Here is a 55,682-nt window from a genome sequence, read left to right on the forward strand (position 1 = left end):
GCCCCGTGGCGGACCAGCCGCCGGTCGAGGCTGCAGCCTGGTGGCGCCGCTGGATGGGCCGGTGAGGCGGCGCCGGCGGGCACGGCCACCGGGCGGGCGGCGGCATCCTGTGGCAGGTCCTCCGGCGGGGTCGCCGGCCGGGCCGCGGCGCTGGAGGGGGGCGGCAGGGCGCCGCTGGGCTGGGGCGGCATCGGCTCCCGCCGCGGCTGCACGAAGACGCCATGCGGGGACCGGCCGACCGGGATGGTGATGGCCTCGCCGGTGGCGGGGTCCACCATGGCGACGCGGGCGACCCAGCGGAGGGTGACCCAGAGCTTGCCCTCGGGGTCGAAGGCGATGCAGTCCGGGCCGCCGGGGATGTCCCAGCGGGCGACGACGTCCAGCGTTTCCGGGTCCAGCACCGAGATCCGGCTGTCGACCCGGCTGGTGACGTACAGCGCCTTGCCGTCCGGGCCCGGGAAGATGGTATGGGCGCCGCGGCCGAGGAAGACGGTGCGCTCCACCTTGCCGTCCGGCGGATTGACCACGGCGATGTGGTCCGAGCCCATGATGCCGACCAGCAGCTTGCCGCGATGCCAGATGACGCCGGCGGGCTGGGAGCCGACTTCCGCGGTCCAGGCCGGGCGGCCGGTCGCCAGGTCGATCGCCATCAGCCCCTTGGCGCCCTGGAGGGTGACATAGGCGAGGCGGCTGTCCGGCGAGAAGGCCAGATGGCTCGGCTTGTCCGGCACGCGGAGGCGGTTGAGCAGGGTCCGGGTGGCGGCGTCGTAGATATCCACCTGGTCCCGGCGGAGGCTGGTGACGACCAGGTACTTGCCGTCCGGGCTGTATTCCATGTGGTAGGGATTGCTGAAGCGTTCCCGCCGCTTCACCTCGCCCGTCGCCGGGTCGAGGAAGATCAGCTCGTTGGCGCCGGAGTCGCCGATCACCAGCTCGCTGCGGTCGGGGGTCAGCAGCAGGTGGTGGACCTCCCGCAGGACGGGAATCCGCCGCACCTCCTCCCGCGTCGTGCTGTCGAGGATGCTGATGGAGGCATCGCCCGAGTTCAGCACGTAGATGATATTGGCCCGCGCCGCGCCCGGCAGGAGCAGCGCAAGCGCCACGAGACCGGATGCGACAAGGCTGGAGGCGGGCAAGTGCCGCATGGGAGATGCTTCCAGAGTTCGGCCGGGAATTCCCCCCGGCGCCGGGATTTGGCAAGCCTCGATACGCTGAACCCTGCCCCGGGCCGAATTAAGGCCTCGTCAGGATTTGGGCTCGAAGCGCATGGCGACGCCGTTCATGCAGTAGCGCTGGCCGGTCGGCGGCGGGCCATCCGGGAAGACGTGGCCCAGGTGGCCGCCGCAGTTGGCGCAATGCACCTCGGTCCGGGTCATGAAGAAGCTGCGGTCGGTGGTGGTGCCGACGCCGCCCTCGATCGGGGCGAAAAAGCTGGGCCAGCCGGTGCCGCTTTCGAACTTCGTGCCGGTCTCGAACAGGGCGGTGCCGCAGCCGGCGCAGACGAAGGTGCCGGGGCGCTTCTCCGCGTTGAGCGGGCTGGTGCCGGGGCGTTCGGTGCCGTGCTCGCGGAGGACGCGATAGGCCTCGGGCGGCAGGGTCGCGCGCCATTCGGCGGCGGGCTTCTGCACGGGGTAGTCGGCAGCCGGGGGGGCTTCCTTGCTGAACAGGGCCATGGGGGCCTCCTTCTCTAGGCGGCCGGCCGCTTCAGGCGGTCGGCGTAGGTCTTGCGGAATTTCGCGACTTTCGGGGCGATGACCACCCGGCAGTAGCCGCTCCAGGGGGCGCGGGCGAAGTAGTCCTGGTGCTCGGCCTCGCCGGCCCAGAAGCGCTCCAGCGGCTCCAGCTGCGTCACCAGGGGCGCGCCCCAGATGCCGGCGGCGGCGATCTCGGCCATCACGGACTTGGCGGTCTCGGCCTGCTCCGGCGAATGGGTCAGGATGATGGAGCGGTACTGCGGCCCGACATCGGCGCCCTGGCGGTCCTGGGTGGTGGGGTCGTGGATGGTGAAGAAGACCCGCAGCAGGTCGGCATAGCTGATCTCGGCCGGATCGAAGGTGACCTGCACCACTTCCGCATGGCCGGTGCGCTTGCCGCAGACTTCCTCGTAGGTGGGGTTCTCGGTATGGCCCCCGGCATAGCCGGAGACCACGCGGGAGACGCCGCGCAGGTCGCGGTAGACCGCATCCAGGCACCAGAAGCACCCGCCGCCCAATGTCGCCAGTTCCTTCGTCGATCCGCTCATGCCGATGCCTCCTTCGCCTTGTCCCCCAAGATAGGATGGCGGGGGCGGTCTTGCAGCCCCGGCGCCGTGTGGAGGGCACTGCCTGGGCCGAACCGGCGGCCTGCCCGCGCGTTGCCGCGGCCCGGTCGTAATTCGCCAATATTTAGGCGGCATGATCCGTCCCCGACGCAAGACGAGCCGGCCGTTCCACCTGGAGTTCCCGATGTCCACCGCCACGCCCACCCCGCTCGTCGCCGCCTGCGACTGGAGCATCGTCGTCCTCGCCCGCAGCGAGGCCACGGCCCTGGCCCGCTGCCTGGAGGCGATCCGGGCCGCCGCCGCCGGGCAGGATGCCCAGGTGACGGTGCTGCTGACCGGCAGCGCGGAGGCCAGCGTGGCCATAGCGGAACGCTTCGCTGCCGGTGGCGCGCCGCGGCTGCGGGTCTTCCATATCCCGCACGCGGACCGGGCCAATGCCTGGAACCAGTATGTCCATGCGCTGAAGCCCGAGGCGGCGATGCATGTCTTCGTCGAGGCGCATGCGGCCATGGCCCCCGGCGCGCTGCGGTCCCTGGCGGCGGCGCTGGCCGAGCACCCGGCGGCCATGGCGGCGACCGGGCTGCCCTGCTCCGGCCCGCGGGCGGCGGCGGTGCGGGCCGAGATGCGCTCGGGCGGCGCGCTGCATGGGGCGCTGCATGCGCTTCGGGGCGAATTCCTGGATGGCATCGCCAAGGCCGGCTTGCGGCTGCCGGTGGGCCTGGGGGAGATCCATCCGGTGATCGCCGGGCTGCTCGGCGACCGGATCGTGGTGGCGGAGGAGGCGACGTGGCGGGCGGTGCCGCTCGGCTGGTTCAGCCCGCAAGGCGCGGTGCGGGCCTGGCGGCGGAAGCTGCGGCAGGCGCGGGCGGGGTTCGAGGCCCAGGCTTTGGCCGGAAGCGAGGCGCTGCCGGAGACCGCGGCGCCGCTCTTGCGGGACTGGCTGGCGGCGCGGCCGAGGCCGCCGGGCTTCTTCCCCTGGCTGGCCAGCCGCCGCCTCGCGCGAGAGGGGACGCCGGCCTATGGCGACCTGCTGCCCCGCCGCATCGCCCTGGCGGATGTTTCTATATCACCCCGAGCTTCTGGACCTCGGCCCGCACCAGCAGCTTGATCTCGCGCTCCAGCCGGGCGAATTCCGGGTCGGTGCGCTCGCGCGGGCGGGGCATGTCGATGTCGAAGACCTGCTTCACCGCGCCGGGGCGGGTGGCCATGACCACCACCCGGTCGGCGAGGAAGATGGCCTCCGAGATCGAGTGGGTGACGAAGACCACGGTCTTGCGGTCCTGTTCCCAGATCCGCAGCATCTCCTCCTGCAGGGTCTCCCGCGTCTGGGCATCCAGCGCGCCGAAGGGCTCGTCCATCAGTAGGACGGAGGGATCGTTGGCCAACGCCCGGGCGATGGCGACGCGCTGCTTCATGCCGCCGGAGAGGTTGCCGGGATACTTCTGTTCATGGCCGGCGAGGCCCACGAGGGCGAGGTAGCGGCGGGCGACCTCCTGCTGCTCGGCCTTGGAGCGGCCCTTCAGCATCGGCCCGAAGGCGACGTTGTCGAGGGCGGTGCGCCAGGGGAAGAGGGCGTATTCCTGGAAGACCACGCCGCGGTCGGCGGAGGGCCCCTGCACCGGCACGCCATCCACCAGCACCCGGCCGGCGCTGGGCTCGGCGAAGCCGGCGATCATGTTCAGCAGGGTCGACTTGCCGCAGCCGGAGGGGCCGAGCAGGCAGGTGAAGCTGTTCTCCGCCAGTTCCAGGTCGACGCCCTCCAGCGCGACCATGTCGCCGAAGCGCTTGGCGGCGCCCTGGATGCTGATCTTCGGGCGGGCGGTCGCCGCAGTGATGGCGGTGGCGGCCAGGGGCATGGGGTGATCCATCGCCCTAGCTCCGCGTCGCCACGCGCCAGCGCAGCAGCCAGGATTCCACGCCGCGCAGCGCGATGTTCACGACGAAGCCGATCAACCCGATGACCACGGCACCGAGCAGCATCTGCGAGACCAGGAAGAAGGTCCGCGCATCGTTGATCATGTAGCCGAGGCCGCTGTCGGCGGCGATGAACTCGGCCGCGACGATGACGAAGAACGAGAGACCGAAGCCGAGCCGGAGGCCGGTGATGATGGAGGGCGTCGCCGCCGGCAGCACCACGTAGCGGAACAGGTCGGTGCGGCTGGCGCCCAGGCTGGAGGCGGCGCGGATCAGCACCGGATCGACGTACTTGATGCCCTCGAGCGTGGTGGTGAAGACCGGGAAGAAGGCGGCATAGGCGATGAAGGCGATCTTCGACATCTCGCCGATGCCGAACCACAGCACCATCATCGGCAGGAAGGCGAGCGGCGGGATCGGCCGCAGCAGCTCGATCATCGGCTCCACCAGCTTCTCCAGCGGGCGCCAGGTGCCGACGGCGAGGCCGACCACCACGCCCGAGACGGCGGCGATGCCGAAGCCCTGGATGACGCGCTTCATGCTGGCGACGATGTTGGCCTGCAGCTCCCCGGTCTGGACGGCCTCGATCCCGGCGCGGACGACGTCGATCGGCGTCGGCAGCAGGATGGGGTTGAAGGCCTTCCAGATGTACTGGTTGCCGAGGCTGACCGCGGCCCAGATGGCGACGAAGATGACGATGGCCAGGCAGCGCATGCCGGCATCGGCGAGGCGCTTCGGCCAGGGCGACGGGGCGCGGGCGGCGGGGGCGGGCGCGATGGCCGCGTCGAGGCTGGTCGCGCTCATGCGCCGGCCCGCCAGGTGACGTGGCTGCGGTCCACTTGGTCCAGGATGACGGGGGTGATGCCGTCCTCCGGCTTCTGCGGGGCGGCGATGCGCTTGATTCCCACGGCCCAGTCGTTGGTGAAGCGGTAGCTGTTGACCAGCGGCTGGTCGATGAGGACGCCGTAGCGGTTGGCCTCGGTCATCACCTTCAGCGGTTCCGGCTCGACCCGCAGCACGCGCTGGATGCCGGGCATGGCGGCGGCGCGGTCCGCCTTGAAGCGGGCATCGGCCTTGATCAGGGCGCGCAGCAGGGCGGCGAGGGTATTCGGCTTGCTGTCGATCCAGCTCTGGCTCGCCAGGATGACGGAGTGGGAATAGAGCAGCTTCTCCGCCTCCGGCAGCACCACCTTGCTGCCGCCGAAGTAGGTGGCGCCGCCCGTCGCGAACAACGTGCCGCCCATGGTGACCAGGCGGTGCAGGAAGGGCTGCCAGGCCAGCAGGATGTCGACGTCGCCCTTGGAGGCAGCGATGACGCCCTCGCTGGGGTTCATGTTGATCATCTGGATCTTGGTGTGGTCGAAGCCGAAGCGCTGGGCCAGCTTGACGAACATCAGCGGGCTGTTGTTGCCCTGGGTGAAGGCGACGCGCTTGCCTTCCAGCTCCTTCGGGTCAGTGATCTTCGTCTTCGGGCCGAGGACGATGCCCTGCGTGTCCGAGATATCGGCGAGGCCGGTCAGGATCTTCACCGGCATCCCCTGCGCGGCGAGGGCGATCTGGCCGAACTGGCTGCCGACACCGATGGGGAAGCCGCTGCCCATGACGGTCAGCACGTCGCCGCCCGAGGGCTGCCAGCGGAAGGTGAGGTTGATGCCTTCCTCCCGGAACAGGCCGAAATGCTCGGCGACCGCGAGCTGCATGCCGAGCTGCGGGTCGCGGACGCCGAGGAATTCGAATTCCTTCTCCTCCGGCGCGGCGAAGGCCAGCGTCGGCGGGATGATCAGCGCGGGCGCGGCGAGGAACAGGCGGCGGGTGAGGCTCATGCGGCCGGCTTCCAGGTCGAGAGGGCGGGGTCGATCAGGTCGAGGATCTTCGTCGAGAAGCAGTCCTCCGGCCGCGGCGGGCTGGGGATGCGCTTGATGTTCATCGCCCATTCGCTCTGGAAGCGATGGCTGGCGATCAGCGAGGGCGTGATGCCGAGCGCGTATTTGTTGGCGTTCACCATGACGGCGAGGGCCTCGGCATCGATGCGCAGCACGCGCTGCAGCGCCGTCATCGCGCGCGGCCGGTCGTCGTTGATGATGGCATTGGCCTTCAGCAACCCGCGCAGCAGGGCGGCGAGCGTGTTCGGCCTGGTGTCGATCCAGTCCTGCGTCGCCATCAGGGTGGAATGGTTGTAGAGTGGCTTGTTGTCCTCCGGCATCACCTGGGCGGTGCCGGTGGTGAAGAGCGTGCCGCCGGTGCAGTACAGGGTGCCGCCCATGCCGACGAGGCGGAACAGGTTCGGCTGCCAGCCGAGCAACCCGTGCACATCGCCCTTCGAGGCGGCGACCACGCCTTCCGACTGGTTCATGTTGACCAGGGTGATCTTCGATTGGTCGAACTTGAACATCTCGGCCAGCTTGGCCAGCAGCACGACCTGGGAATTGCCCTGGGTGAAGGCGAGGCGCTTGCCTTCCAACTCCTTCGGCGAGGCCAGCTTCACGCCGGGGCTGAGCACGAAGCCCTGGGTCTCCGCGATGTCGGCCAGCGCGGTGATGGTGCGGATCGGCAGCTTCTGGCCGCCGAAGACCACCTGGGTGAAGCTGCCGCCGACACCGATATTGGCCGAGCCGCCGCCGAGGATGGTCAGCGTATCGGCGGCCGATTGCGTCCAGCGGATGGTGACGTCGATGCCCTGTTCCTTGAACAGGCCGAACTGGTCGGCGACCGCGAGCTGGGCGCCGAGTTGCGGGTCGCGCACGCCGATGACCTCGACCGCGGTCTGTTCGACGGCGGCGGCGCGTCCGATAGCGGGGATGGCGAGGCCGGCGGCGAGGGCGGCGCGGCGGGTGATGGTCATGGGCATGTCCTCAGGCCGCGGCCAGGATATGGGCGCGGCTCTTCATCAGCGGCTGGATGCGGGTGCCGAACTGGTCCATGCCGATGACGAAGTCGTCGAAGGTCAGCATGACGCCGGTGATGCCGGGGATCGCCGCCATCTCGTCGAGCAGGGCGGCGACGGTCGCGTAGCTGCCGACGAAGACGCCCTGGTTGGTCGGGTACTGCTCGCCCTGCAGCTTCATGCGGTTGGCGGTCGCATAGGGGTCGGTGGATTTGTCGGCGCCGGCCTGGTCGTTGCGCCAGGCCATGGCCTCGAGGTCGATGCCGTCGCAGTAGTGCTGCCACTTGGCCATGGCGGCCTCGTCGGTCTCGTCGGCGATGATCATCTGCATGACCAGGGCGCCGACCTTGCGGCCGGTCTCGGCGGTGGCCGCGGTCAGGCGGGCGATGGAGGCGGCGACGCGCTGCGGCTGGTTCACGCCGAAGCCGACGCAGAAATTGTAGTCGCCGTATTCGGCGGCGAAGCGGGTGCCCTTGTCCGATTGCGCGGCGCAGATCACCTCGATCGGGCCGGTGGGCTGCGGCAGCAGCTTGCAATCCTCCATCTGGAAGAAGCGGCCCTGGAAGTTGCTTTCGCCCTCGGCCCAGAGCTCGCGCATGATGTCGACGTATTCGGCGCAGTACTGGTAGCGGTTGTTGAAATGCTCGGCGCCGGGCCAGATGCCCATCTGGGCGTATTCGGCCTTCTGCCAGCCGGAGACGATGTTCACCCCGAAGCGGCCGGGCGCGATGCTGTCGATGGTGACGGCCATCCGCGCGGCGACCGGCGGCGGCATGGTCAGCACGGCGATCGAGGCGAAGAGCTTGATGCGGGTCGTGACGGCGGCGAGGCCGGCCATCAGGGTGAAGCTTTCCAGCCCATAGTCCCAGAATTTGCTGGGGCCGCCGAAGCCGTGGAACTTGATCATCGAGAGGGCGAAGTCGAGGCCGTAGCGCTCGGCGCGGGTGACGACCTGCTTGTTCAGCTCGAAGCTCGGCAGGTACTGCGGCGAGGTGGTCGAGGTGAGCCAGCCGTTGTTGTTGATCGGGATGAAAACACCGACTTGCATGGGCTGAGCCTTTCGGTCGTGCAATTCGGCCGGATCAAACGCCCCCGGGGCCGGGGGCTCAATGCCCTAAATCATCCCATCGGGCGGCGAACCGGATGGTTCTGCGCAAAATTATGCCAATCAGGTAGGATTTTGCCTGTCATGGCGCCAAACCGTGGGGCGGGCCTGGCTTGTGGTCCGTGTGGCGGACCGCAAGCCAGGCGCCGGATCAGTGGTGGTGGTGGCCGGGGGAGGATGGCCCGGCCGCCATCCCTGGCATGCCATGGACCATGCCGGGCGGCACCGGGATGGCGGCGGCGTCGCCCGGCCAGGCGGCGATGACCCGCCGCATCAACGCGATCTCCTGCGTCTGGTCGGTGACGATGTCGACGTTGACCAGGCCGAGGAAGCCATTGGCCGCCGGCCCCGTGCCGGAGGCCGCCCGGTAGTCCCGCACCATGTCGAGCGCGCCCTGGTGGTGCAGGATCATCGCCTTGGCGAAGACCACATCCGCTTCCGAGACCGGGCCCAGCGCGCCGGCCCCCGGTATCGGGGAGCGCTGGAACTGCGCCATCTGGGCGAGACCATCCGTCGCCATGGGCTGCAGCGCGAGGCCGCCGAGCCGCAGCGGCGGCCGGTCGAGGTTGCGGCCGACCTCGTCGAGCAGGGCGATCTCGAAGCGCTGGTTGCGGATGATGGCGATCGCCAGGCGGCGCAGCGCGGGGCTGCGGGCGGCGGGCTCGGCCAGGTAGGCCTCGCTCATCGTCAGGGCGCCGGCGTGGTGCTGGCGCATGCCGCGGACATAGTCGCGGTCGGCGGCGAGGGCGGCGGGATCGGCCCGGCGGTACCAGGTGCTGGGGACGGGCGTGCCGCCGGGGGCATAGCCTTCCTCGATGCTGGCGCGGGCGGCGGGGGTCAGGGCGAGCGTGAGGCAGGCGGCGAGCGCGAGGCCCGGGAGACGGTGATGCATAGGTCGGTATCCTGGAAACCGGCGGTGCCGGTCAGGGCATGAAACGAGGGGGTGATGATCCACCCGGTGCCGGGCGGCGGCTTCAGCCCGGGAGGCGGGGCGGCGGGCGCGGCGGGCCGCGCAGCACGCCGGCCGGGTCGGTGCCGTCCCGGCTCTCCGGCGCCAGGGCGATGCCGGGGCCGGGCAGCGCCCAGGGCTGCGGCGGCAGCAGCGCCGCCAGCATCGGGCATTGGCCGAGGATGCAGCAGGCCGGGTGGGCCTGGTCCGGCGCCCTGGCCGGCGCCTGAGGGTGGTCCGGCGCGGCCGCGGCATGGCTGGCGCAATCGGCCATGGCCATGGTGGCGGGGGCGGCCATGGCCGGGGCGGGCGGCAGAGCCGGCAGCCAGAGCAGGGCGAGCGCTAGCAGCGCGGTGAGCAGGCGCAGTCCCTGGCTGGTTCGTCCCTTGCCCATCGAGCGGAGATGGGGACGGGACCGCCGCTCCCGCAAGGGGAAAGGGATGGCCCCGCGCCCTCGCGCATGGCTGAATGCGCCGCAAACAAGGAGGAGATAGCCGCCATGGCCGAGCCCATCAGCTTCCCCGGACAGGTCGAATGGTCCGGCGAGAATCCCGGCATCAGCCTGAAGACCGACCCGGCCGGCCCCTTCACCACCCTGGCCAGCTTCTTCCGCGTCGTGCTCTCCCCGCATGGCCGCGGCCATGCGCTGGTGCTGCTGCAATCGCCCGGCGAGGCCGATGCGCCGGGCAATGTCTGCCTGACCGACAACGAGCCGCTGGCGCGCTACCTGGTCGCCGGCTTCGTCTCCCACTTCGGCGCCTGGCGCGGGCTGCCGGGGCTCGCCGGGCTGCGCTACGCGCCGCTCGACAGCGTCGCCACCGAGGGCGATGCGGGCAGCACCTACTCCGAGGTGGTGACGGCGCCCGGCATGTCGGTGAAGCTCACCTGGGCCGGGCTCGGCGCGCCCTTCTGCTTCGCCCTCGCGCCGGAGCATTCGGCGACGGGCAAGCACCACATGCCGAGCCTCTTCGTCGGTTGCGAGCGCGCGAGCATCACGGTGAACGGCACGGTGCTGCCGGGCGAGACCTTGCCGCGGGTGGTCGCGGGGCATGCGATCAGCACGGCGATGCTCGCCTTCTCCGAGACCTGGATCAAGGCATGAAGGCTGCGATCATCGAGGCGGCGCGGGCGCTGGATGCGCTCGGCTTCATGCCGAGCAAGTCCGGCAACCTGTCCTGCCGCACCGCGGGCGGCTGCCTCATCACCCCGGCCGGGCTGCCCTATGCGGACTGCGGGCCGGAGGACCTGGTGGAGGTGGCGCTGGAAGGCCGCGTGCTGGCGGGGCAGCGGCGGCCTTCCTCGGAATGGCGGCTGCACACCGCGATCTATGCGGCGCGGCCGGAGGTGGGGGCGGTGGTGCATACCCACAGCCCCTTCGCCACCGCGCTGTCCTGCGCGCGGCAAGGCATCCCGCCCTTCCACTACATGATCGCCCTCGGCGGCGGGGCGGATATCCCGTGCTCGGCCTATGCCACCTTCGGCACCGCCGCGCTGGCCGAGGCCTGCGTCGCGGCGCTGGCGGGGCGGCGGGCGGCGCTGCTGGCCAACCACGGGTCGGTGGCGCTGGGCACGACGCTGGCCGGGGCGAAGACCCTGGCGATGGAGGTCGAGAACCTCGCCCGGCAATACCTGGCGCTGCGCGCCGCCGGGCTGGCGCCGGTGCTGCTGACCGAGGCCGAATTGCGCGAGGTCTTCGCGCAATTCGGCGACTACGGCCGGATTACCTGAAGTTCAGCTCGCGCAGGGAGCAGGTCTCCACCCGGCGCCGCTCCAGCGCCCGGCCATCGGCATAGACCACCCGGATATCGACCGTGCAGACCTTGCCGGCCGGCAGGCTGACCGGCATGCCGGCGCCCGGGGCCAGCGTCCCCTGGCCGAGCCGGTCGCGGCCCCAGCTGGTATCCGTGCTGAGCGAGACATAGAGCTCGTTCACCACCACGCCGGTGCTGTTGACGAATTGGAAGCTCGGGTCGCCGACGCCGGCGGGGGCGCCGCCCCAGACCACGCGGGACAGGGTGCAGGCATTGACCCCGCGCCGCTCCTCCTCCCGCCCGCCCTGGTAGACGACCTTGATGTCCAGCATGCAGTCCGAGAGCTGCGGCACGATCCAGGTGCTCTGCCCCGGCGGCAGCACCGCCTGGCCCAGCACGTCGTTGCCCCAGGCGGTGAGGCGGGAGGGCGAGACATAGACGCGCTCGATGGTCTGGCCGGTGCTGTTCACCAGGCTGAAGCGGTTCTGCGCCTGGGCCGGCGTTGCGCCGAGCCCGGCCAGGACCAGGCCGAGGATAAGCAGGAACCTTGCGCGCATCTGTCTCCACCCTTCGCGATGCATGAGATTGCCCAAGCCTAACATGCCGGATGCGGTCCGAAACAACCGGCTGCGGGAGGTTTCCCGGCATAATTGCCGCCTGCGGTGATCACCGTGGCGATATCGCAGCGCGGCATTCTGGGTTAGCCTCGGTCGGATGCAGTTCCCCGGCCCCCCGCTCCGGCTCGTCCTTCTGGCAGCCGCACTCCTGTCCGCCTGTGCCGCCGGCGGGGCGCCCCATGGGGGGGCGGCCCATGGGGGGACGACCGGGCGGGAACGCGGCGCGCGCCCCGCCACCAGCCAGCCCTCCATGGGGGCCTTCGGCAGCTACCTGATGGGCCGCTTCGCCACCACGGAGACGGATACCAAAACCGCCGCCGACAGCCTGCTGGCGGCGCTGCGGGCCGACCCGGACCAGCCGGAGGTGCTGAACCGCGCCTTCATCGCCACCCTGCTGGATGGGCGGCCGGACGCGGTGCGCCTCGCCCGGCGCCTGGGCGACAACCCGGCGGCGAACCTGCTGCTGGCCGGGGGCGACGTGCAGGCCGGGCGCTGGGACCGGGCGGAACAGCGGCTGCGCGTGCTCGGCCGCAGCGGCCCGGTGCAGGTGCTGCAGCCGGCGCTGCTCGCCTGGGTCCAGTTGGGCCGCGGCCAGCCGGACCAGGCGCTGGCGACCCTCCGCCCGCTGGTCGAGGCCAACCGGCTGCGGGCGCTGAATGCGCTGCATGCGGCGCTGATCGCCGATATCGCGGCCCGGCCGCGCGATGCCGAGCGCTTCGCCCGGCAGGCGGTGGCGGACCAGCCGCAGCCGCCCTGGCGGCTGGCGGTGCTGGCCGCCGGCGTGCTGAACCGCGCCGGCCGCGGGCCGGAGGCGCAGCGGCTGCTGGATGGCGTGCTGGCCAGCGGCGACGATGCCGCCATGGCGGCGACCGAGGCGGCCCGGCGGCAGGCGCTTGCGGCGCGCGGCGTCGCCTCCCCGGCGGATGGCATGGCGGAGGCCTATACCGCGCTGGCGAGCGCGCTGCGCGGCCAGGGCTCCAATGATTTCGCGCTGGTGCTGGCGCAGCTGGCGCTGCGGCTGCGGCCGGGCTTCGCCGCGGCGCAGGTGCTGGTGGCGGATACCCTGTCCGACCAGAACCATGGCGAGCAGGCGCTGGCGGCGCTGGACCAGGTGGCGGCGGACGACCCGCTGGCCCCGGTGGTCGCCCTGCGCCGCGCGGCGCTGCTGGACAAGCTGGACCGCACCGACGAGGCGGTGGCGCTGCTGCGCCAGCTGGCCGCCGGCAATCCCGGCAGCCCGCAGCCCGCCGCCCGGCTGGGCGACCTGCTGCGGCGGCGGGAGCGCTTCCCCGAGGCGGCGCAGGCCTATGACATGGCCCTGGCCCGCAGCGGCCCGGGCAGCGAGCGCGACTGGCCGCTGTTCTATGCGCGCGGCATCGCGCGCGAACGGGCAGGCGACTGGGCCCGCGCCGAGGCCGACCTGCTGCGGGCGCTCGAGCTGGCGCCGGAGCAGCCCTATGTGCTGAATTACCTCGGCTATACCTGGGCCGAGCAGGGCAAGAACCTGGACCGGGCCAAGGCCATGCTGCTGCGGGCGACCGAGCTGCGGCCGCAGGACGGCAATATCGCCGACAGCCTCGGCTGGGTGATGTTCCGCCTGGGCAACCTGCCGGAGGCGGTGACCTGGCTGGAGAAGTCGGTCGAGCTGGAGCCGCGCAACAGCGTCATCAACGACCACCTGGGCGATGCCTATTGGGCGGCGGGGCGGCAGCGGGAGGCGCAATTCCAGTGGCGCCGCGCCCTGACCATGGAGCCGGAGCCGGCCGAGATCGCCAAGATCGAGACCAAGCTGAAGGACGGGCTGCCGGGCTACCCGTCCTCGACGGCGCAGCGCTGAAGGCGGGGGCTGAGGATGGCGACGATGCGGGAGGCGGCGCCGGCCAAGGTCAACCTGTACCTGCATGTCACCGGCCGGCGGGCGGATGGCTACCACCTGCTGGACAGCCTGGTGGTCTTCGGCGCGGCGGCCGATGCGCTGGAGGCCGCGCCGGCCGCGGGGCTGAGCCTGGCGCTCGACGGCCCCTTCGCGGCGGGGCTGCAGGCGGAGCCGGACAACCTGGTGCTGCGCGCCGCCCGGGCGCTGGCGGCGGAGGCGGGCATCCCGGCCGCCGCGGCGCTGCGGCTGGGCAAGCATCTGCCGGTGGCCTCGGGCATCGGCGGCGGCTCGGCCGATGCCGCGGCGGCGCTGCGGCTGCTCGACCGGCTCTGGGGGCTGGGCACGCCGGCGGCGCGGCTGGCGGCGATCGGGGAGCGGCTGGGGGCGGATGTGCCGGTCTGCCTCGCCTCCCGCCCGCGGCGGATGCAGGGGGTGGGGGAGGTGCTGCTGCCGGCCCCTGCCCTGCCCGGTTGCGGGCTGCTGCTGGTCAATCCGGGCCTGGCGCTGTCCACGCCGGAGGTGTTCCGGGCGCGGGGCCCCGGCTTCACCCCGGCGGCGCGGCTGCCGGCGGGCTGGGCCGATGCCGCGGCCATGGCGCGGGACCTCGGCGCCCTGCGGAACGACCTGGAGGCGCCGGCGATCGCCTGCTGCCCGCCGGTGGCCACGGTGCTGGCGGCGCTGCGGGGGCTGCCCGGCTGCCTGCTGGGGCGGATGAGCGGCAGCGGAGCCACCTGCTTCGGGCTTTTCGCCACCCCGGCCGAGGCGGCGGTGGCGGCGGCGGGGCTGCCGCCGGCGTGGTGGCGCTCGGCGGGCGGGTTGTTCGGGGCGGAATGACGGCGGGGCTTACGAGGGGGCTTTACGAAGGGGGGGCCGGGTCCTATCCAGGCGCCGCTGCTGGGGCGTAGCCAAGCGGTAAGGCAGCGGTTTTTGGTACCGCCATTCCCAGGTTCGAATCCTGGCGCCCCAACCAGGCCTGTTGCTGCGATGAGGCGGGAAGCGCCAGGCCGGTCCGCGCAGTCGTTGCCGTTCGATGGGACATCACGCGGCATGGACGTGCCTGGGGCCGATACCTGCAAACGCACATCATGCCGCCGCATCGCCGGGACGGGGCCGCGATGACCCGGCTGAGGCACCGCCTGCTGGGTCTTGGCCTCCGGTCCTGGCGTTTCGCCTGGTCGCTGCTGCCGGCCTCCGGCGGGGCGCTGCGCATCCGGCTGGCGGCCCGGGCCCGGCGGATCTTCGGCAAGGGTCCCCCGCCAGGGGCCGATCCCCGCGACCCGCAGGCTGTCCGGCTTTGGCTGCAGGCCCATGCGACGCCTTCGCCGCGGGACCGGGCGGCGATCGCCGCGCATATCGCCGCCCTGGCCGATCCGCCGCTGCTGTCGCTGCGGCTCGATGCCCGCGGGGCGACGCCGTCGCAACTCGCCACGACGCTTGGCTCGGTGCTGGCGCAAGGCTACTGGCATTGGGAGCTGCGGGTGCTCGGCGGCGTATCCGGGGTGGAGGATCGCCGCATCGGCGATGTCGCCGGGGCCGGCGACCCGGCTTGGGAAGCCCCCGCCGGCGACTGGGTCGTGCCGCTCTGGGCCGGCGACCGGCTGATGGAGACCGCCCTGTACCGCCTGGCCGCCGCCGCGGCGGCGGACCCGGAGCTGGCGATCATCTACGGCGACGAGATCCGGCCGGAGCCCGGCCAGCCGGGCGCGCATCCCTGGTTCAAGCCCGGTTTCGACCGCGACCGGCTGCTCGGGACCGATCTGTTCGGGCATGCCGTCGCATTCCGGCCGGGCGTGCTCGGGGCGGATGCCACGGCGCCGGGCGGCTGGTACGGCCGCGGCCTGCGCGCTGCCCTGGGCCTCGATGCGGCGCGCATCCGCCATCTGCCGGCGCTGCTCTGCGAGCGGCCGCCGGACGCGCCCCGGCCCGATGCCGCCGCGGAGGCCGATGCCGTGGCGGCGGCCCTGGCCGCCCGGGGCATCGCCGCGGAGGTCAGGATGCTCCCTCCGGCGGAGGCCGGCTGGCGGCGGGTGGTCTGGCCGCAGCCCAAGGTGCCGCCGCTGGTTTCGGTGATCGTTCCGACCCGGGACCGGGCGGCGCTGGTCGCCGTCTGCGCCGAGGGCGTCCTGCAACGCACCGATTATCCCGACCTGGAATTCCTGCTGGTGGACAACGGCAGCACCGAAGCCGCCACCCATGCGCTGTTCGACCGGCTGCGCGCGGACCCGCGGGTGCGGATCCTGGCGGAGCCCGGCGCCTTCAACTACGCCGCGCTCAACAATGCCGCCGCGGCGACGGCGCGCGGCGACATCCTGCTGCTGCTGAACAACGACATCGAGGTGATGGCCGGCGACTGGCTGCGCGAATTGGTGTCGCATGCGGTGCGGCCGGATGTCGGGGCGGTCGGTGCCAAGCTGCTCTATGCCGACGGCACCCTGCAGCACGGCGGGGTCGTGACCGGCGCCGGCGGGGTCGCGGGCCACTACCGCCTGGGCGTTCCGCGTGGCGATGCCGGCCATCACGGCAGCCTCGCTATGGTGCGCGAGGTGGCGGCGGTGACCGCGGCCTGCATGGCGCTGCGGCGTGAAACCTTCGCATCCGTGGGCGGCTTCGACGCGGCCCATCTGGCGGTCGCCTTCAACGACGTCGATCTCTGCCTGCGCATCCGCGAGGCCGGCGGGCGCATCCTGTGGACGCCTTTCGCCGAGCTTTACCACCTGGAATCCGCGTCGCGCGGGGAGGATGTGACGGCGGAGAAGGCGCGGCGCTTCGCCGGCGAGGTCGCCTACATGCAGCGGCGCTGGGGCCGGACGCTCCTGCAGGATCCTTTCTACAACAGCAACCTGGAGCTGGATGGGCTTGCCGATGCGCTGGCGGCGTCGCCCCGGCACATGCCGCCCTGGCACATGCAGCCCTGGCAACCGTTCCGGAAGAACCGTTTCATTCCGGGGCCTCGGTGAGGTGTTGCCCATGGGCCGCGCCCGGCATGGGCCCGGCCGGCAGGCTCGGGGGCGGCGCCACTTGTGTTGGCATATGCAGCCAAGATTGTTAAAGACACCGCCCGGGTTGCAATAGGGTTACGTAGCATGCCGCGCGCGCTTATTTCGGGTGTTACCGGTCAGGACGGGGCATACCTATCGAAATTGCTGCTGGAAAAAGGCTACGAAGTATACGGCCTGCTGCGCCGATCTTCTTCAAGTGACGTCGTGGATGAGCGTCTGCGGTGGCTCGGTATTGTCGGCCAGGTCCGTATGATGGACGGCAACTTGATAGACCTGTCGTCCTTGATTCGAATCCTGAACGAGGTCAAGCCGGACGAGGTCTACAACCTCGGCGCCCAGTCCTTCGTCAAGACGTCCTGGAACCAGCCCCTGCTGACCGGCCAGGTCACCGCGCTCGGCGCCAACAACCTGCTGGAGGCGGTGCGCCTGGTGGCGCCCGGGGCGCGCTTCTACCAGGCCTCCTCGTCCGAGATGTACGGGCTGATCCAGGAACCGGTGCAGAGCGAGAGGACGCCCTTCTACCCGCGCTCGCCCTATGCGGTGGCCAAGCTCTACGCGCATTGGATGACGGTCAATTACCGCGAGAGTTTCGGCCTGCACGCCTCGAGCGGCATCCTCTTCAACCATGAGAGCCCGCTGCGGGGCATCGAATTCGTCACCCGCAAGGTCACCGACGGCGTTGCCCGCATCAAGCTCGGCACGGCCAGCGAATTGCCCATGGGCAACATGGACGCCAAGCGCGACTGGGGCCATGCGCGGGACTATGTCCAGGCCATGTGGCTGATGCTGCAGCAGGACAAGGCCGACGACTACGTGGTGGCGACCGGCCGCACCGTGACCGTGCGCGACATGGTGCGCATCGCCTTCGAGCATGTCGGCCTGAACCACGAGGATTTCGTGAAGACGGATCCGGCCTTCCTGCGGCCCGCCGAGGTGGATGTCCTGCTGGGCGATGCCTCCAAGGCGAAGGCGAAGCTCGGCTGGGCGGCGACGACGACGCTCGAGGACATGATCCGGGAAATGGTCGATGCCGACCTGGCGCGCCATCGCGCCCGGGCGCGTTGATACGGTGAGGCCCGACACGGTCCGCCTGCCATGACATCGCCTGCGCGCATCCTGGTCACCGGCGCCGGCGGTTTCGTCGGGCAGACCCTGCTGCCCCTGCTGCGCGCCGGCTTTCCCGATGCGGTGCTGATCGGGGCCGGCCGTGGCGCCGGGGATGGGGGCGGGGATGCCGTCCCTGGCACGGATGCGCATCTGCAGCTGGACCTGCTGGCGCCGGAGGGCTTCGCGGAGGCGATCGCCGCGGCGCGGCCGGATGCGGTCCTGCACCTGGCGGCACAGGCCGATGTCGCCGCTTCCTTCCGGCAGCCGACAGAGACCTGGCGGGCCAACCTGCTCGGCACGGTCGCCCTGGGCGAGGCGGTGCTGCGCGCCGCGCCGGAGGCCGCCTTCCTCTTCGTCTCCTCGGCCGAGGTCTATGGGCTGAGCTTCCGGGCCGGGCAGCCGCTCACCGAGGATGCCGCCTTCCTGCCGGCCAATCCCTATGCCGCCAGCAAGGCCGCGGCCGATCTGGCGATCGGCGAGATGGCCCTGCGCGGGCTGCGGGCGGTGCGGCTGCGGCCCTTCACCCATACCGGGCCGGGGCAGACGCTGAACTACGTCGTGGCGGCCTTCGCCCATCAGGTGGCGCGGATCGAGGCAGGGCTGCAGCCGCCGGTGGTGCGCACCGGCGCGCTGGACCGCTGGCGGGACTTCCTCGACGTGCGGGATGTCTGCGCCGCCTATGTGCTGGCCCTCGGCATGGCCGACCGCCTGGCGCCGGGCCTGGCCATCAATCTCTGCAGCGGGCAGCCCCGCCGGGTCGGCGATATCCTGGCCGAATTGCTGGCCCTGGCGGGCCTCGAGGCCCGGCTGGAGGAGGAGGCGGCGCGGCTGCGGCCCACCGATGTGCCGCGGGTGCAGGGCGATCCGTCGCGGGCGCGGGACATCCTGGGCTGGGCGCCGGCGATCCCCTGGCAGGATACGCTGCGCGCCGTGCTGGATGATTGGCGCCGCCGGGTCGCCGCCGGGGAATAGATCTTGCAGCCGTCAGGCTCGCCGCCCGCCGTCCCCCCCTTTGGTCCGCCTGCAAGCCACACCCCCTTGCCCCGCTCCCTGGCCTTGCCCCTGAACGGAATGCCTTGATGCCCAAGCCTCAGTTCCTCAAGCCGCAAATCCTGCGCGATCTGGTCGAGATCGACCGTGCCGATGGCTGGTGGGAGGCCACGGGGCCGGCAGCGGCGTTCCGGCTGCTGCCCGGCGTGGAGGGGTTGCCGAAGGGCTGGCTGCGCCTGACCATTCCGGCGCAGGGGCCGCGCAATGCCTCCGTCGTGCCGGGCCTGAAGGTCGATACCGGCTCGGGGTTCCAGCCGCTGCGCGTCGTCCTGCCGCGCCGGCTCGGCGATGGGTCCTGGACCCTCATGGTCCATCTGCCGCCCAATGCCGTCGCCCTGTCGATGAGCCCGCCGGTGGCGCAGGGTCCCTTCCGCCTGGGCATGGTGCAGGCCCGGCCGACCAACCGGCCCCTGGTCGGTGCCCGGCTGGCCCTTTCGCTCGGCCAGCGCTGGCTGCAGGAGCCGCAGCAGTTCCGGGAATCGGCCGGCAGCCTGCAGGCGGCCTGGCGCAGCAGGGGGCGGGCCGGACTGCGCCAGGCGCTCGGCCAGGCCATGCTGGGAAGCGGCCCGGTCACCGCCGCCCCGGTCATCTCGATCACCGACCGCTACCAGCAATGGATCGCCGAGCATGAGGCGGCGGTGCCGCTGGCCCCGTCCGAGCCGGGCCGGATCACGGTGCTGATCCCGGTCGCATCGGCCGAGGCGGCCGGGCCGCCCGACCCGGCACAGCCGGCCGAATCAGCGCTGGCGGCGACGCTGGCGAGCCTGCAGGCCCAGCCGGGGCTGCACTGGGATTGCCGGATCGGCTTCGCGCCGGGCACCGAGACGGCGCTGGCCGGGCTGGAGCCGCTGCTGACGCCGCAGATCACGCGCCAGGCGCTGGAGACCGCCGAACGGGGTGCCATGCTGGCCGCCCTCGCCGCCGGCGCCGGGGGTGCGTTGCTGCTGGTGCTCGACCCGGGCGACCAGCTGACGCCGGAGGCCCTGGCCACGCTCGCCTCGGTGCCGGAGGCCGATGTCGTCCATGGCGACGAGGACCGCATCGCGCCTTCCGGCCGCCGCAGCGCGCCCGGCCTCAAGCCCGAATGGTCGCCCGAGCTGCTGGAGGCCTTCAACTACTTCGGCCGACCGACCGCCCTGCGGCGTGAGGCCGTCGAGGCGACCGGCGGCTTCACGCCGGGGCTGGGGGCCGGGGCGGAATGGGACCTGCACCTCCGCCTCACCGCGGCGGCGGCCCGCGTCGCCCGCATCGCCCGCATCCTCTGCCACCGGCCGGCCGGCACGCCGGGCGACCGGCCGGCGGCGGACGGGCCCGCCGCGGCGGAGCTGCGCGCGGTGCTGGCCGCGCATTGGCAGCGCCAGGGCATCGCCGCCACGGTGACGACCCAGCCCGACGGCACCCAGCGCGCGACCTGGCCGATCGCCGCGCCGCCGCTGGTCTCGGTCGTGATCCCGAACAAGGACCAGCCGGTGCTGCTGGAGCAGTGCCTGCGCGGACTGCTGGAGGAGACGCGGTACCCGGCCATCGAGATCATCGTGGTCGACAGCGGCTCCAGCGATCCGGCGACGCTGGCCCTCTATGCCCGGCTCGAGGCGGCGGGGGCGATCCGCGTCGTGCCCTTCCTGCGGCCCTTCAACTACTCCGCCGCCTGCAATGCCGGGGCCGCGGTGGCGCGCGGCGCGCTGCTGCTGTTCCTCAACAACGACATCGCCGTCACCCGGCCCGATTGGCTCGAGGAGCTGGTGCGCTATGCGCTGCGGCCGGGGGTCGGCGTGGTCGGCACCATGCTGGTCTATCCCGATGGGCAGCTGCAGCATGCCGGGGTCGTCATCGGCATGCATCTCTGCGGCCTGCTGTTCCGCCTGGCGCCGGAGGCCGACTGGGGCCCGATCGGCTCCCCCATGGTGCCGCGCACCGTCTCCGCGATCATGGGCGCCTGCCAGATGGTCCGGCGCGAGGTCTTCGCCCAGGCCGGCGGCTTCGACGAGACCCTGGTCATGGCCAACAGCGACGTGGCGCTCTGCCTCGCGGCCCGGGCGGGCGGCTGGCGCACTGCCTATACGCCCTTCGCCAGGCTCATTCATCACGAGGGTGCCAGCCGGGGGCATCGCAACCCGGTCGAGGACCTGACCCGGACCGCCTATGACATCCGGCGCTTCGGCTATCACGCGGATCCCTACTTCCACCCGGCGCTGGATGCCGACAGCAACATCCCGCGCCTGCGGGTGGCCGGAGAGCTCGGCAATGCCGCGGCCCTGGTGCGCGAGCTGCGCATCCACAGCGCCGGGATGGCGAGCCCGATGCCGCTCGACCTCGCCAACGATGCCGAGGTGGCCGAAGCGGTCGGCCTGCCGGCCTCGGCGCTGTTCTGGCCGCCCGTGCTGCCCGAGGCGATCGGCGACCGGGCGGCCGCGGCGCGCTGGTGCCTGACCCTGCTGCGGCGGCGGCAGGATCTGCGGCAGCGCTTTCCCGATGCGCTGTCCGCCGGTGCCGAGGGCGCCTTCGCCCGCTGGCTGGGCCGCGAGGGCGGGGCGCGGTTCGGCCTGTCCGCCGAGGCCGTCGCCCTGGTCCTGGAGGCGCTCGGCGCCGGGCTTTCGGCGCGGGCCCGGCAGGCGGTGCTGGTGCAGGGCGGCCTGGCCGGGGACCTCGTGCTGGCCTTCCTGCCGCCGGGCCGCGCCAGCCTGCTGGGCTTCCTGCTGCGGCGGGATGGCCTGCCCCTGGCGCTCGAGGAGATCTGGTGGCTGGCGCTGGAGTGCGCCGAGGATCCTGCCCGGGAATTGCTGCTGAGCTACCGGTTCAACCCGGGCTGGCAGGGGCTGTTCCCGGATGGCCTCACCGTCTTCGGCCAGGACCGCATGGCCGCCTGGTTCCGCGCGACCTACCGCAGCGAGGGCGGCTGGACCGACCCGGCGCAATGGCCGGTGACGCTGACGCCGGCCGAGCAGATCCGGCTCGGCTGGAACAGCCGGCTGCATTGGCAGCAGCAGCACCCCGATCCCTTCGCCAGCCCGGCCGCGGCGCAGGCGCTGCTCGGCTGGCTCGCCGGCCCGGCGGCGGGGCTGACGGAGGCGGAGTGGGCCTGGCTCGCGGCCCAGGCACAGGCCCCGCTGGCCGAGGCCCTGGCGGTGCCCGGCCTGACCGTCATCGGCCATCTCTGCTACCCGTCCGGGCTGCGGACCTCCACGCTTTCCGTGGTGCAGGGGCTGCGCGAGGTGGGCCACGAGGTGGCGCTGCGCAACGTGCCGGTGGATACCGACCACGACCTGCCGCAGCATGCCGCCTTCGCGGGCTTCGAGCTGCACGACACGACCCTGCTGCATATCCAGCCCGAGCCCTTCTTCGGCCAGGCCTTCGCCAGGTCCGGGCTGCAGCCGCGGCGCAAGCGCACCCACCGGATCGGCTACTGGTACTGGGAACTCGATTCCGTCCCCGCCGCCTGGGCCGGCGCGGTCGAGCAGACGGACGAGCTCTGGACCGCCACGCGCTTCGTCGGCGATGCCTTGCGGTCGCGCTTCGACGTCCCGGTCTTCGAGTTCATGCCGGGGGTGGAGCTGCCGGCCTTCACCCGGCGCAGCACGGCGCAGTTCGGCATCCCGCCGGGGCAATTCACCTTCCTCTTCGCCTTCCACATGATGAGCATCATGGAGCGGAAGAATCCGCTCGGGCTGATCCGCGCCTTCCGCCAGGCCTTCGCGGCGACCGAGCCGGTCATGCTGATCCTGAAGACCTCCTTCGGGGAGAAGCATCCGGCGCTGATCGCCGAGCTGCATGCGGCGGCGGCGGAGGCGGGCGGCAAGATCATGATCATCGACCGCGTCTTCACCATGGACGAGACCATCTCGCTGATGGATGCCTGCGACAGCTACATCTCCCTGCATCGCAGCGAGGGGCTCGGCCTGACCATGGCCGAGGCGATGCTGCTGGCGAAGCCGGTGATCGGCACGCGGTATTCCGGCAACCTCGACTTCATGAACGACGACAACAGCCTGCTGGTCGACCACTCGCTGATCGAGATCAGCAAGCCCACGCCGCCCTACGACGTCGGCACCCGCTGGGCCAATCCGTCGGAGGCGCATGCGGCGCAGCTGATGCGGCGGGTCTGGGAGAACCGGGACTTCGCCGCGGCGCTGGGTGCGCGGGCGCAGGCGGATCTGCGGGCGACGCTGTCGATGGAGGCGGCGGGGCGCCGCATGGCGGAGCGGCTGGAGGCGATCCGCGGGTTGCGGGCAAGCCGGGCTGGAAACACCGCATCCTCACCGATGCCAAGGGCCTCCCGCTCGCGCTTCGGCTGACCGGCGCCGACCTGCATGCCGGCAGGATGCCGGAGGCGGTGGTCGATGCCGTGCCGCCGATCCGGCAGTCCTGGGGGCAGTCGCCGCAAGCGACCAGCAAGCTGCACGCCGACGCGGCTTACGATCACCGCCGCTGCCGCCGGGCCCTGACCCGCCGCCAACTCCAGCCCGGCATCGGGAGCGGCGCCGGACGGGCCGGCATCGGGGGGTCGCCGCGCGCATCCTGGTCCTGGTCGGGCGGTCCCGGCGGTCGGCAGCCGCGACGAGCGGCGTGCCGCCATCGTCGCCTGGCGTTTCGTCCGACGCTGGTTCTGTCAGGCGCTTCTGGCCTGCCCACTTAAAAACCCAAGTTTAAGCTAGAGTCGAAACAAACCGATATGTGAGGCAAGCAACTGAAAGCTGACGGTACTGTGACAACACATCAACCAAGGGTCGCTATATTTTAGCACAACAATAACTCATTGGTGAAATCCATGCCGCTGATCTTGGGAACGGACGCATCGGACACGCTCATCGGCACGGGCGCCGATGACACAATCATCGGCGCTGCCGGCAGCGACGTCATCGACGGCGCCGGCGGTTTCAACATCGCGGCCTATTACACGTCGCCATTCGGGATCAGGGCGCGGCTCTTCGCCAGTGTCGTCGACAACGACGGCTTTGGTGCGCAAGATGCGTTGATCAATATCTCTGGAATCGCCGGCACCGGGCATGACGACGTCATCTACGGCAGCGATCTCGGCAATTACATCCAGGGATTCAACGGCGCAGACACGGTCTATGGGCTTGGCGGCGACGATCTCATCCGGGTTTCCGAAGGCAATGACTACGTCGATGGTGGCGAGGGGACCGACCGCATCTTCTTCCTGGGTAATCGCTCGGACTATACCATCAGCGTGATTCCGAACGGCTTCCAGATCACGGACAATGTTCCGGATCGCGATGGCACGGATACGGTCCTGAACTTCGAGCTGTTCCAGTTCACCAATACGCAGCTCACCCTTGCCGAATTGACGGACCCGAATGCCCCCGGCGATGGGCTGCCTTACCCGCGCAGCCAACCCACGCCGGATACGCCCACGCCGGCCGAGCCTCAGTCATCTTCAGGCTTCGGGCCGATGGCGCTGCGCTCGGCCAGCTTCGGCGCCGGTGCCAGCGCCGGTGGCTGGGCGAGCGACGACCACTTCCCGCGCAAGCTTGCCGACGTCAACGGCGACGGCCATGCCGATATCGTCGGCTTCGGCGATGCCGGCGTCTACGTGTCGCTGGCGGACGGGTCGGGTGGCTTCGGGCCGATGGCGCTGCGCTCGGCCAGCTTCGGTGCCGGTGACAGCGCCGGTGGCTGGGCAAGCGACGACCGCTTCCCGCGCGAGTTGGCCGATGTGAACGGCGATGGTCGCGCCGACATCGTCGGCTTCGGCAATGCCGGCGTCTACGTGGCACTGGCCGACGAGTCGGGCGGCTTCGGGACCATGGCGCTGCGCTCGGCCAGCTTCGGTGCCGGTGACGGCGCCGGTGGCTGGGCGAGCGACGACCGCTTCCCGCGCGAGCTGGCCGACGTGAACGGTGATGGCCGTGCCGACATCGTCGGCTTCGGCGATGCCGGCGTCTACGTATCGCTGGCCGATGGGTCGGGCGGCTTCGGGCCGATGGCACTGCGCTCGGCCAGCTTCGGTGCCGGTGCCAGCGCCGGTGGCTGGGCGAGCGACGACCGCTTCCCGCGCGAGCTTGCCGACGTGAACGGCGACGGCCGTGCCGATATCGTCGGCTTCGGCGATGCCGGCGTCTATGTGTCGCTGGCCGATGGGTCGGGCGGCTTCGGGCCGATGGCGCTGCGCCTGGCCAGCTTCGGCGCCGGTGCCAGCGCGGGCGGCTGGGCAAGCGACGACCGCTTCCCGCGCGAGCTGGCCGACGTGAACGGCGATGGCCGTGCCGACATCGTCGGCTTCGGCGATGCCGGCGTCTATGTGTCGCTGGCGGACGGGTCGGGCGGCTTCGGGCCGATGGCGCTGCGCTCGTCCAGCTTCGGTGCTGGTGCCAGCGCCGGCGGCTGGGCGAGCGACGACCGCTTCCCGCGCGAGCTTGCCGATGTGAACGGCGACGGTCATTCCGACATCGTGGGCTTCGGCGATGCCGGCGTGTATGTGGCGCTGTCCGGCAACGTCTGGGCCTGACGGCAGGTCTAGTTCCGAATGTCGGAGGCGCTGAATGGAACTGGCCCGTAGCGCTGCGGGCCAGGCCGGCATGAGGGGATCGGCCCTGCCCTGATCCCGGGACGTGCATCTGGCCGTTCATGCTGAATCATGACCGCCGCCACCCTGACCCCAGGCAGAAGCGTAAGGTGAGGAAGCGGCGCGAGGACGACGCCAGCGCGGAAGCCTGGCGGCGTGGTTCTCCGACACGGCGATCGAGGGGTTGGTGCGCAGCACCGCGCACCACCCCGGACGACCATCCCTGATACCTCGCTTGGGCGACCCTGACGGCGCCGGCACTTCGGGTCCTGTTGCGTCTTGCCGGCGGCAGACGGAGGGATCGACCGGGCCCATCCTTCCCCTGGTCGGCTGGCCATGCCGGTCACACTGGCCCTTGCCGTCGCGCGGGAATGCTGGAGGTGCCACGGCCATAGCGGCGCAGGGACGGTGAAGGTCGCCTATCCGCTGATCGACAGTGCCGGCCTGGAGCTCCGCGACGCGGCGAATGTCTGCGCGAGAAGCATGGCACCAAGACGCGTCGGTCTTGACGGAGATTACACGACGGCGTGGATGCCGATGGGGGCTCCAAGTCGGCTCCTTGTTGACCAAGTTGCGGCACTGGTGGCCGCGTCCACTGCGGATGGCATGTACGACGAGGCAGGCGTTGCCGCCGCGGCCTCGAAGGACGTCGGATATCCCCGAACGCTGCGGACCGCCGCTGGTCACGCCATCAAACTCCAGCTGCGGCCGATCCAATGCAGGGTCCAAGCGAACCAATGCCCGGGCATCAGGCATTCCAGAAATTCATCCTAAAGTTATTAAAATCAAAATAGACAATGATAGTATGTCGCAATCACTTTAAAGTGTGTCGTTTTATAGATTGAACCGCCCGCCAATGCTTCTGGCGCCAGATGCGATATCCCGCACGCCCGGAGAAGTTGTATGTTAACCATCACCAACAATAATCCTGTTGATTACTATGGCAATCCCATTGTCACTGAAGGCGAAACCATTCAGTGGAAAATCGTTTCCTCGAATCCTGCCTTAGGCGAAACCGTTCAGATTGCTCCATCGTCGCCCAACATCAGCGGCGGGGCGCAACTCGTTAACTTCGCTCCAGGCACCAGCAATACGCAGTTCGTGTCGTTTTCGACCATCGACGACAAGATCTACGAGCCCTTCGAAACCTACAGCTTCGGATTCAGGCCCAGCAACGGCACGGCACTCAACACGACATTCGCCAGCGGAACGCTGCGCAACAATGACCGCCTGCCGGAGATCACCATCACCGCGCAGAAGGCCACGTTGCTGGAGAATGTCGCCGATCCCGCCTTCCATTTCGACGTCGTCCGGTCGGGCGAGGACCTCTCGATGGTGACGACCGTCGAGGTGAAATTCGCCCCGACGGGGATCACGCCCGTCAGCCAGGCGGACCTCGTCACGCCGCTCGGGTCGCAGTTCGTTCGGTTCGAAGTCGGCGAGACGCAGAAGACCCTGGATATGGTCTTCCGGAACGACACCGAGATCGAGGCGACCGAGACCCTGGAGGCGAGCATCGTCTCCGCCACCTCCACGTCCCCGACCCAGTACTGGTCCAGCCCGCAGTACAATCCGGTCACGAAGTATTCGGCAGCCGTTGCCATCCTGAACGACGACGGCATGGGTGGTCCGTCCCCTCTTCCTCCGTCGAACCCCCCGCCGATTGACGTCTACCGCTTCTACAACACGGTGACCCAGGCGCATTTCTTCACGCCGTCGGCGAGCGAGCGGGACATCATCCAAGGGACGCTGCCGGATTTCCGGTACGAAGGCGTCGGCTTCAAGGCCGTTGTCGAGCAGCCGAACGCCGATCCGATCTTCCGCTTCTACAATGCGGCAACCCAGACGCATTTCTTCACGCCCAGCGTGACGGAGCGGGACGCGGTGATCAATGGTGGCCTGCTGCGTTATGAAGGCGTCGGGTTCTACGGCTCCGACCACGATGGCGGCGGCATGACGGAGGTGTACCGCTTCTACAACATGAATACCGGGGTGCATTTCTACACGCCTTCGGTTCTGGAACGGAACACCATCCAGGACACCCTGCCGAACTTCCGCTACGAGGGCATCGGCTTCTATGTTCCCGACGCCTCGTCATACGACCTGATCGGCTGATCGCGGTCAGGGACTCTTTCGCCAGGGAATGGTGTTCCCGGACGTGATGCAGGAGGCCGCCACCCCATGGTGGCGGCCATCGTGGTGTTCACCGGTAGGGTCTGGTTGCGGGCTGCAAGAATAGGTTCAGAGGCGCCCTACTACCCGAGATGATCGGCTTCGCCGCCCATGGCGAACGCGGCGCCAGGCCGGTCGACCAACGCGACGGCTACCGCAAGCGACTGGCTCGACGCCGCCTGGGTAAGACTATGTGAGGTTGCCCAAGCGGTCGCTGTCGCTTTCGGCGGCAGCGGCCGCAGCCGGCGCGAGTGAATGGGCCACCCGGATACCGCCCCCATCGACCTGCCCGCCCTGGCAGCCCGACAAGACGCCCCGGCCTGCCTGGGAAGGTCGTTGCTGCACCACGATTCATCGCTGCCACATGGGCAAGCTATTCCGTAGCTCAGCTGGGCTTGAAGCCTTCCCAAAACCCAACATTATTGATAATGCCTTGAATCGCTGGGGATATGCAACCCCAACAGTTGGAAATTGGGCGTTGGACATCCATAGTTTATTAAAAGAGTAATGTAAATTCGATGGAAAACAATGTAATCAATAGTGAATTTCAGAATATTAGAAGAGAATTCCTGCCTCTATTTATGCCGGCGCTCTGGTGGACAGATTGGGACGCGAGGGGAGCCTGGGCCGACCAGATACCGTTCATCTTTTTTGTTTCGAGTTCCGCAAAGCCTCGCCTCACCGTCGTGATCGGAAAGGGAACCACGCCGGCCTTCCTGGCCGCCTGTCAGGCAATGCATCGGCTGGAGCGCGGAGGTCGGGTTGTTGGGATCTTGCCGGCAGCCGAATCCTTCCCCCCTCCGGACATCGCCGATCTGCTGACGTCCCGATACAGCGCATGTTCGCGTTTGCTGTCAGGCGACCTTGAAGCCCTGGAGGGTGCTGCCGGACCTGGGGAAGTGGGGTGCCTGATTCTCGGGGCCGATATCCTGCGCCAGATCGATGCGACCTCGATGGCGATGCTCCGGTCGCGCCTAGCGGCAGATGCCGTGGTGCTCAGCATGGGCTTTGCGGCAGGCACGGCCGCTGCGTCCTGCCGATCGCTGATGGACGAAGGCGTTTCATTCTCGTTCATGCATGGCGACGGATTGCAGGTGACGGTCGGGACGGGTGATCCGGATGCCGTGCTGCCGAGACTGCTCGATCAGGCAGGCAGCGATCCCGGGCTCGGTTTCGCAATCAGCCAGCTGTTCCACCGTCTGGGGCAGGGCCTTCGCAGCCATCAGCGTGCCCTTGATGCGCAGGCCACCACCGAGCGGCTTGAACTCGCCCTCAGCCAAGCCAGCGGAGAGCTCGATGTCGCGCTGGAAAGGCAGCGCGCCTGCGAGCGCGATAACCAGGCCAGCGCGTCGGAGCTGCAGCGCATCCAATCCGGGCAGCTGGCCACCGAAGCGTCGCTGAAGGTCGCGCAAACGACGTTGAGCACCACTGAAGCGGCGCTGCAGACGGCGCAGAACACGCTGCGGGCGGCCGAAAGATCGCTGCAGATCGCCGAAGAGCGACTCCATGCTGCTGAAGGCGTGCAGCGTGATGCCGATGCCGCTCGCGCGACTGCGGTCGAGGAAGCCCAGGCCTTCCACGGTCGGGCCATCGCGCTGAATGCCGAGCGCGATAACCTGCTTCGTGAGCTGGAGGCCATTCGCGCCTCGACCTCCTGGCGACTGACGGCGCCGCTTCGCAGCATGTTCGGCGGCAATCCCTCCGCCGCACGCTGGGCGCGACGGGGGATCAAGCTGGTCTGGTGGACCGTAACCCTCAGGCTCCCTTCCCGGTACCGCGCGTGGCGTGGGCAGGTTGCCGTTGCACCAAATCCGGCCCCGGCGCCGGTCGAGGTCCATGCGCCTCCTGCGCCGGTTGAGCCGCAACCGGTGGCGGTGGCGGTGGCCGCGCCCTCGATCTCTGAGGCTGTGGAAGCGCGTCTCAGTCACCTGGAACATCGGGCCCTGGTCATCGAATCGCTGGCCAAGGCGGAGCAGGCGAGGCTCGACTGGTCCCTGGGCGCGGTCGAAGGCTTCGCCGCCGCCATCGAGGACTATCACGCCATTCGCCGGACGAAGGCGTACCAGGCCGCCTTCGAGGCCGCGGACCCCCTCGTCTCGGTCTGCGTGGCAACCGTGAACCGCGCGGAGATGCTGGTGGACCGGGCGCTCGCGTCGCTGCAGGCGCAGACGCATCGCAACCTGCAGATCGTTGTCGTCGGCGACCACTGCACCGACGACACGGCGCGCCGCATTGCCGCCTTGGGGGACGACCGTATCGTCTTCGCCAACCTGCCCGAACGCGGCCCCTACCCGCCGCCGGGCATCGATCGCTGGCGGGTGGCCGGGTCGAATGCCATGAACCATGCCTTGTCGCTCTGCAAGGGCGACTTCGTCACCCACCTCGATGACGACGACCGCATGACCGCCGACAAGATCGCAACCATGGTGGCCGCGGCACGCGACAACCGCGCGGACTTCCTGTGGCATTCATTCTGGTACGAGCATCGCGACGGGCGCTGGGAAGCGCTCGGGAACGGGAAGCTTGAACTGGGCCAGGTCACGACCGGTTCCATCTTCTATCATGGCTACTTCGCGCGGTTCGGCTGGGACGTGCATGCCTACCGGCTCGGCGAACCCGGAGACTGGAACCGGCTGCGCAAGATCAAGATGCTGAGGCCTCGCCTGCACTACGTCGATCGCTCTCTGCTGTTCCATCATGTTGAGCAGGCTCAACCGATTTTCACGTCGCAAGACGGCGAACGCTTCCTGGACTGATGACATGATCACCATTCACATGACGACGCATAAGCGGTTGGCGGCCGGTCTTCTGGACCAGGCGGTCAGCTCCGTGCTGACGCAGGACTTTCAGGATTTCGAATTCATCGTCTGCGACGACGCCAGCACGGATGGCACCGCGGCCTATCTCGATGCGGTCGCCGCGACCGACAAGCGCCTCAAGGTCTTCCGCAATTCGCGGAACGTGAACAGCGTTGCCATCTCCCTGGGCCGCTGCATGACCGCCTCCGACCCCGGGCGGCGCTGGATCAGCTGGATGTTCGACGATTGCATCCTGCTGCCGGGAGCCCTGCGCAGGCTCGCCACGGCCGTCGCGGGCAAGGATCTCGGCATGATCTACGGCATCACCGAGGTCCGGCAGCCCGATGGCTCCGCCTTCCGCGTCGGCGACCTGAGCCCCGACGAGGTCCGGACGCGGATCGCCGCGTCGTCGGTGCTCGTGCCCAATGGCGGCATCCTCATCGATCGGACGGTTTTCGACCGCATCGGCTGGTACGACCCGAGCATCGTGCTGCGGCGATCCTGCGACTGGGATCTTTTCCGCCGCATCATCGATGCCGGTACCACCTTCGAGGTTCTGCCCGACGTCCTGATGGAGGAGCATGGCGCCCTGCAGACGGACTCGCTGCGGAATGCCTTCACCACGACCTTCGATCTCATGGCCCGCTTCATCGCCGCCCGCGACGCATCGGGTCTGCGCATCAGCCTGGCCAATACCGCCTCGATGCCGATCGACTGGATCCCGCCTGCCGCCTGGACGCCGCAGGACCTCGGGCTGATGCAATTCATGTTCGTCGAGTATTTCCTGTCCGTCGGCGATCTGCCGCGTGCCTTCCGCTGGGCCCGCAGCCTTGAGGCGCATTTGCCCGGCGGCAACCTCCTGCGGCAGAACCTGCTCCGCAGCGTTTCCGAAGGCGGCAACAACGGCGCCATGGCAGCGGGAGCCTATGCAGGGATCATGCTGGGCGCCTACCGGCAACACCGCGAGCGGCTAGGAGAAGCCTGAGTGACACAGCACGATCGCCCTGACGCCCCTCCGGTATCGATCGGGCCCGCCTATGCCGTGACGCCCCGCCACCTCAAGGCCGACTTCCGCATCCTGCCGCCGGGCGCCGACGGCCCCGATTTCGATGGCATCGCGGAAGCGTCCTCGGGCTGCGTCCTGTGCGAGGGACTGGAGTCCTGGTCCGAAGGCGGCCTCGCCGAAGCCCTTGCCGGCTTCTGGCGGATGCTGAGGCCGGGCGGGCTGCTGCGGGTCGTGACCCCCGACCTGGACGCGGTGATCCACGCCTACCTCTATGCGGCGCCGGATGCCGAAGCCGCATCAAGCGCGGTGCGGTTCAACGCCTGGCGCCATGCCGTGAGGGATCGCTTCATCTTCAACGAGGAGGCGCTGCGGCTGGCGCTGTCCCGGGCCGGCTTCGTCGACCCCATGCGCTTCGTCGCCGGTTCCGGCAGCGAGCGCCTGTTCTGGGACCTGGAACCGGCGGATGCTGCCCTGCTGGTTCTCGAAGTCCGCAAACCGAAGAAGGTGGTCTGATCGTGCGCATTCCCTTTCTGCGACCGAATCCGGCGCGCCTGAGCAAGCTGCTGCCAGGGCTCGAGGCCATCGAGGCGAGCGGCACCTTCACGAATTACGGGCCGGTCAACAGCCGCTTCGAGGCGGAGGCGACCGCCAAGTTCTTCGGCGGCCGCGGTGGCTGCCTGACGGTCAACAATGCGACCATCGGGCTCATGCTGGCCCTGCGGGAGGCCGCTGGCGAGGCGCCCAGGGGCGCGACCCGCTACGCCCTCATGCCGTCCTTCACCTTCGCCGCCACCGCCCATGCGGCGATCTGGGCGGGCCTGACCCCCTTGCTCTGCGACATAGACCCCGACCGATGGACACCCTGCGCCCGATCGGAGGATGCCCTGCTCGAGCGCTATGCCGGGCAGATCGCCGTGGTGATGCCCTATGCCACCTTCGGCAACGGCCTGGACCTCGACCGTTATGCCGCGCTGGCCCGGCGCCATGGCGTGGGCATCGTCGTCGATGCCGCCGCCTCGCTGGGCTCGATCGACGACAGCAGTCAGGGCTTCGGGACCGGCTTCCCGCACGCCATCGTCTATTCCATGCATGCCACCAAGACCTTCGCCACGGCGGAGGGCGGCCTGATCTATTGCGACGATACAGAGCGCCTGGCGCGGCTGCGCACGATGGGCAATTTCGGCTTCGGCGAGCCGCGTACGGCCACGATGCCCGGCCTGAACTCGAAACTCAGCGAGGCCGGTGCATTGCTGGCGCTCGCCAAGCTGGAAGGCTTCGAGCAGATCGTCGCGCATCGCGCCGCCCTGGCCGATGCCTATCGGCACGGCCTGCCGGGATGCAGGTTCCAGCAGGTCGTGGGCCGGCAGATCGCCTATCAGTTCATGCCGGTGAGCATGCCGGCGGACCACCCGGGACCGCGCGCGGCCTTGCTGGCCAGCCTCGCCGCGGCCGGCGTCGCGGCGGGGCACTACTTCAGCCCGCATCTGGCGGAGCAGCCCTATTTCCAGCGCGTCTCGGAAATTGCCGAACTCCCGGTGACGGAGAGGGTGGCATCGCGGATCCTCTCGCTGCCATTGGCGGATTCGATGACCGTCGCGGAGGTCGAGATGGTCTGCGCCGCCGTCAGGGCCGCATGAGCAGCGATTTCCTGGATCCGGCGAGCCTCGCCGCCATCGGGTTCGGGGCGCTCGGCGAGGGTGTCCGCATCAGCCGGAATGCGGTGCTGCTGGCGCCGCACCGGATGCGGATCGGCGACAACGTGCGGATCGATGCCTTCTGCGTCCTCTCCGCCGGGGAAGCCGGCCTGACGATCGGGCGCAACGTGCATGTCTCGGCGATGACGACGATCCTGGGTCATGGTCTGGTGGAGATCGGGGACTTCGCCACGATCTCGGTCCGCTGCGCGCTCTTCAGCTCGACCGACGACTACAGCGGCGCCTCGATGACCAATCCGACGATCCCCGCGGAGTACCGCCGGTCGACGGATGGACCCGTGCGGATCGGGGCCCATGCGATCCTCGGCAGCGGTTGCGTCGTCCTGCCCGAGGTCCGGATAGGCGAAAGCGCGGCTGTCGGCGCCCTCAGCCTCGTCAAATCCGACGTGCCGGCGTTCAAGATCGCCGTCGGGACGCCGGCGCGCATCGTCGGCGACCGTTTGACCGAGCACCGGCAGATGGCGGAGCGGCTGCTCGAGCAGGAAGCCGCTGCGCGGCAACCGAAGGCCTGAGGCTGACGCCTCGGGAGCGGGTGGCGCAGCGCCGGTTCGCGGCGCTGCGCCGGCCGGGTCAGACGACCTGCCAATCCGCGCCGGGGTTCAGGGCGAAGCTGGAATTGGCGATCTTCGCACCATCCATCTGCCACTCCGCGATGGTGCCGTCGATGTTGCGCAGCAGGATGTCGGACTTGCCGTCGCCGTTGTAGTCACCGATGTCGGCGACCTGCCAGGCGGCGCCCGGATTGCCGATGGCGGTGCCGGCGGTGATCGCGGACCCGTTCATCGACGTCAGATACAGCAGGCCGTCGTCCTGGCGTAGCAGGACATCGGATTTGCCGTCGCCGTCGAAGTCGCCGACGCCACCGATCTTCCAGTTGGCGCCGGGATTGGTCACGAAATCATTGCGCTCGATCGTGATGTTGTTCATCTGCCAGAGCGCGATGGTACCGTTGTCGTTGCGCAGCAGCATGTCGCTCAGCCCGTCGCCGTTGAAGTCGCCGATGCCGCCGACCTTCCAGGCCGCGCCGGGATTGGCGCTGAACACCGCGTTCACGATCGTCGTGCCGTTCATCTGCCACTGCGCGATCGTGCCGTCGATGTGGCGGAGCACGATGTCGGCCTTGTCGTCGCCGTTGAAGTCGCCCGTGCCGACGACGCTCCAGTCCGAGCCGGGATTGCCGATGACGCCGCCGCCGACGAGCCTGGGGCCGTTCATCTGGCCCTCGTACAGGGAGCCGTTGTCGTTGCGCCACAGGATGTCCGAACGACCGTCGCCATCGAAGTCGGCGCTGCCGGCGACTTTCCAGGCCGCGCCCGGATTGGTGCTGAAGCTGGAATCGATGATCCGGGCCCCGTCCATGATCCAGGCGCCGACGGTGCCGTTCGCATGCTGCAGCAGAATGTCCGACCTGTGGTCGATATTGATGTCGGTCGGGGGAGGGTTGACGAAGACGTTCGGAAGCGCCCCGAAGGTGATGTCGCCCGAGGTCAGCCGCGCGACGCCCGCCAGGAAGACGACATCGTTTCCGCTCTGCCCGTAATACACCGCCAGGCCGTTGACGCCCTCGAGCGTCACGAATTGGAAGGTCAGGGACGTCGCAGGAATGCTGCTGGAGAACTGCAGCTTATCGACGCCCGGGTTGAAGCCGCTGATCCAGTCCCTGCCATGCCCGGGGGCATAGACGAACACATCGGCACCGGCGCCAGCTTCGAAATAGTCGTCTCCCGGACCACCGATGACGGTGTCGCCTGTGGGCCCAAGGCCATACGAGTCCTTCAGCGGACTTCCTAGAATCAGGCCCATCACCCCTCCCCTTTATGATCAAAACTGTTATCAGGCGAAGACTGCCAGTGGGTCCCCCCTTTGCGACCCGGCTGGCCCCAGCAACCTAGCCACGCAGGCCGGCCTTTAAAATCGGTATCCTTCAGGTTTTCCCCAAGAATATGCATAGTTGCCAGTCGACGTTGCCAAGGCAAGGATGATTTAAATCTTCGGTTGATAGGTTGTTATTTTATTGGAACAAATACTGATGCAACATACTGTTTTGTCGATGTTTGGTTCATGCGCGAGCAATAGGGAATAGCAGCCGATGCGTCAGAAGCCAGTGGAAGCCAATCTTCCGGGTTCAGGCCTGCTCGTGGTCGACGACTATTTTCCGAACCTGCTGACCGGGTTCCGTGTGGCCGAATTCACGCATTACCTGCGCGTCTTTCCTGGCATGCAGATCGCCTCGACGGCACCGGATTTCGCGGCCTTGCACGCCGCCTATGCAGAAAGGCATGCCGACGTCGCGGCGCAGGTGGTGCCCTGGTCCCCCGACAGCTTTCGCTCGGCACGTGCCGTCAGCCTGACCTTCCTGAACAATGCCCATCATTGGGTCGATGAGCTCGACCGCCACAGCGTTCCATTTGTCTTCACCCTTTACCCTGGCGGCGGGTTCGAGCTGGGCGAGGCCCGGTCGATGGCGAAGCTGAAGCGGGTTCTGGCGTCACCCATGCTGCGATCCGTCGTCGCCACGCAACCGGTGACCGTCGAAACGCTGCGACCCCTATGCCGCGTTCCGGTTCTGGAGTTGCCCGGACTCGTCATCAGCCCGGCCTATCTGGCCGCCGATGCCGTCAGGCGCCCCCCTGCGGCAGGCGAAGGGCTGCGCATATGCTTCGCCGCATATCGCTACGACGCGGGAGGCCGCAGCAAGGGCTATCCGGAGTTCATCGCCGTCGCCAGCGAGCTTGCCCGACGCCGCAGCGATCTGCGATTTGCGGTTGCCGGGAATTTCAGCGCTTCCGACTGGCCGATCCCGGAGCATCTCGCACCGCGGCTCAGCTTCGTCGGGCCATTGCCCACGCAGGAGCTGCGCCAGTTCTTTCTTGGGCAGGATGTCATGGTCGCGCCGACGATGCGGTTCGCACTGACCGGCACGGAGTTCGACGGCTTCCCGACGGGAAGTTGCGTCGAGGCTTCGCTGTGTGGCGTTGCGATCATCTGTTCCGACGAACTCGAGCAGAACCGGCATTACGAGGACGGCAGGGAAATCATGATCTGCAAGCCGGAAGCCGCCTCGATCATCGGCCCTCTCGAGGCCCTGGCCCGCAACCCCGATCGCGCAACCCAGATCGGCAAACGTGGCCAGCAGCGGACGGGTACGCTGTACGGCATTGCTGCGCAGCTGCTGCCACGCACGCGGTTGCTGCGAAGCCTGGCAGATGATGTCGGCATCCGTTTGTAGTTATCGTCCGGATCGAAGTTCCGGAGGTTGTCGTGACCTCCGTCCAGTCTCGTGGCCTGTTCGAGCATGAGGCAGACGAAGGCGACCAGGTGGCCCAGGCAAAGGGCCTTGCGCCCGCTGGCAGACCGCGGCCCAGGGCGGCAGGCCGTTGCACCCCTCATGCGGCGCCTGCACCTACGGCCCGGCAGCGTCAGGTGAGACGCCAGCCGAGGCGTTGCGAATCCGCTCCGCTGCGGCTCACGCCGTCCGCAGGCTGAAGCCGAAGCGCTGCCACTGCGCCGCGGCGGCGGGGCCGGCGAGGAAGTCCAGCGCCATGCGGGCCTGGGGATTGGCCTCCGCCCGGCGGGTGACGGCGAAGGGATAGGTCACCGACGGGTGGCTCTCGCCGGGGAAGGTGCCGATGACCTTCACGCCCGGGCTGGCCAGGGCATCCGTCGCATAGACGATGCCGAGCGGCGCCTCCCCCCGCTCCACCAGCAGCAGGGCGGAGCGGACGTTGTCGGCCCGGGCGAGGCGGGGATTGATGGCCTGCCACTGGCCCAGCCACTCCAGCGCCGCCTGGGCATAGCGGCCGGCCGGGACATGCGCCGGGTCGCCCACCGCCAGCCGGCCCGCACCGAGCAGCGCGGCGAGGTCCGTGCCGCGGCCGAGGGCGACATCGCGCAGCGGGGAATTGGCCGGGGCCACCAGCACCAGCGCATTGCCGAGCGGGCTCACGCGGGTGGCGGTGACGATCAGGCTGCGTTCCGCCAGGTAGTCCATCCAGGGCTCGTCGGCGCTCATGAAGAGATCGGCCGGCGCCCCTTGCTCGATCTGCCGGGCGAGCGCCGAGGAGGCGGCGAAGGAGAGGCGGAGCGGCGGGTTGCCGGGGGCGGCGGCACGCCAGGCCGGCTCCAGCGCCCGCAGCGCATCCTGGAGGGAGGCGGCGGCGAAGACGGTCAGCGGCGCGGTGTCCTGGGCGCCGGCGGCGGCCGGGGCGGCGAGGGCCAGCAGGGTGGCGGCCAGCAGCGGGCGGCGGTGCATCGGGCTCCCTCCAGTCGTCGTATTCGGTCGGATATAACGGAGGGGTGGGACGCCGTCCATGGCGTGCGGGGAACAAAGCCGATTGCGGCGGGGGGCATCGCCATGCCAAGCAACCCGTCTGGACGACAGGCCCGAGGACAGAAGCATGCGCATGGCTTTGGACATGGCTCCCGGACGCAACGGCGGCAGCTTCCATGGCTCGGTCTGCCCGCATGATTGCCCCTCGACCTGCGCGCTGGAGGTGGAGGTGCTGCCGGGGGCGCGGCGGATCGGCACGGTGCGCGGGGCGGCGGCCAATAGCTACACCGCCGGCGTCATCTGCGCGAAGGTCGCCCGCTATGCCGAACGGGTGCATCACCCGGAACGGCTGACCAGGCCCCTGCTGCGCACCGGCCCCAAGGGCTCCGGCCAGTTCCGCGAGATCGGGATGGCGGAGGCGCTGGACCGCGTCGCCGGCGGCTTCGCGGAGGCTGCGGCGCGGCACGGCGCGGAGACGGTCTGGCCCTATTACTTCGCCGGCACCATGGGCCTGGTGCAGCGGGACGGCATCAACCGGCTGCGGCATGTCATGGGCTATTCCCGGCAGCGCAACACCATCTGCACCTCCATCTGCGAGAGCGGCTGGATGGCGGGCGTCGGCCGCTTCGCCGGGCCGGATCCGCGGGAGATGGCGCGGTCCGACCTCATCGTCATGTGGGGCGGCAACCCCGTGGCGACGCAGGTCAATGTCATGACCCATATCGCCCAGGCGCGGAAGGAACGCGGCGCCAAGCTCGTGGTGGTCGATCCCTACCGGACCGGCACCGCGGCGGTGGCCGATACGCACCTGGCCCTGCGGCCGGGCACCGACGGGGCGCTGGCCTGCGCGGTGATGCATGTGGCCTTCCGCGACGGCTTCGCCGACCGGGACTACATGGCGCGCTACTCGGATGCGGATGCGGGGCTGGAGGCGCATCTGGCCACGCGCGGCCCGGCCTGGGCGGCGGGCATCACCGGGCTGGAGGAGGAGGCGATCGAGGGTTTCGCCCGGCAGTATTGCGCGACGGAGCGCGCCTATATCCGCTGCGGCTACGGCTTCTCGCGCAGCCGCAACGGCGCCGCCTGCCTGCATGCGGTGACGGCGCTGCCGACCGTTACCGGCAAGTGGCGGCATGAGGGCGGCGGCGCGCTGTGGAACAACCGCGGCATCTACCACTGGGACAAGACGCTGATCGAGGGGCTCGACCGCCGCGACCCGCGGGTGCGGGAGCTGGACATGAGCCGGATCGGCGCGGTGCTGACCGGCGAGGCCGTGGCGCTGGCCGGCGGGCCGCCGGTGCATGCGCTGCTGATCCAGAACACCAACCCGGTGGTGGTGGCGCCCGACAGCAACCGGGTGCGGCGCGGCTTCCTGCGGGAGGATCTGTTCACCGTGGTGCACGAGCAGTTCATGACGGAGACGGCGCGGCACGCCGACATCGTCCTGCCGGCGACGATGTTCCTGGAGCACGACGACGTTTACCAGGCGGGCGGGCACAGCCACATCCAGATCGGCCCGAAGCTGATCGAGCCGCCGGGCGAGTGCCTGTCCAACCACGAGGTCCTCGCCGGGCTGGCGCGGCGGCTGGGGGCGGAGCACCCGGCCTTCGGCATGACGGCGATGGCGCTGGTGGATGCGACGCTGCGGGCCTCCGGCTGGCCGGATGCGGCGACGGTGCAGGCCGAGCGCTGGGTGGATGCGCAGCCGGATTTCGCCGCGAGCCATTTCCTCAATGGCTTCGGCCATCCGGATGGGCGCTTCCGCTTCCGGCCGGACTGGGCGGCGATCGGGCCGGACCATGCGCGGATGCCGGTGCTGCCGGACCACATGCCGGCGATCGACGAGGCCTCCGCCACGCATCCCTTCCGGCTGGTGACGGCGCCGGCGCGGCAGTTCCTCAATACCAGCTTCACCGAGACGGCGACGGCGCGGCAGCGGGAGGGGCGGCCGACGGCGCTGATCCACCCGGAGGCGGCCGGCCGGCTGGGGGTGGAGGATGGCGGCCGGGTGCGGCTGGGGAACGGCCGCGGCGAGGTGGTGGTGCATGCCCGGCTGTTCGAGGGGCTGCAGCCGGGGGTGATCGTGGTCGAGAGCGTCTGGCCGAATGCCGATTTCGAGGGCGGCGTGGGGATCAATGCGCTGACCAGCGACGATCCGGCGCCGCCGGCGGGGGGCGCGGTGTTCCATGATACGGCGGTCTGGGCCAGGGCGGTGGCGGCGGAGGGGACTGTGCCGCTGGCGGCGGAGTGAGGAGCTGCCTGGTGCCGGGACGTCCGGGTCCCTTACCCAGGGCGCCGATCACCGGCCCTGGTCGGCGGCGTCCTTGATCCGTCCCAGGTCCAGCTCGCCCTTGGCGCCCCATCCCCGGACATCGGCCGGCACCTCGGGGCGGAAATGCTCGTAGAGCCAGAAGCCGATCCGGTTGAGCTCCTCCGGCTCGATCGTCCCGGCCAGGGCCTCCATGGCGGCGCGGACCTCGGCCAGCCGCTTGCCGAAGGACCGGGCGACATAGGCCTCCACCGGCGCGGCCGGCGCTGCCTTGCCGCCGGCATCCGCCAGCACCACCCCATCCGCATCATGGGTCAGCGGGATCTTCCGGCCCAGGAGCTGGACCGTGTCGTGCGGCGCTGCCGCCGCCTTGTCCTTCGCCTTGTCGCCCTCCTCGGCGATGCCGAGCCGCCGCGCCTTGGCCCGCGCCGCGGTGCCGGCGACGGCGCTCGCCAGGCTCAGGGCCGTCGCCGGCGGATGACCCAACCGCTCGGCGACCACGGCGGCCCAGAGGGTGAGGACGGGTGCGCGGTTGACGCGGATGGTCGGTGCGGCCTCGGGCATGTTAGGCCCCGCTGCCGGGCTGCAGGTCGAGGTGGGGATTGGCCATGCGTCGCTCCTGATCGCCTCGAGGGCGAACGGGCGAATGCCGGCACTGTTCCCCGCTGCCGGGCTTTCAGGCCTGCCGGAGGGTCGAGGTCCGGGGCGCGGCGGCCGGCGATCCTCGCCGCCTCATGGCCGCCCCCGCGGCACGTCGGGGGAGGCCGCGGGCGCACCGGCGCGGGCCGGCTCCAGCAATTCCCCGACCGTCGTCCGGCTCGCGCCGGGTCCCGATGGCGAGGTCAGCAGCGATGGCCGTTCGGCTGGCGCCAGGCCGGTCGTCGGCTGGGCGGCGCCGCAGCCGGACAGGAGCAGGGTCAGCAGCATGGCATGGAGGCGTGACATCGCGGGCTCCCGTGACGGGTGGTGAAGGCGGCAGATGGGCAGGGGGATCGAGCGGCCCAACCCGGCGCCGGTCGCCTGTCAGGCACCCGACCTGCGCCTTGCGCGCCGCATCAGCCATCCCGCCAGTCCCGGCGCCTTCTCCACCGCATCCTTCAGCATCCGCAACTCGCCCTCCGCCCGGGACCGCGCCGCCGCGGCCTCCAGGGCCTGGCCACGGGCGACCTGCTGCCCCTCCTCGAGCTGGGCCAGCCGGCGGGCGAAGAAGGCATCGGTGCCGGCCTCCTCGATCTGGCGCAGGGCGGCCTGGGCCGTGGCCAGCTGTTGCCGGAGATCGGCGACCTCGGCCTCCAGCTGCACGGTCCGGCGGTTGTTGCCCTTGGCCGCCTTGGGCGGGCGGGGCCGGCTCATGCGGGTCCGATGCGCGGGCGCGGCGCGGTCCGGGCGATGGCATCCGGCAGCATGCGATCGCCGCCGCGACGCGCGGCCATCGCCGCGATGTCCTCCGGCCGGGTCAAGGGCCCGGCCGCGCCGGATGGACGCTGCCTGCCGCCCCGGCACCCTCCTGCGATTCCGTCATCCTGGCTTCCTGCTGCCGCTGGGCCGGGGACTATCGAAGGCGGGCATGATCGTGTCCAGCCGGGCCGGCGAGGGCTCAGGACTTCGCCATGGCGCATTTGCCGTCTTCGATCGAGCGATAGGAGCGCTCGGCGGAGGTCACCGCCAGGACCTTGTAGACATCGCCCGGGGCGCGGCTCTCGGCCGGCGACTTGACGGTGAAGAGATAGGTGGGGTGCAGCTTCCGCCCGTCACGGCGGATGGTGCCGGTGCCGAAGGCGTCGTCGTCGGTCGGCATGTCCTTCATGGCACTGACGATGGCCCGGCCCGATGCCTTGGCGCGCGGGATGCCCATGGACTTGGCGGCTTTCAGGTAGTGCAGCAGGCCCGAATAGTCGCCGGCCTGGTTGTGGCAGGGAAAGGTATTCGGCGGCAGCTCGGGCCGCAGGCGGGCCATGAAGGCCCGGGTCCGGTCGTTGAGGTCCCAGTAGAAGGTCTCGGTCTGGGTCAGGCCCTGGGCCGCGGCAAGACCGAGCGACATGACGCTGTTGATGTAGCCCGTCAGCCCCACGAAGCGCAGCCTGCCGCGCATCAGGCCGAATTCCGCCGCCTGCTTGACCGCATTGACGAAATCCGTGCCGGCGCCGAGGAAGGCCACGACCTTGGCGCCGCTCGCCTGCGCCTGCAGCAGGAAGGCGGAGAAGTCGGTGGTTTCGGGGAAGGGGTAGGTGACGCCGCCGACGACGCGCCCGCCGCTGGTCTCGACCGAATGCGTGGTATCGGCCTGCAGCATGTGGCCGAAGGCATAGTTCGGCGTGATGAAGAACCAGCTGTCGAAGCCCTGCTTGACCAGGGGCTCACCCGTCGCATGCGAGAGGCAGTAGGTATCGTAGCTCCAGTGGATGGCGTTGGGGCTGCAATACTCCGAGGTGAGCGCCGAGGTGGCGGCGGAGCTGTTGATATGCACCTTGTCCTTCTGCTCGACCACCGGCTTTAGGGCAATCGCCAGGGCGGAGTTGCTGACGCCGAGCACGAGGTCGACGTTGTCCCGGTCGAACCATTGCCGGGCTATCGCCAGGCCGACATCCGATTTGTTCTGGTGGTCGGCGACCAGGAGGTCGACCCCGACCTCCGGGTTGTCCGACTGGAATTCGCGGATGGCCTGGCGCGCGCAGGCGACGCTGGTGGGGCCGGAGATGTCGCGATAGGCGCCCGACATGTCCTGGAGCAACCCGACCCGCAAGGTCTGGTCCGGGCTGCGCGGCTGTGCCGAGAGCGGGCTGCCACCCAGCGCGGCGCTGGCCATTCCTGCGCCGATGACAGCGCGGCGGGACAAGGACATGGGCATTCCTCCTGACCGGGCGATCTCTGCGGACCGCCTCGATCCCAGCATCCCCCTGATCCGCCTCGTCCGGCAAGCCGCCGGTCCCCAATAATCGGCGCGGGCCGCGCAATCATGGATCGGTGGCTGGAGTATTCGTCCTGAACAAGGAACAAATGGCGCAGTGAAACCGCGGCGGATTCCGCCCCTTATCCGGGTGGCTCGCGGCGGCCGGTGGCGCAAGGATCACCGGGGGCGACGGCGGGCGCGATCCCAGGCCGCTTCCTGCGCTGTCCGTGGGTGACATCGGGAAAGCCGGTGCCGGGTGAGGGATTTGAACCCCCGACCTTCGGTTTACAAAACCGCTGCACTACCACTGTGCTAACCCGGCCCAGGTCGCGCGCCGCTATAGCAGAAGCGGCGCGCCTGTTCAGCCTACGCCGAGCAATTCGACGTCGAAAACCAGCGTCGCATTCGGCGGGATGACGCCGCCGGCGCCGCGGGCGCCATAGCCCATCTCCGGCGGGATGGTCAGCGTCCGCTGGCCGCCGACCTGCATCCCCGCCACGCCCTGGTCCCAGCCGGCGATCACATGCCCGGCGCCGAGCCTGAACTCGAAGGGCTCGCCGCGGTCGCGGGAGCTGTCGAACTTGCGGCCCTTGTTGTCGGTGGCGGCGGCATCGAAGAGCCAGCCGGTGTAGTGGACCGAAACATTCTGGCCGCTGGTGGCGGTGGCGCCGGTGCCGGTCTTGTGGTCGGTGGTCTGCATGGGGCGTACTCCTCGGATGGCGCGGATCATGCACGTCCGGCGCCTCGGCGCCAGGGGGGTGCCGCCAGCCGAGGAGAGCACCCATGCCCGAGCCCGAGACTGCCATCATCAAGGTCGCCCTGGTCACCGGCGCCTCCCGCGGGATCGGGCGGGAGGCCGCCTGGGCCCTGGCCGGGCGCGGCTTCCGGCTGTACCTCGCGGCGGAGGGCACGGCGGAGGAACTGGCGGAGGTCGCCGCCGAATGCCGCCGCCGCGGCGCGCCCGAGGCCGCCGAGGGGATCTTCGACCTGGGCGAGGCCGGCGCGGCGGAGGCGATGGCGGCGGCGGCGCTGGCCCGCTTCGGCCGGGTGGACGTGCTGCTGAACAATGCCGGCATCCGCTGCCGCAAGGCCTTCGGCACCTTCACCCGGGCGGATTTCGCCACCGTGGTCTCGGTCAACCTCGCGGCCGCCTTCTTCGCCAGCCAGGCGGTGCTGCCGGCGATGCGGGCGCAGGGCGGCGGCCGGATCATCCATGTCGCCAGCCAGATGGGCTCGGTCGCGGCCGAGGAGAATGCGCTCTATGGGCTGACCAAGGCGGCGCTGATCCACCTCACCCGCAACATGGCCTTCGAGCTGGCGAAGGAGGGCATCCAGGTCAATTCGGTCAGCCCCGGGCCGATCGCCACCCAGTTCAACCTGGATACCTGGGGCCGCATGCCCGGCAAGCTGGAGACCATGGTCGGCCGCGTCCCGGCCGGCCGCATGGGGGAGGCGTCGGAGGTGGCGGAGGCGATCGTCTTCCTGGCCACGGCGGCGGGCAGCTATATCCAGGGGCACGACCTGGTGGTGGATGGCGGCTACATCATCCACTAGGGGCACTCAGCTTTCGGCGGCCGGCTCCAGCGAATCCTCCAGCCAGCCGCGCAGCAGGTCGGCGCGGCCGAGGTCGCCGACGAACCAGCGGCGGCCGCCGCCGGGGGGGGTCAGCATCAGGCTCGGGGTGGCCAGCAGGCCGACCTCCAGCGCCCGGGCGGGCTGCTGCAGCACATCGACGATATCGACCCGGAGCGCCGCCGGGCGCCGGCCCATCGCCTCGAGCGCGGCCGAAAGGTTGCGCCGCGCGGCGGCCGAGCGCGGCGTGCCGCCGGCGATGAAGAGCGCGACCACGCAGGGCGGCATCGCCTCGGTCATCATCCGCCCTCCCCGCGCTGCGCTTCCCTGGGACGCAGGTCGTTCAGGTCGGCCGAGCGGCTGGCGGCGACTTTCTCCTGCCAGTTGTCGTTCATGCGCCGGCGGTCCAGCTCGGTCGCCTGCAGCAGGTCCAGCTCGCTGCGGGTGGCTTCGAGCTGCAGCGCGGCCTGGCGCTGGCGGGCCTCGGATTCAGCCAGCAGCGCCTGCAATTCGCGCCGCCGGCGCTGGTGGTCCAGCAGGGCGAGCTGTTCCTGCAGGGCCTCCCGCGCCTCCCGCTCCAGCCGGGCGGTGCCGAGCAGCACCTCCCCGCCGGCGGTATAGACATCCGCCAGGGTGCAGCCGGCGGCGGACATGACGAACTCGCGGGTCTGGTTGGAATGGGCGCTGCCGCGGGCCTTGACGATGGAGAGCGTCCGGTTGCGCTCGCCGCCGCGTTCGGCATAGCCGAGCGAGATCCAGGCATCGGCGATGGTCGAGACGGCGCTGAGGGTGGCGAGCGAGGGATCCTGCCCGGCTTCGATCAGCGAGGTCAGCAGCGCGGTCATGCCGCGCGCCCGCGCCTCCTCCACCAGCCGCCGCACGGTGGAGGCGCCGAGCTCGGCCATGCCGCCGCGCATGATGGCCGAGATCGGGTCCACCACCACGGCATCGGCGCCATGCGTCTCGATCAGGGTCAGGATCTCGGACAGCGCCTGTTCCGGCCCCTCCCGCCCCGGCTGCATGCCGATGAGCCGCAGGGCGCCGGAGGCGCGATGCGCCGCCAGGTCGATCCCGACCGAGCGCATGTTGCGGATGGTCTGCTCCGGCCCCTCGTCGAAGGCGATGTAAAGGGCGCGGCCGCCCCCGGCGCAGATGCTGGCGGCGAACATGGCGCCCAGCGTGCTTTTGCCGGTGCCCGGCGGGCCGGACAGCAGGGCGGTGCTGCCGCGCAGGTAGCCGCCGCCGAGCAGCGCATCCAGCCGCGCCATGCCGGAGCCGACGCGGTCCAGGGAGGCGGGCGCGGCGGCGGCGGTGCCCTCGGCGGCGCCCGCCCACATCAGCGGCTCCATCCCGTGGCGGGAGAAGAACAGGGCATGGGCGCTGCTGCTATGCGGGCTGCCGCGGTACTTGCTCACCCGCAGGGACCGCAGGGTGCCGCCGCTCTCCTCCCGCCGTTCCAGGGTGACGACCAGGGAGACGGCGAATTCGAGCGGCCCCAGCGCCTCCACCGGCGCGCCGTCGCGGCCGGCCTTGGCGGTGACGATGGCGGTGAGCCCCTCCTCCTCCAGCCAACGGCCGATGCGGGCGAGCTCGGCCGCCCGCCGGGCGGGATCGCGCAGCCAGCCCAGTACGGTGTCGATGCCGTCGAAGATGATCAGCTCGGAGCCGGTCTGCCGGGCCTTGGCGGCGACGGCCGCCAGCATGCCGCGCAGGTCGAAGTCGCCGTCGACGACCAGGTCCGGGTCCGGCCGCAGGTCGAGCGGGTGGAACAGCGTCCCGGCCAGGCCTTCCAGGTTCCAGCTGAAGCCATCGGCATTGCGGATGATATCGGCCGGCGGCTCCTCCAGCGCGACGAAGACGGTGCCGCCGCCGTGCTGCAGCGCCCGGCCGGCGGCGATCTGGCAGGAGAGCAGGGTCTTGCCGGCGCCGGCCTGGCCCAGCACCATGGTCAGCCGCTGCCGCGGGATGCCGCCGCGGGTCAGGCGGTCGAACCAGGGGAGGCCGCAGCCCATGTGGCGGGAGCTGCCCGCCGCCGCGCCCTCGGCCAGGGCCGCGGCCTGCTGCGCCTGGCTGCGCCGGGCGCGGCCGGGGTCAGCCGACGCCATGCGGCATCCGCTCACCGGGATGGGCCAATTGCCGCTCGACCGGCAGGCTCGCGTGGTTATCCATGAGCCAGATCAGGTCCTCTCCCTCCAGCGGCAGGCTGAAGAAATATCCTTGCGCCACCGGGCAGCCCAGCGCCAGCAACGTGTCGCGCTCGGCCGCGGTCTCGACCCCCTCGCAGCAGGCGGTCATGCCGAGGGCCCGGGCGATCCCGAGCGCCGCCCCCGCCATCGCGGCCTGCACCGGGTCGTGGTCCAGGTCGCGGACGAAGCTGCGGTCCACCTTCACCTCGGTGAAGGGCAGGCTGCGCAGGTTCTTCAGGGAGGCGGCGCCGGTGCCGAAGTCGTCCATCGCCAGGCCGATCCCCATGCGGCGCAATTCGGCGAAGCAGGCGGCGAAGCGCGCATTGGTCCCGGCGAGCACCGTCTCCGTCAATTCCAGCGAGACCCAGCCGGGTTCGGCACCGGCCTCGGCCAGGCTGCGGCGCATCAGCTCCGCCACGTCGCTGCGCTGGAATTGCACCGGGGAGACATTGACCGCGACATAGACCGCATGGCCGCGCCGGTTGAGGGCGGCGGCGAAGCGGCAGGCCTCGGCCAGGGCCCAAGCGCCGATGTCGATGATGAGGCCGCTTTCCTCCGCGACATCGAGGAAGCGGTCCGGCGCCTGCAGGCCGAAGACCGGATGGTGCCAGCGCAGCAGGGCCTCCATGCCGATGATGCGGCCGGTCGCAATCTCGACCTTCGGCTGGTAGTGCAGCGCCAGCTCGTCGTTGGTCAGCGCGGTGCGCAGCTCGGCGGTCAGCCGCAGGCGGCGGCGGGACTCGCGCTCGATCGCCGGGTCATAGGCACGGGTCTCGCCGCGGCCGGCGGATTTGGCGGCATAGAGCGCGGTCTCGGCACGGATCAGCAGGGTTTCCGCCGTGGTTTCCCGGCGGGCGGTGGTGCAGGTCCAGCCGAGGGTCACGGTCAGGGCGACGGTGATTCCGGGCAGGGTGAAGGGCCGCAGGATCCGGGCACGCAGATGGGCGACGCTGGCGGCGGCATCGGGCACCGGCGGCAGCCGCAGCGCCAGGGCGAATTGCCCGGCGGCCAAGCGTGCGGCGACCACGACCTCGGGCGCCACGCGCAGCCGGTTGGCCAGCTCGCACAGCACGGCGTCGCCGGCACTGCGGCCATAGGTGCCGTTCACGTCGCGCAGCTGGTCGGTGTCGCAGCAGAGCACGACCATGTCCGTGTCGTGCCGGGCCTCGTCCAGCCCGGCGAGGAAGCCGCGCCGCGTCAGCAGCCCGGTCAGCTCGTCGAAGGTGGTGACGCGGTGGAGCTGGTCGGTCAGTTCCCGGCTGGCGGTGACGTCCCGCATGACGGCCAGGTAGTGGCGCACGTCGCCCGCGGTATCGCGCAGCGGCCGCAGCCGCAGCTCGTTCCAGAACAGGGTCCCGTCCTTGCGGTAGTTCCGCAGCACCACGTCGATGTCGCGCCGTTCCCGGATGGCGGCCGCCATCTGGCGGATTTCCGGCTGCTGGCGATCGGTCCCCTGCAGGAAGCGGCAGTTGTGGCCGAGCAGTTCGGCGACGTCGTAGCCGGTGATGCGCCCGATGGCGCTGTTCACGTAGATGACCGGCGTATCGGGCAGGCTGATATCGGCGATGGCGACCCCGTCGGAAAAGCTTTCCAGGGTCTGCTCGTTCAGTGTCAGGCCATGGTGCGCCAGCCTTGTGACCGCCACCGCCTCCCGCAGGGTTTCAGCCACCGTATGCTTCGTCATGGCGGTTCCCTGACCGCCAAGGCGGCGGCGCATCACCGGCGTGAGGCGCGGTTTGCTGGAATGGTTTCGCAGTACAGTCAGTCGGACCCGAAGCTCTCAGCATGGAACTTGAGAAAGTCATGCTCAATTCCATCTATGGGCCGACAATCGACCATTCCCTTTGGGCTGAACCATACGGCTGTTGAAAACCTTACCCGTTACACAGCGCGTATGTTTGCGCGGTCAGGTTGCAAGGCTTTGCTGTTGCGGTCAAGGAAATATGGTTAATGCCTGAATGACTTCGTGCGGTTGTGGCCGAAATGGTTCACCTCACAAAACCGTTCCTCGCGTTTTCTAAATAGTTTCGAGTTTGTTATTATTTTAGACAATCCTGTCCCGACCCTGCGGTTGCAGGCGAAGCCGCCAGGGTCAGCATCGGTGCTTGACCCGGTATCGCTTCTTCGCCATGCGAAGGCCCCGCGAAACCGCCGTCGCCGCCCGAACCTCGCCGCCCCCCACCCATGGACCGAAGGACGCCGCCCCGTGCTTGCTCTCCGCGTCATTCCCTGCCTGGACGTGAAGGACGGCCGCGTGGTCAAGGGCGTCAACTTCCTGGCGCTGCGCGATGCCGGCGACCCGGTGGAACAGGCCCGCACCTATGACCGGGAGGGCGCCGACGAGGTCACCTTCCTCGACATCGGCGCGACGCACGAGAACCGCGACAGCATGTACGACGTCATCGCCCGCACCGCCGAGGAGGTCTTCATCCCGCTGACCGTGGGGGGTGGCATCCGCAGCGTGGAGGATATCCGCCGGCTGCTGCTCGCGGGTGCCGACAAGGCCAGCATCAACAGCGCCGCGGTGGCGGAGCCCGAATTCGTCTCCCGCGCGGCGGAGGCCTTCGGCAGCCAGGCGATCGTGGTCGCGGTGGATGCGCGGCAGGTCGGCCCCGGCCGGTGGGAGGTCTTCACCCATGGCGGGCGGCGCGGCACCGGCATCGATGCCATCGGCTGGGCGCAGCGCATGGCCGCCGCCGGCGCCGGCGAGATTCTGCTGACCAGCATGGACCGGGACGGCACCAAATCCGGCTTCGACCTCGACCTGCTGCGGGCGGTGCGGGCGGCGGTGCCGGTGCCGATCATCGCCTCGGGCGGCGTCGGCACCATGGCGCATTTCGTCGAAGGCGCCCGGGTCGGGGCCACCGGCCTGCTGGCCGCGAGCGTCTTCCATTACGGGGAATTCCGGATCGCCGATGCCAAGGCGGCGCTGGCCGCGGCCGGGCTGCCGGTCCGCCCCATCGCAGCCCCCCCCATTGCAGACCCGTGGGCCGAAGCGGAGACCGCCTGAGCATGGCGAAGACCACCAAGAAGAAGCCTACGACCAAGGCCGCCCTCAAGGCGGCGACCAAGACCCCCGCCGCCGGCAAGCCGAAATCGGCCAAGCCGAAGCTGGCGAAGAAGCTGGGGGTGCCGGTGCCGGCCGGCCTGCCGGTGAAGCCGGTGAAGCCGCCCAAGGCCGTGCGCAAGGCGGAGGCCCGCCACCTCGCCCCGCTGTCGGTCCTCAGCGAGGGCGATGCGACGGTGCTCGACCGGCTCTGGGCGACCGTCGAGAGCCGGCGGCTGGCCGGCGACGCGGCGCAGTCCCATTCCGCCCGGCTGCTCGGGCGCGGCACCGCCAAGGTGGCGCAGAAGCTGGGCGAGGAAGCGGTGGAATGCGTCATCGAGGCGACGCTGGGGCACCGGGCCGAAACCATCCTGGAATCGGCCGATCTGCTGTACCACCTGATGGTGGTCTGGGTGGATGCCGGCATCCGGCCGGATGAGGTCTGGGCCGAGTTGCGCCGGCGCGAGGGCATCAGCGGCATCGCCGAGAAGGCGGCCCGGCCCAAGGGCATCGTCCGCGCCGCCCGCACCACCAAGCTGGCGTAACCATCGAGGAGGGAGCCCGCCATGTCCGTCTCCGGCAAGCCGCCCTATGACCCCGGCAATATCTTCGCCCGCATCCTGCGCGGCGAGATCCCCTGCAAGCGGGTGGCCGAGGACGACCACGCGCTGGCCTTCCACGACATCGCCCCGCAGGCGCCGGTGCATGTGCTGGTGATCCCCAAGGGCCCCTGGGTGAGCGCGGCGGATTTCCACGCCGCGGCGCCGGAGGCGGCCATCGCCGGCTTCTGGCGGCTGGTGGCCCAGGTGGCCCGGGATCTGGGGCTGGAGGAGCGCGGCTACCGCATCCTGTCCAACATGGGGGAGGATGCCGGGCAGGAGGTGGCGCATTTCCATGTCCACCTCTTCGGCGGGCGGCGCCTGGGGCGGATGGTCCCCGCGGCCGGCTGAGGCCCCGCTTCGTCTTGACCCGCTTTGTCTTGCAGTGCAGCGATGCCGCGGCGAGAGTGAACCATGGCTTCCAATCCCCAGGATGACGCCCGGGCCGCGCTGGCGGCTGCCGGGCAATTGCCCGATGCGGAGATCGAGCTCGGGGCCGTCGCCCTGCAGTTCGCCCGGATCGACCAGCCGGAGGCGGATTGGCGGGCGGCCTCCCTCGCCCTGTCCGAACTGGCCCAGGCCATGGTCGCCGCCGCGGCGGCCGATCCGGTGGCGGATGCCGGCGATGCGGAACGGCGGCGGCTGGTGCTGGCCGAGGTGATCCATGGCCGCTTCGGCTATGCCGGCGATACCGAGAACTACGAGGACCCGGACAATGCCAACCTGATCCGGGTGGTCGAGCGCCGGCGCGGCCTGCCCGTGGCGCTCGGCATCATCTGGCTGCATGCGGCGGAGGCGGCCGGCTGGGCGGCGCATGGCGTCGATTTCCCCGGCCATTTCCTGCTGGCGGTGGAAGGCGGCCGGGGCCAGGCGCTGATCGATGTCTTCGCCGGCGGCACCGGGTTGCAGGCGACGGACCTGCGCGGGCTGATCAAGCGGATCGAGGGCGAGAAGGCCGAGCTGCGCCCGGGACTGGTGCGGCTGATGGAAAAGCGCGCCGTGCTGCTGCGGCTGCAGAACAACCTGAAGCTGCGCCGGCTGCGGGCGCAGGACCTGCCGGGCGCCCTGGCGGCGGCCGAGGACATGCTGCGGCTGGCGCCGGGCCAGGCCGGGCTCTGGCGGGAGACCGGGCTGATGAACCAGCGGCTGGACCGGATCGGCGCCGCCCTGGCCTGCATGGAGAAATCGCTGGAGCTGGACCCGACCGGGCCGGCGGCGCAGCGGGCGCGCCTGGTGGTCGAGGAGTTGCGGCACCGGTTGAACTAAGGGGGGCCTGAACTGGGGGGGGGCTGGCGTTTTGCCGCGGTTCGGGGCACGGAGGCAGCCGAACCGATGGGGAAGACGACCATGGCGCGCGCCTTGCGGGTGGCGGTCCAGATGGACCCGATTGCCGGCATCAACATCGATGCGGACAGCACCTTCGCCCTGATGCTGGAAGCCCAGACGCGTGGGCACAGCCTGTGGCACTACCACGTGCGCGACCTGGCGCTGACCGCCGGCCGGGTGGTCGCCCAGGCCGAGCCGGTGACGGTGGAGCGCAAATACGGCGCCCACTACGCCTTCGGCCCGCCGGAGGAGCTGGACCTGGCCACGATGGATGTCGTGCTGATGCGGCAGGACCCGCCCTTCGACATGGCCTATATCACCGCGACGCATCTGCTGGAGCATATCCACCCCAAGACCCTGGTGGTGAACGACCCGGCCAGCGTGCGCAACGCGCCGGAGAAGCTCTTCGTCCTGCACTTCCCCGAGCTGATGCCGGAGACGCTGGTGACCGCCGACCGGCGGCAGATCCTGAAATTCCGGGAGAAGCACCAGGACATCATCGTCAAGCCGCTGTTCGGCAACGGCGGCGCCGGCGTCTTCCACATCAAGCCCGGCGATTCCAACCTGAACTCGCTGATCGAGATGTTCACCGAGAAATCGCGCGAGCCGCTGATGGTGCAGCGCTACGTCCCGGAAGTCCGCCTGGGCGACAAGCGCATCATCCTGGTCGACGGCGTGCCGATGGGCGCCCTCAACCGGGTGCCGGCGGCGGGCGAGGCGCGCAGCAACATGCATGTCGGCGGCCGCCCGGAAGCGACCACCCTGACCGAGCGGGAGAAGCAGATCTGCGCCCGCATCGGGCCGGAGCTGAAGGCGCGGGGCATGATCTTCGTCGGCATCGACGTGATCGGCGACTACCTGACCGAGATCAACGTGACCTCGCCGACCGGGCTGCAGGAGATCGCGCGCTTCGATGGCGTCCACCTGGAGAAGGCGATCTGGGACGCGATCGAAGCGCGGCGGTAACGGCGGGCCCGGCTTGAGGCCCCCCACTCAGGCCTCGACGGCCAGGGGGGGCTCAGGCCGCAGGACATAGCCGCCGGGCTGCATCCGCAGCAGCTTCGGCTCCCCCGGATCGGCCTCGATCTTCTGCCGCAGCCGGTAGACATGCGTCTCCAGCGTATGGGTATTCACGAGCTGGCTATAGCCCCAGACCTCGTTCAGCAGCACCTTCCGCGACACGCCCGCGGGCCCGGCCCGGTAGAGGAAGCGGAGGATGCTGGCTTCCTTGTCGGTCAGGCGGATCTTGCGGTTGCGCCGCGGGTCCACCAGCAGCCGGGCGCTGGGGCGGAACTTGTAGGGCCCGATGTCGAAGACCGCATGTTCCGAGTGGTCGAAGGCGCGGAGCTGGGCGCGGAGCCGGGCCAGCACCACGGCCGGCTGGACCGGCTTGGCGATGTAGTCGCTGGCCCCGGAATCGAGGCCGCGGATCACGTCCTCCTCGCCACCGGCGCCGGTGAGCATGATGACGGGCAGCCGGTGGCCCTGGCGGCGGAGATGGGCGCAGAAGTCCCGGCCATCCGCATCCGGCAGGCCGACGTCGAGCAGGATGGCATCGTAGCGGGTCTGGCCGGCGCTCAGCAGGGCTTCGGCATCGGCGGCGCTGCCGGCTTCCTGGGCGGTGAACTCGCCATCATGGGCGAAGTGTTCCGCCAGGGTGGCGCGAAGCGCGATATCGTCTTCGACAAACAGGATGGAACGGGACATCTCGGATCTCCTTCGTCGGGTTCGGCACCACGTTGCTGGGTGCCTCGGCGACGAGTGGAGCGCAGGGGGCGTGAGTGCAGCGTTATACGGCACAGAACCAACGTGATTTCGCCGGCTCCCGGGAACCAAATCCGCATACGTAACGTATTACGCGCGGCTGCGGTTCGGCGTCAGGGGTGCTGGAGGTTCTCCCGCAGGGTGCGGCCCTGGTATGCCGTGCGATAGAGCCCGCGCCGCTGCAGCACCGGCACCACGTGGCGGCAGAAATCCTCGAACATGCGGGGGAAGACCGTCGGCCAGATGATGAAGCCGTCGCAGGCGCCGGCGGTGAAGTAGTCCTCCAGCTGGTCGGCGATGCTCTCCCCGGTGCCGACCAGCAGCCCGCGCGGCTTGCTGGCGGCCTCGGCGAAGCTGAGCTTCTCCTGCGCCATCAGCTGCAGCACCCGGTCGTGGGAGCCGGAGATGCCCTGGTTGCCCTGGGCCCTGGCGACCTCCTCGGCGGTCTGGTGCCGGGTGAGGTCGGCGCCGATCAGGCTGGAATTCAGCATGCGCTGCGCCTCGGGGTCGATCAGCGACTGCAGATAGGCGTATTTCTCCTGGGCGATCGCCTCCGTCTCGCCGACCACCACGGCGAAGGAGGGCAGCACCTTGCAGGCCTCCGGCGGCCGGCCGTAGGTCGCCAGGCGCGCCTTGATGTCGTCGTGGAAGGCGATGGTATCGGCCTTGCTGTGCGGCGTGCAGAAGATCATCTCCGCCCAGCGCGCGGCGAATTCGCGGCCGCGCGCGGAGGCGCCGGCCTGGAGGAAGACCGGCCGGCCCTGCGGGCTGCGCGGGATCGACAGCGGGCCGCGGGTGCGGACCCAGTCGCCCTCGAAGTCGGTGTAGCGGACCTTGGCGGGGTCGATGAAGACGCCCTTCTCCCGGTCCATGACGAAGGCGCCCTCCTCCCAGCTGTCCCACAGCGCGTTGCAGGCCTGCAGGACCTCGTCGCCGCGGTCGTAGCGCTGGTCCTTGGGCGGGATGCCGTCCATGCCGAAGTTGCGGGCTTCGAGGTCGGTGGCGGAGGTCACCACGTTCCAGGCGGCGCGGCCCTTGGTCACGATGTCCAGTGAGGCCATGGTGCGGGCGAGGTAGTAGGGGTTCATGAAAGTGGTCGAGAGCGTGGCGCCGAGGCCGAGGTGCCGCGTCACCCGCGCCATCTGCGGCAGGATCATCAGCGGGTCGAGGTAGCTGATCTGGCCGCCGCGCTTCAGGTAGGCATCGAAATTGCCGCCGTGGATATCGGGCAGGCCGAAGGTATCGGCGAAGAAGCAGGCATCGAAGCAGGCGGCTTCCAGCACGCGGGCGATATGCTCGTAGCGGGAAGGCTCCAGGATGTCGTGGAGGTCGGCTTCCGGGTGGCGCCAGGCGCCGGGGTGGTTGGCGGTCGGGCCAGTCTTGAGGTAGGCGACGAGGTGCATCCGGCGCTGGGTCATGCGGGCGTTCCTTCAGGGAATGCGCCTGCGGCGCGGGCCCGGGCTTCCACCAGGGCGATCAGCAGGTCCATCGTCGGGGTCGGCACGCCCATCGCCTGGCCGAATTCCTGCGGCGTGCCGAAGGTCGGGTGGAATTCCATCGGCCGCCCGGCGTCGAGGTCCTGCACGATGCTGGAGCGATGCCGCTGCTTCGTCGCCCGGGCGATGTTGGCCTCGGCGTCGAACTGCGTCGGGTGGCCCATGGCGGCGGCGATGGCGCCGGCCTCCGCCGCCACCTTGCGCACCGCATCGGCGACGGCGGGGATGTGGAAGGTGGCGCTCGGCGCGCCGTTGGAGAGGCAGCCGAAGAGGCCGGAGCAGAGGTTCATCTGCAGCTTGGCCCAGATCGCCTGGCGGATGTCGGCGACGGCATTCACGGTGAAGTCGTCGTCGCGCAGCAGGGCGGCCAGGGCCTCGGCCCGGGCGGTGCCGCCGGCGGGCTCGCCGAGGTAGAGGGTGGATTTCGGCGTCTCCACATGCACCTCGCCCGGCGCGACGAGGTCGCAGGAGGCGAGGATGACGCCGCCCAGCGCCCGGTCGGGGCCGACGGTGGTCCACATCGCATCGCCGGGGTCGATCTTCGGCAGGCGGCGGCCGTCCATCGGGCCGCCGTGATGGGCGAAGTACCACCAGGGGATGCCGTTCATGACGAAGGCAACCGGCGTGTCCCTGCCCAGCAACTGCGCAAGCCCGGGCGCGATGGCGCCGAGCGCCGGGGCCTTGACCGCGACGATCACCGCATCCTGCGGGCCGAGCGTGCCAGGATCGTCCGAGACCGTGACGGGCGATTGCCAACGCCGCGCCGGCGTCTCGACCGTGATGCCCTTGGCGCGGATGGCGGCAAGGTTGGCGCCGCGGGCGACGACGGACACCTCCGCGCCGCCGCGCTGCAGCCGCCCGGCGAGGGTGCAGCCGACCGCGCCGGCGCCGTAGATACAGACCTTCATGCGCCTCTCCGGTGTTTCAGCTTGGCGCCGCGTCCCCGGCTGGCATCATCCCTGCACGGAGTATGCGAGGCGGGTCTGGCCGGTGCAACGGCGCCCCAGGGAGACAATGCGATGCGGGAAGACTTCGGCGCCTTCGTGCCGGGCACATCGGTGCGGATCGCGGGCAGGCCGGGCGGGCCGCTGAGCGGGCTGACCTTCGCGGCGAAGGACCTGTTCGACGTGGCGGGGCATGTGACCGGCGGCGGCAACCCGGACTGGGGGCGGACGCATCCGGTGCCGACCAGGCATAGCTGGGCGGTCGGCGCCTTGCTGGACGCCGGGGCGGAGCTGATCGGCAAGACCATATCCTGCGAGATCTCGCTCGGCATCCTCGGCTTCCACCAGTTCTACGGCACGCCGGATAATCCCCGCGCGCCGGGCTGCATGCCGGGGGGATCCTCCTCCGGCTCGGCCGCGGCGGTCGCGGGCGGGCTGTGCGATACGGCGCTGGGGACGGATAGCGGCGGCTCGGTGCGGGTGCCGGCGAGCCTCTGCGGCCTGTATGGGCTGCGGCCGACGCATGGTCGGATCTCCTTCGCCGGCGGCGTGACGCAATCGCCGAGCTTCGACACGCCGGGCTGGTTCGCCCGC

Annotated in this window: 49 protein-coding genes, 2 tRNA genes and 1 pseudogene (1 of these 52 running past the window's edge); 27 read left to right on the forward strand and 25 right to left on the reverse strand. The window is 70.1% G+C overall.

The features are described from left to right. The 3 genes from AC0IW9_RS13960 to msrA form a co-directional block, all read right to left on the reverse strand. Positions 1–1,145, reverse strand: a 1,145-nt coding sequence (locus tag AC0IW9_RS13960; protein ID WP_471648872.1) for a YVTN family beta-propeller repeat protein, incomplete at its 3' end; no start/stop codon positions are given. 99 nt (positions 1,146–1,244) lie between these two features. After that, complete coding sequence (gene msrB, locus AC0IW9_RS13965; protein ID WP_471648873.1) at positions 1,245–1,673, reverse strand: peptide-methionine (R)-S-oxide reductase MsrB; 429 nt, start codon at positions 1,671–1,673, stop codon at positions 1,245–1,247. A 14-nt stretch (positions 1,674–1,687) separates the two neighbouring features. After that, the gene (msrA, locus tag AC0IW9_RS13970; protein WP_471648874.1) at positions 1,688–2,242 is read right to left on the reverse strand and encodes a peptide-methionine (S)-S-oxide reductase MsrA; all 555 of its coding nucleotides are present in this window, start codon (positions 2,240–2,242) and stop codon (positions 1,688–1,690) included. A gap of 202 nt (positions 2,243–2,444) precedes the next feature. On the opposite strand from msrA, the gene AC0IW9_RS13975 reads away from it, so the two are divergent. Then, positions 2,445–3,368, forward strand: a complete 924-nt coding sequence (locus AC0IW9_RS13975; RefSeq protein WP_471648875.1) for a glycosyltransferase family A protein — start codon at positions 2,445–2,447, stop codon at positions 3,366–3,368. Here the strand turns inward: AC0IW9_RS13975 and AC0IW9_RS13980 are convergent. From AC0IW9_RS13980 to AC0IW9_RS14010, 7 genes are all read right to left on the reverse strand, one after another. Further along, a complete protein-coding gene (locus AC0IW9_RS13980; protein WP_471648876.1) occupies positions 3,322–4,116 on the reverse strand; it encodes an ABC transporter ATP-binding protein in 795 nt (264 codons plus the stop codon). The two genes, AC0IW9_RS13975 and AC0IW9_RS13980, sit on opposite strands and share 47 nt — an antisense overlap. Positions 4,117–4,132: 16 nt before the next feature. Continuing rightward, complete coding sequence (locus tag AC0IW9_RS13985; protein WP_471648877.1) at positions 4,133–4,978, reverse strand: ABC transporter permease; 846 nt, start codon at positions 4,976–4,978, stop codon at positions 4,133–4,135. Next, complete coding sequence (locus AC0IW9_RS13990) at positions 4,975–5,997, reverse strand: ABC transporter substrate-binding protein (protein ID WP_471648878.1); 1,023 nt, start codon at positions 5,995–5,997, stop codon at positions 4,975–4,977. Before AC0IW9_RS13990 ends, AC0IW9_RS13985 begins: the two co-directional genes overlap by 4 nt. Then, complete coding sequence (locus AC0IW9_RS13995) at positions 5,994–7,016, reverse strand: ABC transporter substrate-binding protein (protein ID WP_471648879.1); 1,023 nt, start codon at positions 7,014–7,016, stop codon at positions 5,994–5,996. Before AC0IW9_RS13995 ends, AC0IW9_RS13990 begins: the two co-directional genes overlap by 4 nt. Positions 7,017–7,026: 10 nt before the next feature. Next, complete coding sequence (rutA, locus tag AC0IW9_RS14000; protein ID WP_471648880.1) at positions 7,027–8,106, reverse strand: pyrimidine utilization protein A; 1,080 nt, start codon at positions 8,104–8,106, stop codon at positions 7,027–7,029. A 208-nt stretch (positions 8,107–8,314) separates the two neighbouring features. Further along, positions 8,315–9,055, reverse strand: coding sequence for a DUF305 domain-containing protein (locus tag AC0IW9_RS14005; RefSeq protein ID WP_471648881.1), 741 nt, complete (start codon positions 9,053–9,055; stop codon positions 8,315–8,317). Positions 9,056–9,137: 82 nt separating this feature from the next. Then, positions 9,138–9,506 carry a hypothetical protein gene (locus AC0IW9_RS14010; RefSeq protein WP_471648882.1) on the reverse strand — a complete coding sequence of 123 codons (369 nt, stop codon included), beginning with the start codon at positions 9,504–9,506 and terminating at the stop codon, positions 9,138–9,140. Between the two features lie 105 nt (positions 9,507–9,611). Here AC0IW9_RS14010 and AC0IW9_RS14015 point away from each other — a divergent pair, with 105 nt between their 5' ends. Together AC0IW9_RS14015 and AC0IW9_RS14020 are read left to right on the forward strand one after the other, a co-directional pair. Further along, positions 9,612–10,214 carry a hypothetical protein gene (locus AC0IW9_RS14015; RefSeq protein WP_471648883.1) on the forward strand — a complete coding sequence of 201 codons (603 nt, stop codon included), beginning with the start codon at positions 9,612–9,614 and terminating at the stop codon, positions 10,212–10,214. Next, the gene (locus AC0IW9_RS14020) at positions 10,211–10,840 is read left to right on the forward strand and encodes a class II aldolase/adducin family protein (protein WP_471648884.1); all 630 of its coding nucleotides are present in this window, start codon (positions 10,211–10,213) and stop codon (positions 10,838–10,840) included. Before AC0IW9_RS14015 ends, AC0IW9_RS14020 begins: the two co-directional genes overlap by 4 nt. Here AC0IW9_RS14020 and AC0IW9_RS14025 read toward each other — a convergent pair. Beyond that, positions 10,833–11,420, reverse strand: a complete 588-nt coding sequence (locus tag AC0IW9_RS14025; protein ID WP_471648885.1) for a Tat pathway signal protein — start codon at positions 11,418–11,420, stop codon at positions 10,833–10,835. The two genes, AC0IW9_RS14020 and AC0IW9_RS14025, sit on opposite strands and share 8 nt — an antisense overlap. Before the next feature lie 310 nt (positions 11,421–11,730). On the opposite strand from AC0IW9_RS14025, the gene AC0IW9_RS14030 reads away from it, so the two are divergent. From AC0IW9_RS14030 to AC0IW9_RS14100, 15 genes and pseudogenes are all read left to right on the forward strand, one after another. After that, on the forward strand, positions 11,731–13,317 hold the full coding sequence (locus AC0IW9_RS14030; protein ID WP_471648886.1) for a tetratricopeptide repeat protein: 1,587 nt from the start codon (positions 11,731–11,733) through the stop codon (positions 13,315–13,317). Positions 13,318–13,332: 15 nt separating this feature from the next. Then, positions 13,333–14,190, forward strand: coding sequence for a 4-(cytidine 5'-diphospho)-2-C-methyl-D-erythritol kinase (locus tag AC0IW9_RS14035; RefSeq protein ID WP_471648887.1), 858 nt, complete (start codon positions 13,333–13,335; stop codon positions 14,188–14,190). A 61-nt stretch (positions 14,191–14,251) separates the two neighbouring features. Further along, positions 14,252–14,326: transfer RNA gene (locus AC0IW9_RS14040), tRNA-Gln, on the forward strand. Positions 14,327–14,441: 115 nt separating this feature from the next. Further along, on the forward strand, positions 14,442–16,313 hold the full coding sequence (locus tag AC0IW9_RS14045) for a glycosyltransferase (RefSeq protein WP_471648888.1): 1,872 nt from the start codon (positions 14,442–14,444) through the stop codon (positions 16,311–16,313). Positions 16,314–16,439: 126 nt separating this feature from the next. Continuing rightward, positions 16,440–17,420 carry a GDP-mannose 4,6-dehydratase gene (gene gmd, locus AC0IW9_RS14050; RefSeq protein ID WP_471648990.1) on the forward strand — a complete coding sequence of 327 codons (981 nt, stop codon included), beginning with the start codon at positions 16,440–16,442 and terminating at the stop codon, positions 17,418–17,420. 30 nt (positions 17,421–17,450) lie between these two features. Continuing rightward, entirely contained in the window at positions 17,451–18,434 is a 984-nt protein-coding gene (locus AC0IW9_RS14055) for a GDP-mannose 4,6-dehydratase (protein ID WP_471648889.1), read from the forward strand. 980 nt (positions 18,435–19,414) lie between these two features. After that, a complete protein-coding gene (locus tag AC0IW9_RS14060; RefSeq protein WP_471648991.1) occupies positions 19,415–22,804 on the forward strand; it encodes a glycosyltransferase in 3,390 nt (1,129 codons plus the stop codon). Further along, a pseudogene (locus AC0IW9_RS14065) lies at positions 22,705–23,164 on the forward strand (IS5/IS1182 family transposase); the annotation flags it as partial. The gene AC0IW9_RS14060 and the pseudogene AC0IW9_RS14065, both read left to right, overlap by 100 nt. 113 nt (positions 23,165–23,277) lie before the next feature. Then, the gene (locus AC0IW9_RS14070) at positions 23,278–24,978 is read left to right on the forward strand and encodes an FG-GAP-like repeat-containing protein (RefSeq protein ID WP_471648890.1); all 1,701 of its coding nucleotides are present in this window, start codon (positions 23,278–23,280) and stop codon (positions 24,976–24,978) included. 960 nt (positions 24,979–25,938) lie between these two features. Further along, on the forward strand, positions 25,939–27,150 hold the full coding sequence (locus AC0IW9_RS14075) for a hypothetical protein (protein WP_471648891.1): 1,212 nt from the start codon (positions 25,939–25,941) through the stop codon (positions 27,148–27,150). Positions 27,151–27,725: 575 nt separating this feature from the next. Next, positions 27,726–29,963 carry a glycosyltransferase family 2 protein gene (locus tag AC0IW9_RS14080; RefSeq protein ID WP_471648892.1) on the forward strand — a complete coding sequence of 746 codons (2,238 nt, stop codon included), beginning with the start codon at positions 27,726–27,728 and terminating at the stop codon, positions 29,961–29,963. Between the two features lie 19 nt (positions 29,964–29,982). After that, positions 29,983–30,990, forward strand: coding sequence for a glycosyltransferase family 2 protein (locus AC0IW9_RS14085; RefSeq protein ID WP_471648893.1), 1,008 nt, complete (start codon positions 29,983–29,985; stop codon positions 30,988–30,990). Further along, positions 30,991–31,524 carry a hypothetical protein gene (locus tag AC0IW9_RS14090; RefSeq protein ID WP_471648894.1) on the forward strand — a complete coding sequence of 178 codons (534 nt, stop codon included), beginning with the start codon at positions 30,991–30,993 and terminating at the stop codon, positions 31,522–31,524. Between the two features lie 2 nt (positions 31,525–31,526). Next, entirely contained in the window at positions 31,527–32,648 is a 1,122-nt protein-coding gene (locus tag AC0IW9_RS14095) for a DegT/DnrJ/EryC1/StrS family aminotransferase (protein ID WP_471648895.1), read from the forward strand. Then, on the forward strand, positions 32,645–33,238 hold the full coding sequence (locus AC0IW9_RS14100; protein ID WP_471648896.1) for an acyltransferase: 594 nt from the start codon (positions 32,645–32,647) through the stop codon (positions 33,236–33,238). The genes AC0IW9_RS14095 and AC0IW9_RS14100 overlap by 4 nt, the downstream gene beginning before the upstream one ends. Before the next feature lie 58 nt (positions 33,239–33,296). Here AC0IW9_RS14100 and AC0IW9_RS14105 read toward each other — a convergent pair whose 3' ends face one another. Then, the gene (locus tag AC0IW9_RS14105) at positions 33,297–34,529 is read right to left on the reverse strand and encodes an FG-GAP repeat domain-containing protein (protein WP_471648897.1); all 1,233 of its coding nucleotides are present in this window, start codon (positions 34,527–34,529) and stop codon (positions 33,297–33,299) included. A 286-nt stretch (positions 34,530–34,815) separates the two neighbouring features. On the opposite strand from AC0IW9_RS14105, the gene AC0IW9_RS14110 reads away from it, so the two are divergent. Continuing rightward, positions 34,816–35,955, forward strand: coding sequence for a glycosyltransferase family protein (locus AC0IW9_RS14110; RefSeq protein ID WP_471648898.1), 1,140 nt, complete (start codon positions 34,816–34,818; stop codon positions 35,953–35,955). 237 nt (positions 35,956–36,192) lie between these two features. On the opposite strand, the gene modA is transcribed toward AC0IW9_RS14110, so the two are convergent. Then, positions 36,193–36,978 carry a molybdate ABC transporter substrate-binding protein gene (gene modA / locus AC0IW9_RS14115; RefSeq protein WP_471648899.1) on the reverse strand — a complete coding sequence of 262 codons (786 nt, stop codon included), beginning with the start codon at positions 36,976–36,978 and terminating at the stop codon, positions 36,193–36,195. A gap of 145 nt (positions 36,979–37,123) precedes the next feature. On the opposite strand from modA, the gene AC0IW9_RS14120 reads away from it, so the two are divergent. Continuing rightward, positions 37,124–39,247, forward strand: a complete 2,124-nt coding sequence (locus AC0IW9_RS14120; RefSeq protein ID WP_471648900.1) for a molybdopterin-containing oxidoreductase family protein — start codon at positions 37,124–37,126, stop codon at positions 39,245–39,247. A gap of 48 nt (positions 39,248–39,295) precedes the next feature. On the opposite strand, the gene AC0IW9_RS14125 is transcribed toward AC0IW9_RS14120, so the two are convergent. From AC0IW9_RS14125 to AC0IW9_RS14150, 6 genes are all read right to left on the reverse strand, one after another. Then, on the reverse strand, positions 39,296–39,829 hold the full coding sequence (locus AC0IW9_RS14125; RefSeq protein ID WP_471648901.1) for a hypothetical protein: 534 nt from the start codon (positions 39,827–39,829) through the stop codon (positions 39,296–39,298). 168 nt (positions 39,830–39,997) lie between these two features. Then, on the reverse strand, positions 39,998–40,210 hold the full coding sequence (locus tag AC0IW9_RS14130) for a hypothetical protein (RefSeq protein ID WP_471648902.1): 213 nt from the start codon (positions 40,208–40,210) through the stop codon (positions 39,998–40,000). A gap of 78 nt (positions 40,211–40,288) precedes the next feature. Next, positions 40,289–40,618: a hypothetical protein gene (locus AC0IW9_RS14135; protein WP_471648903.1), complete on the reverse strand. Its 330-nt coding sequence runs from the start codon at positions 40,616–40,618 to the stop codon at positions 40,289–40,291. Positions 40,619–40,862: 244 nt separating this feature from the next. Next, on the reverse strand, positions 40,863–42,107 hold the full coding sequence (locus AC0IW9_RS14140; protein ID WP_471648904.1) for an ABC transporter substrate-binding protein: 1,245 nt from the start codon (positions 42,105–42,107) through the stop codon (positions 40,863–40,865). Between the two features lie 298 nt (positions 42,108–42,405). Beyond that, a tRNA-Thr gene (locus AC0IW9_RS14145) sits at positions 42,406–42,477 on the reverse strand. Positions 42,478–42,516: 39 nt separating this feature from the next. Continuing rightward, entirely contained in the window at positions 42,517–42,855 is a 339-nt protein-coding gene (locus AC0IW9_RS14150) for an FKBP-type peptidyl-prolyl cis-trans isomerase (protein ID WP_471648905.1), read from the reverse strand. An 83-nt stretch (positions 42,856–42,938) separates the two neighbouring features. Here AC0IW9_RS14150 and AC0IW9_RS14155 point away from each other — a divergent pair, with 83 nt between their 5' ends. Next, positions 42,939–43,709, forward strand: a complete 771-nt coding sequence (locus AC0IW9_RS14155; RefSeq protein ID WP_471648906.1) for an SDR family NAD(P)-dependent oxidoreductase — start codon at positions 42,939–42,941, stop codon at positions 43,707–43,709. Between the two features lie 6 nt (positions 43,710–43,715). On the opposite strand, the gene AC0IW9_RS14160 is transcribed toward AC0IW9_RS14155, so the two are convergent. The 3 genes from AC0IW9_RS14160 to AC0IW9_RS14170 are packed head-to-tail and all read right to left on the reverse strand — an operon-like array spanning position 43,716 to position 47,597. Then, positions 43,716–44,030, reverse strand: a complete 315-nt coding sequence (locus tag AC0IW9_RS14160; RefSeq protein WP_471648907.1) for a circadian clock KaiB family protein — start codon at positions 44,028–44,030, stop codon at positions 43,716–43,718. Next, the gene (locus tag AC0IW9_RS14165; RefSeq protein WP_471648908.1) at positions 44,027–45,832 is read right to left on the reverse strand and encodes an ATPase domain-containing protein; all 1,806 of its coding nucleotides are present in this window, start codon (positions 45,830–45,832) and stop codon (positions 44,027–44,029) included. The genes AC0IW9_RS14160 and AC0IW9_RS14165 overlap by 4 nt, the downstream gene beginning before the upstream one ends. Then, positions 45,819–47,597, reverse strand: a complete 1,779-nt coding sequence (locus tag AC0IW9_RS14170; RefSeq protein WP_471648909.1) for a putative bifunctional diguanylate cyclase/phosphodiesterase — start codon at positions 47,595–47,597, stop codon at positions 45,819–45,821. The genes AC0IW9_RS14165 and AC0IW9_RS14170 overlap by 14 nt, the downstream gene beginning before the upstream one ends. A gap of 522 nt (positions 47,598–48,119) precedes the next feature. On the opposite strand from AC0IW9_RS14170, the gene hisF reads away from it, so the two are divergent. From hisF to gshB, 5 genes are all read left to right on the forward strand, one after another. Continuing rightward, positions 48,120–48,923 (forward strand): imidazole glycerol phosphate synthase subunit HisF, encoded by an 804-nt coding sequence (gene hisF / locus AC0IW9_RS14175; protein WP_471648910.1) that lies wholly within the window; start codon positions 48,120–48,122, stop codon positions 48,921–48,923. 2 nt (positions 48,924–48,925) lie between these two features. Beyond that, positions 48,926–49,504, forward strand: a complete 579-nt coding sequence (locus AC0IW9_RS14180) for a phosphoribosyl-ATP diphosphatase (protein WP_471648911.1) — start codon at positions 48,926–48,928, stop codon at positions 49,502–49,504. Between the two features lie 21 nt (positions 49,505–49,525). Next, the gene (locus tag AC0IW9_RS14185; protein WP_471648912.1) at positions 49,526–49,909 is read left to right on the forward strand and encodes a histidine triad nucleotide-binding protein; all 384 of its coding nucleotides are present in this window, start codon (positions 49,526–49,528) and stop codon (positions 49,907–49,909) included. A 63-nt stretch (positions 49,910–49,972) separates the two neighbouring features. Next, positions 49,973–50,824, forward strand: coding sequence for a SirB1 family protein (locus AC0IW9_RS14190; protein ID WP_471648913.1), 852 nt, complete (start codon positions 49,973–49,975; stop codon positions 50,822–50,824). An 81-nt stretch (positions 50,825–50,905) separates the two neighbouring features. Next, entirely contained in the window at positions 50,906–51,850 is a 945-nt protein-coding gene (gene gshB / locus AC0IW9_RS14195; protein ID WP_471648914.1) for a glutathione synthase, read from the forward strand. 27 nt (positions 51,851–51,877) lie between these two features. Here gshB and AC0IW9_RS14200 read toward each other — a convergent pair whose 3' ends face one another. The 3 genes from AC0IW9_RS14200 to AC0IW9_RS14210 form a co-directional block, all read right to left on the reverse strand. Then, positions 51,878–52,591, reverse strand: a complete 714-nt coding sequence (locus AC0IW9_RS14200; protein ID WP_471648915.1) for a response regulator transcription factor — start codon at positions 52,589–52,591, stop codon at positions 51,878–51,880. Positions 52,592–52,761: 170 nt separating this feature from the next. Next, a complete protein-coding gene (locus AC0IW9_RS14205) occupies positions 52,762–54,066 on the reverse strand; it encodes an LLM class flavin-dependent oxidoreductase (RefSeq protein WP_471648916.1) in 1,305 nt (434 codons plus the stop codon). Continuing rightward, entirely contained in the window at positions 54,063–55,052 is a 990-nt protein-coding gene (locus AC0IW9_RS14210) for a ketopantoate reductase family protein (protein WP_471648917.1), read from the reverse strand. Before AC0IW9_RS14210 ends, AC0IW9_RS14205 begins: the two co-directional genes overlap by 4 nt. A gap of 111 nt (positions 55,053–55,163) precedes the next feature. Here AC0IW9_RS14210 and AC0IW9_RS14215 point away from each other — a divergent pair, with 111 nt between their 5' ends. After that, positions 55,164–55,682, forward strand: partial view of an amidase gene (locus AC0IW9_RS14215; protein WP_471648918.1) — the 5' portion only. Its footprint extends 654 nt past the window's final position; the window shows 519 of its 1,173 coding nt (coding positions 1–519); the start codon lies at positions 55,164–55,166; its stop codon lies off the right edge, out of view.

The organism is Belnapia sp. AC561, assembly GCF_979252845.1.

Coding starts and splice junctions, on each gene's coding strand:
- msrB (WP_471648873.1), bottom strand. CDS start 1,673: ATGGCCCTGTTCAGCAAGGAAGCCCCCCCGGCTGCCGACTACCCCGTG.
- msrA (WP_471648874.1), bottom strand. CDS start 2,242: ATGAGCGGATCGACGAAGGAACTGGCGACATTGGGCGGCGGGTGCTTC.
- AC0IW9_RS13975 (WP_471648875.1), top strand. CDS start 2,445: ATGTCCACCGCCACGCCCACCCCGCTCGTCGCCGCCTGCGACTGGAGC.
- AC0IW9_RS13980 (WP_471648876.1), bottom strand. CDS start 4,116: ATGCCCCTGGCCGCCACCGCCATCACTGCGGCGACCGCCCGCCCGAAG.
- AC0IW9_RS13985 (WP_471648877.1), bottom strand. CDS start 4,978: ATGAGCGCGACCAGCCTCGACGCGGCCATCGCGCCCGCCCCCGCCGCC.
- AC0IW9_RS13990 (WP_471648878.1), bottom strand. CDS start 5,997: ATGAGCCTCACCCGCCGCCTGTTCCTCGCCGCGCCCGCGCTGATCATC.
- AC0IW9_RS13995 (WP_471648879.1), bottom strand. CDS start 7,016: ATGACCATCACCCGCCGCGCCGCCCTCGCCGCCGGCCTCGCCATCCCC.
- rutA (WP_471648880.1), bottom strand. CDS start 8,106: ATGCAAGTCGGTGTTTTCATCCCGATCAACAACAACGGCTGGCTCACC.
- AC0IW9_RS14005 (WP_471648881.1), bottom strand. CDS start 9,055: ATGCATCACCGTCTCCCGGGCCTCGCGCTCGCCGCCTGCCTCACGCTC.
- AC0IW9_RS14010 (WP_471648882.1), bottom strand. CDS start 9,506: ATGGGCAAGGGACGAACCAGCCAGGGACTGCGCCTGCTCACCGCGCTG.
- AC0IW9_RS14015 (WP_471648883.1), top strand. CDS start 9,612: ATGGCCGAGCCCATCAGCTTCCCCGGACAGGTCGAATGGTCCGGCGAG.
- AC0IW9_RS14020 (WP_471648884.1), top strand. CDS start 10,211: ATGAAGGCTGCGATCATCGAGGCGGCGCGGGCGCTGGATGCGCTCGGC.
- AC0IW9_RS14025 (WP_471648885.1), bottom strand. CDS start 11,420: ATGCGCGCAAGGTTCCTGCTTATCCTCGGCCTGGTCCTGGCCGGGCTC.
- AC0IW9_RS14030 (WP_471648886.1), top strand. CDS start 11,731: ATGGGGGCCTTCGGCAGCTACCTGATGGGCCGCTTCGCCACCACGGAG.
- AC0IW9_RS14035 (WP_471648887.1), top strand. CDS start 13,333: ATGGCGACGATGCGGGAGGCGGCGCCGGCCAAGGTCAACCTGTACCTG.
- AC0IW9_RS14045 (WP_471648888.1), top strand. CDS start 14,442: ATGCCGCCGCATCGCCGGGACGGGGCCGCGATGACCCGGCTGAGGCAC.
- gmd (WP_471648990.1), top strand. CDS start 16,440: ATGCCGCGCGCGCTTATTTCGGGTGTTACCGGTCAGGACGGGGCATAC.
- AC0IW9_RS14055 (WP_471648889.1), top strand. CDS start 17,451: ATGACATCGCCTGCGCGCATCCTGGTCACCGGCGCCGGCGGTTTCGTC.
- AC0IW9_RS14060 (WP_471648991.1), top strand. CDS start 19,415: ATGCTGGCCGCCCTCGCCGCCGGCGCCGGGGGTGCGTTGCTGCTGGTG.
- AC0IW9_RS14070 (WP_471648890.1), top strand. CDS start 23,278: ATGCCGCTGATCTTGGGAACGGACGCATCGGACACGCTCATCGGCACG.
- AC0IW9_RS14075 (WP_471648891.1), top strand. CDS start 25,939: ATGTTAACCATCACCAACAATAATCCTGTTGATTACTATGGCAATCCC.
- AC0IW9_RS14080 (WP_471648892.1), top strand. CDS start 27,726: ATGGAAAACAATGTAATCAATAGTGAATTTCAGAATATTAGAAGAGAA.
- AC0IW9_RS14085 (WP_471648893.1), top strand. CDS start 29,983: ATGACGACGCATAAGCGGTTGGCGGCCGGTCTTCTGGACCAGGCGGTC.
- AC0IW9_RS14100 (WP_471648896.1), top strand. CDS start 32,645: ATGAGCAGCGATTTCCTGGATCCGGCGAGCCTCGCCGCCATCGGGTTC.
- AC0IW9_RS14105 (WP_471648897.1), bottom strand. CDS start 34,529: ATGGGCCTGATTCTAGGAAGTCCGCTGAAGGACTCGTATGGCCTTGGG.
- AC0IW9_RS14110 (WP_471648898.1), top strand. CDS start 34,816: ATGCGTCAGAAGCCAGTGGAAGCCAATCTTCCGGGTTCAGGCCTGCTC.
- modA (WP_471648899.1), bottom strand. CDS start 36,978: ATGCACCGCCGCCCGCTGCTGGCCGCCACCCTGCTGGCCCTCGCCGCC.
- AC0IW9_RS14120 (WP_471648900.1), top strand. CDS start 37,124: ATGCGCATGGCTTTGGACATGGCTCCCGGACGCAACGGCGGCAGCTTC.
- AC0IW9_RS14125 (WP_471648901.1), bottom strand. CDS start 39,829: ATGCCCGAGGCCGCACCGACCATCCGCGTCAACCGCGCACCCGTCCTC.
- AC0IW9_RS14130 (WP_471648902.1), bottom strand. CDS start 40,210: ATGTCACGCCTCCATGCCATGCTGCTGACCCTGCTCCTGTCCGGCTGC.
- AC0IW9_RS14135 (WP_471648903.1), bottom strand. CDS start 40,618: ATGAGCCGGCCCCGCCCGCCCAAGGCGGCCAAGGGCAACAACCGCCGG.
- AC0IW9_RS14140 (WP_471648904.1), bottom strand. CDS start 42,107: ATGTCCTTGTCCCGCCGCGCTGTCATCGGCGCAGGAATGGCCAGCGCC.
- AC0IW9_RS14150 (WP_471648905.1), bottom strand. CDS start 42,855: ATGCAGACCACCGACCACAAGACCGGCACCGGCGCCACCGCCACCAGC.
- AC0IW9_RS14155 (WP_471648906.1), top strand. CDS start 42,939: ATGCCCGAGCCCGAGACTGCCATCATCAAGGTCGCCCTGGTCACCGGC.
- AC0IW9_RS14160 (WP_471648907.1), bottom strand. CDS start 44,030: ATGATGACCGAGGCGATGCCGCCCTGCGTGGTCGCGCTCTTCATCGCC.
- AC0IW9_RS14165 (WP_471648908.1), bottom strand. CDS start 45,832: ATGGCGTCGGCTGACCCCGGCCGCGCCCGGCGCAGCCAGGCGCAGCAG.
- AC0IW9_RS14170 (WP_471648909.1), bottom strand. CDS start 47,597: ATGACGAAGCATACGGTGGCTGAAACCCTGCGGGAGGCGGTGGCGGTC.
- AC0IW9_RS14180 (WP_471648911.1), top strand. CDS start 48,926: ATGGCGAAGACCACCAAGAAGAAGCCTACGACCAAGGCCGCCCTCAAG.
- AC0IW9_RS14185 (WP_471648912.1), top strand. CDS start 49,526: ATGTCCGTCTCCGGCAAGCCGCCCTATGACCCCGGCAATATCTTCGCC.
- AC0IW9_RS14190 (WP_471648913.1), top strand. CDS start 49,973: ATGGCTTCCAATCCCCAGGATGACGCCCGGGCCGCGCTGGCGGCTGCC.
- gshB (WP_471648914.1), top strand. CDS start 50,906: ATGGCGCGCGCCTTGCGGGTGGCGGTCCAGATGGACCCGATTGCCGGC.
- AC0IW9_RS14200 (WP_471648915.1), bottom strand. CDS start 52,591: ATGTCCCGTTCCATCCTGTTTGTCGAAGACGATATCGCGCTTCGCGCC.
- AC0IW9_RS14205 (WP_471648916.1), bottom strand. CDS start 54,066: ATGACCCAGCGCCGGATGCACCTCGTCGCCTACCTCAAGACTGGCCCG.
- AC0IW9_RS14210 (WP_471648917.1), bottom strand. CDS start 55,052: ATGAAGGTCTGTATCTACGGCGCCGGCGCGGTCGGCTGCACCCTCGCC.